The organism is Pseudovibrio sp. Ad46, assembly GCF_001623065.1.
In the GTDB taxonomy this organism is placed as follows: Bacteria; Pseudomonadota; Alphaproteobacteria; order Rhizobiales; family Stappiaceae; genus Pseudovibrio.
On record NZ_LMCG01000080.1, the window covers coordinates 173015 to 230685 of the forward strand.

Below are 57671 nucleotides of genomic sequence, written 5' to 3' on the forward strand. Positions count from 1 at the left end.
TTCTCAACCAGAGCAGCAGCTTAGCTGTCCAGGAAGCTCCGCAGTTTGCGGGAGCGGCTTGGGTGCTTCAGCTTACGCAGCGCTTTCGCTTCAATCTGACGAATACGCTCACGGGTAACGGAGAACTGCTGACCAACCTCTTCCAGAGTGTGGTCGGTGTTCATGCCGATGCCGAAACGCATACGCAGGACACGCTCTTCACGAGGTGTCAGCGATGCCAGAACGCGGGTCGTGGTCTCACGAAGGTTCGCCTGAATAGCCGCATCAATCGGCAGGATGGCGTTTTTATCCTCAATGAAGTCACCAAGATGGCTGTCTTCCTCGTCACCAATCGGTGTTTCAAGGGAGATAGGCTCCTTAGCGATCTTCAGCACCTTACGGACCTTCTCAAGCGGCATCTGCAGCTTTTCAGAGAGCTCTTCCGGGGTTGGCTCACGGCCAATCTCGTGAAGCATCTGACGAGAGGTACGAACGATCTTGTTGATCGTCTCGATCATGTGCACCGGAATACGGATAGTGCGTGCCTGATCCGCGATGGATCGGGTGATCGCCTGACGAATCCACCAGGTCGCATAGGTGGAGAACTTGTAACCACGGCGGTATTCGAACTTGTCGACCGCCTTCATGAGGCCAATGTTACCTTCCTGAATAAGATCCAGGAACTGAAGGCCACGGTTGGTGTATTTCTTGGCAATGGAGATAACGAGACGAAGGTTCGCTTCCACCATTTCCTTTTTCGCGATACGTGCTTCGCGTTCACCCTTCTGCACCATGGAAACCAGAGTACGGAATTCGGTGATCTCGAGGCCAGTCTCAGTCGCAAGCGTCTGAATCTCGCCGCGCAGTTCGCGGATCATGTCGCCATCATTGGTCACAAATTTCTTCCAGCCACGGCCAGAAAGGTTTGCAACTTTGCGGATCCAGTTCGGATCCAGCTCAGAACCCTGATAGTGTTTGATGAAGTCAGCGCGGTTCACGCCGTTGCTGTCTGCAAGACGCAGCAAGCGGCCTTCATAACCCATCAGCATTTTGTTGATGGAGTAAAGCTGCTGAACCAGTGTCTCAATACGGTTGTTATTGAGGTGCAGGCTCTTCACTTCAACAATAATGTCTTCTTTGAGCTTCTTGTAACGACGCTCCTGAGACGGAGACAGAGTTTTGTTGGCCAGCTTGTTTTCAACCAGCTGATCCTGAAGCTTGCGCAGCTTCTTGTAATCCTCTGTGATCCTGTCAAAGATCTCAACGACCATAGGCTTCAGTTCTGCTTCCATTACAGAAAGAGAAACGTTTGCCTCGTACTCGTCGTCATCGTCATCAGTGGTTTCACCACCTTCTGCAGGTGCTTCACCCGGTGCGCCCGAAGTAGCATCACCTGGTGCAGCAGCGGCAGGAGCCGCAGCACCGTTAGGCTTGCGGGCTTCTTCTTCCTTGCGCTTGCGGGCTTCTTCTTTTTCCTTAAGGCGCACGGCCTCAGGAACTTCACCCTCGCCAGCGTTTTCCTGCTCAGAAAGGTCATCATCAGATGGACCGTTCTTGTCATCAGGTCCGGAATATGTTGCATCCAGATCAATAATGTCACGCAGCAGAACCTTGCCTTCAGCCAGCTCCTCACCCCAGATGATAATCGCCTGGAAGGTCAGTGGGCTTTCGCAAAGACCTGAGATCATAGCCTCACGGCCAGCCTCAATACGCTTTGCAATGGCAATTTCGCCTTCGCGGGACAACAGCTCAACAGAGCCCATCTCGCGCAGGTACATACGCACCGGGTCATCGGTACGGTCTGTAGGTTCTTTGGCAGTCGTGGTTTTGGTAACAGCAGTAGAAGAAGCAACAACCAACTCACCGCCGTCTACAGCGGGTGGAGCTTCCTCTTCCTCTTTACCTTCTTCTGCATCTTCCGCCTCAACAACGTTGATGCCCATTTCAGAAAGAAGCGACATGGTGTCTTCAATCTGCTCAGAGCTCACCTGATCAGGTGGAAGAACTTCATTCAGTTCGTCATAAGTGATGTATCCGCGTTTTTTCGCGGACTTGATCATTTTCTTGACGGCGGCGACCGACAAATCCAAGAGCGGACCATCTTGTCCCTCTGCGCCTGCCGGTTCCTGCGTATCTTCAGCTTGTGTCGCCTTCGTCGCCATATTCTGCTCCAAAGTCGCTGGTCGTGCTCCAGCGAACTATCGCGTTACGCAATCAATCACCCCCGTGTTTGGACCACACAGGCAGCATTTGAATCACATTTGACTTTGGGGTTTAACGCAAAGTCCCTTAAACCTGACTTAACCCTGGTATCAAAATGTTTTCACGGAATTGAAAACCCAAAACTCATTCGGGCAGGACTGCTCACCGGCATCCCTACCGTTTTAGGCCGTATCCGGCACATTCCAGGCATCGACAGCGCTGATTATCCGATTATGATATCGCCGCTTTAAAGACATCTAAGGTCTACGGGCGCTCGTATCGGCTGTCTGACTTAGTGTATGTAGCCCGCCTTTTGTGATTCGCAAGGGCGATTCGGCATGGTCAATCTGATTCTGGGGGATTTTGGACAGTTCATTGCCTGTTTTTCTGGATAACTTTGAAAAACAAGAGTTCTTCCATCACAATTCTACCTCAAGTTGCGGTCACCAGATCTTCTGGGGGAAGCAGATAAACAGACCCGCAATCCCTCCTCTCAGATCAAGCCAGAACAGACCCTTTTGAGGAGCGCATTTTGGCTGCTCGCTCCGCCAGCTCCTGCTCATCACGCAGGCAATCCTCTCGGCGACGAGCCAAATCCTGCGTAAGCGCCTGAAACCGGCCCCAGCTTTCTTCGGTCAGATCCTGCTCCATGGCCCGCGTTTCATGCTCAAGTTCCTGCTCCAACATGCGCAACTCAAGCATATCAGCATAATTCAGGAACAACATCTCCACGAAATCTTCGGGCGGGTCTTCCTTCAAAACCTGCAGACGATTGGTTAGCGCGTCCCAGCGGCGCAAAGTACTTGCCTTGCTGCTATCGCTTTCAGAACTTGCGCTCACAATAGCTTCCTGCAGGATTTGATAGAACCGTTCATCCAGCTTGTTATAGATCTGCGTCACAGCACCTTCAGCAAGGTCCGTCGCAATCCGAACCAGCGCCGTCATGAACATGGAATGCAGCTCGTTGGAATACGTTAGCTGGGAAATCCGTTCAAAGTGGCGATCAAATAGTTCCGGATACATCAGACACATGGTGCAGAAACTGCGCTCCACCCCATAAGAAGGCGTATCAGGCGCTTCAACGCGGGCACGGGACGCCCACTCATCATCTGCACCTTGTTTCTTGTTGCCGCGCCAGCCCTCGTCACGCCCACCGCCGCTTTTGCCACGGTTCCGGCGGCTCTCCTCATAAAACAAGTTGGAGAGTTTGAGACGCAAGTCCATCCGATAACGCTTCTGAACGCGCTCATCTTTGATGGTCCCAACCAGATCTTCAACGGCCTTTTCCAGCGCAGCCTTGCGCTCAGGCGTATCAATCCGGGCTTGCTCGCTCTCACGGCGCCAAACCACTTCTGAAAGTGGCAGAGCTTTCTCAATCTCTCCGTACATAGCAGCAGTGCCACCAGCATTAATCACATCATCCGGATCCTGCCCGTCAGGCAAAAACGCAAACTGGAAAGACTTACCGCTGGTCAGAACTGGAAGAATACGATCAACCGCTCGGTGGGCAGCAGAGATACCGGCGACGTCACCGTCAAAGCAGACCACTGGTTCATCAGCAAACTTCCAAAGCCGCATAATCTGGTCTTCGGTAAACGCAGTCCCCAAACTCGCGACCGTCGCTTTGATGCCAACCTGCCAGAGAGCAATGGCATCCATATACCCTTCCACCACGATCGCTTGTCCGCTCTCATAAGCAGGCTGGCGCGCGCGATGCGCATTAAACAGCATCGTCCCTTTGTGAAAGACAGGTGTTTCCGGTGAGTTCAGATATTTCGGCTGGCCATCCGGGTCCATGGTCCGGCCACCAAAAGCAACTGCCCTGCCCCGATCATCATGGATCGGGATCATCAGACGATTGCGAAACCGGTCATAGGACGGACGCCCGTCCTCGGGTTTAATGAGCAACCCCACTTCAATCAGCTCAGCTTCAGTGACGTCTTTCGCCATCAAAGCCTTCTTCAGATTATCACGTCCCGGAGGCGCAAAACCAAACTGAAACTCGTTCAGTGTCTCGGCGCTCAAACCGCGCCGCTGCACATACTCTTGCGCAGCGCGCCCGTCAGCAGACTGGAACACATGCCGGAAATAGCGTGCCGCCATCTCACAGACATCGGTCAGAGAATTGCGCTTTGCAGCTCGTTTTGCGGCCTGAGGATCGGGCGCAGGCATCGCGATTCCGGCTACACCGGCCAGTTCTTCCACAGCTTCGGGGAAACTGAGGCCCTCAGTCTCCATCAGAAACTTGAAATGATCTCCACTTTCACCACAGCCAAAGCACTTGTAGCGGTTGCGGCGCTCATCAACATGAAAGCTGGGAGACTTCTCTGAATGGAAGGGACAACAGGCCCAATAATCACCCTTTCCGGGCTGCGATTTACGCCGATCCCAGGTTACACGTCGCCCCACCACATCTGTAAGCGAGACGCGGTTGCGAATGTCATCAAGAAAGAGCTGATCGAAACGCATAATGGTCCAATTTGTCGTAGTGGCCTGAAAGCAGCTGAGCTGGGTATTATATAGCCGTGAAGGCCCCAAGAAGCCAGCAAAACCCCCATTTGCGCTGGCTTAACTCAATTTATCGCTTCAGGAAAAAAGAAAAGCCGCATCATGATGACGCGGCGGCCTGTAAGTGCTCCAAAAACGTTGGCTTACTGCGGAGCTCGCAGCATCTGCTTCACCATGCAACTGGCTTTCGCAAAGTCCATCTGGCCCGGATAACGCTCTTTCAACTCAGCCATACAGCGGCCCATATCACGCAGTCCGCGCGCTTCAACGCACTCGACAACTGTTTGACAAACAAGCTTCATTTCGTATTCGCTGAGCTGCGAAGGCAAGAATTCACGGATCATTTCCGCTTCTTCACGCTCTTGCACAGCAAGCTCTACCTTACCGCTCGCTTCACAATGCGCCGCTTCCTGCTCACGCTGAACTAGCATGGTGTGCAGGAGGTCCATCAGCTCTTCGTCGCTTAAGCCATCACGGCCTTGCTCACGAGCAGCCATATCCCGGTCCATAATGGCAGCGGTGATGAGGCGCAACGTGGCGGCACGTCTTTTGTTAGTGTCTTCTTGCGCGGCTTTCAGCGCATTCGCTATTTTGTCTCGCAACATACTAAAGGAACCCTGACGCGGAAACTTTAAAAGAGGCTCTCCAAATCCCGGATAATACGTCTCATCCATCTGATTTGGGCTGATTTCCTGTAACTCGAGCGCTATTATTTCTACACGAGTGATATTGACCAGAGGAACCCCTTCTCCTATGGTCCCGGCCTTGATGCGACTGTGACGCGCCAAAGTCAAGTCCCTTCGGTGCGTTTCAGATGGACGCATACTGTCATCAACCGTATCAAGAAAGCAAGTGATGAAAGCTCAAGACGCGTGGTCAGCACCTAAACCTACCGCCCTCCTCGTTCTCGCAGACGGTACAGTCATTGAAGGCCGAGGCGTTGGAGCTCTTGGAACAGCGTCCGGCGAAGTCTGCTTCAATACGGCAATGACCGGGTATGAAGAGATTCTCACAGATCCTTCCTATGCAGGACAGATCATCACCTTCACGTTCCCCCATGTTGGCAATGTGGGCGCGAACGAAGACGATGTTGAAACTGTAGATATGGAAGGCACGTCTGGCGTACGAGGCGCGATTCTGCGCACCGACATCACGACCCCTTCCAACTATCGCTCTGGCAACCACTTCGATGCATGGCTCAAGGCACGAGGCATTGTTGGACTGACCGGAGTAGACACCCGCGCATTAACAGCTCTCATCCGCGAAAAAGGCATGCAGAACGCCGTGATCGCTCATTACGCTGATGGTGAGTTTGATGTGGAAGCGCTGAAAGCAGAAGCAGCCAGCCTCCCGGATCTGGAAGGCATGGACCTTGCAAAAACCGTGAGCACTCAGAAAACCTACGACTGGAACGAAACCACCTGGAATTGGGAGGATGGGTTTGGCGCCCAGAACAAACCAAGCCATCACGTGGTTGCTCTGGACTTTGGTGTAAAGCGTAACATCCTCCGCCTTCTGGCAGATGCCGGATGCCGCGTGACTGTGGTGCCTGCAACCACTTCTGCTGAAGACGTCCTCGCCCTCAAGCCGGATGGAGTATTCCTGTCAAACGGCCCTGGCGATCCAGCTGCAACAGGTGAATATGCGGTTCCAACCATCCGTAGTCTCGTGAAGTCTGGCCTGCCGGTCTTCGGTATCTGTCTGGGTCACCAGATGCTCGCGCTTGCACTTGGTGGCACCACCACAAAGATGCATCAGGGCCATCACGGCGCAAACCATCCGGTTCACGATTACACCACCAACAAGGTTGAGATCACCAGCATGAACCATGGCTTTGCTGTGAGTGCTGGCAGCCTGCCGGACAACGTGGAAGAAACACACGTTTCCCTGTTTGACGGCACCAACTGTGGTCTGCGTGTAAAAGACGCGCCTATCTTCTCAGTACAGCACCATCCGGAAGCGTCTCCTGGCCCACAAGACAGCCACTACCTGTTCTCTCGCTTCATTGAGCTGATTGAGAACCACAAGACACCTGCAGCCGCTTAGAGCGCGTTCGCTCATCAAAACGGCACAGCAGAATGAATAAAAGCGGGGTCCAGTGCCCCGCTTTTCTTTTGCCCAACCCTAAGCAGATCGTGACAGGAAACACCGCCTCAGCAACATCAAGGCAACAAAAAACCCGGCACCAAGGGAGCCGGGTTCCGTAACTCTTATCAGAAGCGATTAAGCTGCTTCTGTCTCCAGCATGCTGCTCAGTGCATGAGACACACCGCGAACTTCTGCAATCTGTTCTTGAAGCGCTTGCTCCTGCTCATGAAGCAGCTGCTCCTGCGCACCACAAATTTCCTGAAGTTCTTTAAGTTGCTCAGGACGAGGGCTGGAACCCTCAACGAGCTTGATAATACGACGAACTTCTGCCAGCGTCAGACCGATCTTCTTGGCCTGCAAAATGACCCGCATGCGGCTCACATCACGACCTCTGTAGAAGCGGCGTGCTCCACGACGTACTGGGTTAAGAAGCCCCTTCTCCTCATAAAATCGTAGTGTACGCAGAGTGACGCTGAACAATTCTGACATTTCAGAGATTGCGAGCAGTTGACCGTCCCCATCGTCCTCACGAATAGGTCCAGCGATATCCGCAGCGACATCTAGCTTACTAGGAATACTGTTCATTTCCATTTGCCCGGTGGTTTGTATGTTAAACCTTAGAAGAGTTACAAAAGCTCATCATTTCAGCTCCCCACCCGGTGCCTCCATGAATTCCCCTAATAACTTTTGTACTCCCCCACTTCTGTACTAGCTTATGCAGTAGCATTTGATACCCACTCACACTGCGGAAGCTTTTCGATGTTCATTTGAACAATCTTCAATGCATCCCCAGTGAGGAATGAGTACCCCCACTTTCAAAGTCCTCAATGAAATCTATGATAATTCATATTGGACAATTGATAATCTACACAAGGAAACTGATAAAATATAGCCCGACATCGCATTTTTTACTTCGTAAATGCAACGTATACACTAGGACATCCGAGAATTAACATCATAAGTAGTTATACTAGATAAGTATTATAAAAAAATAGCGGCACCTACTTTTGCAAGTCCGCTGATTTATTCTACATTTTCCGGCAAATACCCAAAGATGTTCCTGCGTTATCCGAGCTAATATACTATAGAAGCGTCAATTACATATTGTCTATAATATGTGAACATGACGAAGAGATAGCCAGAGTGAGCAATATAACTTCTAACTACTCTCCTTCTTTAGATCTGCTCTGACTTTATTCTTTCTCAGTAAAACGAAAATTGGCTGACCAAATGATCACTCTGCACATTTTTTAAACAGGATGTTCATTTTTCGCGCTGCAAAACTTTGAACTGCCGTCGCGTACAGAGGGGATAATGTGGAATCTGACACATTAAAAGGCAAGATTACCCAAAGATTCACTAGGTCAAAAGTGCCAGATTGTGCGCATTGCACAATTTTGGCCACCCAATTTCATTAATTGAATCATCTTCAGCATGTGCAAGCCAGAAGAAAGACACCGTCTTCAGCAGGTAAACTCAATTTACCATCAAACACGTACTTGCGCTTAGCCCTTCAACAGGCCATTGACGATCCGTCTGATTTGAAATCTGAAAGTCGCATGACGGTGCACATCCATCTTTTTGCTCTTCAGATTAGCCCGATACAGGATGAGTTCGTTTAACATGATTATCTCCTTGATGAGCCGCGTGAATGGAAAGCCACCTCAGTTCTATGCAAAGAAATCACACAGGCTTACGGGAGTTTTCCTGAAATGCCACAATTATAAGCGCACTAATTGCGCCTCATCAAGGTAAATGGCGCAATTTTTGCGCTTTTTACATTCTAGTATATGCAATAGTACGAATGCAGATTATTATGCATCAGTCTGTACAATGAATTTTCAGTCTGGGAATCATTAGGTTAGTATCATGAAACCATCTCAGTTTCGGGCTTGGCGCAAGTCGATGGGCTATAAGCAAAAAGAGGCAGCGGAACGCCTCGGCTTAAAAAAACGAATGATTCAGTATTATGAAAACGGCAATCGTGACGGTAAACCGGTAGAAATTCCGAAGTCTGTCAGGCTGGCCTGCTATGCCTTAAGCACTGGTATTGCTGACTTTGATGGTGAGAAAACCACAGAGAACACGACTTTAGCTGAATAAACTCCCCTTAAGTCTTGAGAAAAAAAACCGGATTATTTCGGAAATAGGCGTTCGTCGGGGTTTATCATTACTCGAATATTTCTTATAACGCGCGCTCAGCCGACATACTCCTAAAGAGGGCACCACCAGAGCACCGATCGGGTGCACTGGTGCTTAAACGCGAGCATATGTGAGTCACCATGCCTAAACGCAATGACATCCAATCTATCATGATCATCGGGGCTGGCCCCATCGTGATTGGTCAAGCCTGTGAGTTCGATTATTCTGGAACTCAGGCTTGTAAGGCACTGCGAGATGAGGGCTACCGAATTATCTTGGTGAACTCAAATCCGGCGACCATCATGACAGATCCGGATCTGGCTGATGCAACCTACATCGAGCCAATCACCACGGACGCCGTTGAAAAGATCATCGCCAAGGAAAAGCCGGACGCGCTCCTGCCAACCATGGGCGGCCAGACCGCACTCAACTGTGCGCTGGAACTGGACCGCAAAGGCGTGCTGAAAAAATACGGTGTCGAGATGATCGGTGCAAAAGCCGACGTCATCGACAAGGCTGAAGACCGTGAAAAATTCCGCGCTGCCATGGACAAGATCGGGCTGGAAAATCCACGCGCCGCAATCGCATCCTCTCCGCCAATCCTTGATGATGAAGGCACCATCACCGGATATGACCGCGGAGCAGGCTATGCTGAAGCCATGCGCCAGATCGACACCATCGGCCTGCCAGCCATCATTCGCCCTGCGTTTACGCTCGGCGGTACAGGCGGCGGCGTAGCGTATAACCGTGAAGAGTACGAACAGATTGTTCGCTCCGGTATCGATGCGTCTCCAAACGGTCAGGTGCTCATCGACGAAAGCTTGCTCGGCTGGAAAGAATACGAGATGGAAGTGGTTCGCGACACAGCGGACAACTGCATCATCATCTGCTCCATTGAAAACATCGACCCGATGGGCGTCCACACAGGCGATTCCATCACGGTTGCCCCTGCCCTGACCCTCACCGACAAAGAATACCAGATCATGCGGAACGCCTCGATTGCGGTTCTGCGTGAGATTGGCGTTGAAACAGGCGGATCGAACGTTCAGTTCGCGGTCAACCCGGCGGATGGCCGTCTCGTTGTGATCGAGATGAACCCACGCGTCTCCCGCTCTTCCGCGCTGGCATCTAAAGCAACGGGCTTCCCGATTGCAAAGATCGCGGCAAAGCTCGCTGTTGGTTACACCCTTGATGAGTTGGAAAACGACATCACCGGTGGTGCAACACCAGCCTCTTTTGAGCCGACAATTGACTACGTCGTCACCAAGATCCCGCGTTTCGCGTTTGAAAAGTTCCCAGGCTCCGAACCAACCCTGACAACAGCAATGAAGTCTGTTGGTGAAGTGATGGCCATTGGCCGGACCTTCAAGGAAAGCTTGCAAAAAGCCCTGCGTGGTCTGGAAACAGGTCTGACGGGCCTCGACCCAATCGAAGTCGACGGCCTTGGCCACGGCGAAGACTACACTGCGATCCGCAAAGCTTTGGCTGTCCCAACACCAGATCGCCTGCTCAATGTGGCTCAGGCCATGCGCCTGGGCACCTCTGCAAAAGAAATCCACGACATCTGCAAGATTGATCCGTGGTTCCTGGAGCAGATGCAGGAAATCGTGGACATGGAAGCAAAGATCATCGAGCATGGCCTGCCAGACAACGCAGCCGCCATGCGCATGGTCAAAGCTATGGGCTTCTCAGACAGCCGTCTTGCGGTTCTCACCCAGACGACTGCTGATAAAGTTGCAGCTCTGCGGGCTGAGCTCGACGTGAAGCCAGTTTATAAGCGCATTGATACCTGCGCCGCAGAATTCGCGTCTCCAACGCCTTACATGTACTCCACCTACGAGACACCAACACCGGGTCTGCCTTCCTGCGAAGCAAACCCAAGCGAGAAGCAAAAGGTCGTCATTCTGGGTGGTGGTCCAAACCGGATCGGTCAGGGCATCGAGTTCGATTACTGCTGCTGTCATGCTGCGTTTGCGTTGAAAGATGCTGGCTTCGAGGCCATCATGATCAACTGTAACCCGGAAACAGTCTCAACAGACTACGACACCTCCGATCGCCTCTACTTCGAATCTCTCACCTCTGAAGACGTGCTGGAAATCCTCCGCCTAGAAAACTCCAAGGGCACACTGAAGGGTGTTATCGTTCAGTTCGGTGGCCAGACACCTCTTAAACTGGCACAAGCGCTCGTAGAAGCCGGCATTCCAATCCTCGGCACGTCACCAGACATGATTGACCTTGCAGAAGATCGTGACCGGTTCCAGCGTCTGCTGCACAGAATTGATCTGAAACAGCCAGAAAACGGCATCGCCTATTCTGTTGAACAGGGCCGCCTCATTGCCAACCAGCTTGGCCTGCCGCTTGTTGTTCGCCCATCCTACGTGCTGGGTGGCCGCGCAATGCAGATCATTCGCGACGAGGAAGCGCTCAACAACTACCTGCTCGGCACACTGCCAGAGCTGGTTCCACATGATGTGCGCGCCAAGTACCCGAACGATAAAACCGGCCAGATCAACACCCTGCTCGGCACCAACCCGCTTCTGTTCGATCGTTATCTCGACGGCGCAATCGAAGTGGATGTGGACGCTCTGTGTGATGGTGAAGACGTCTTCATCTGTGGCATCATGGAACACATCGAAGAAGCTGGTATCCATTCCGGCGACAGCGCATGTTCCCTGCCAGCCTACACGCTGGATGACGAAACACTTGCGAGACTGGAAGAGCAAGGCCGCAAACTCGCTCTGGAACTCAACGTTGTTGGCCTCATGAACGTTCAGTTCGCAATCAAGGACGGAGAGATCTACGTTCTGGAAGTGAACCCGCGTGCATCAAGAACAGTACCGTTCGTGGCAAAAACCATTGGCGTGCCGATTGCAAAAATCGCAGCCCGCGTCATGGCAGGCGAGAAACTGTCAAACTTCGACCTCAAGCCGAAAAAGCTGGATCATGTCGCAGTGAAGGAAGCGGTCTTCCCGTTTGCTCGTTTCCCGGGTGTTGATACGGTTCTTGGTCCTGAGATGCGCTCTACCGGTGAAGTCATGGGTCTGGACACAGACTTCTCCTTCGCATTCGCCAAGTCACAGCTCGGCGGAGGCACCGTTATTCCAGCAGGTGGAACAGTCTTCATCTCATTGAAGGATGCAGATAAGCCGAAAATTCTTGAAGCAGCTAAAAAACTTGTAGCATCAGGGTTTTCCATTATATCCACCGAAGGCACGCAAAGATACTTGGAAAACCAAGGCATCCCGTGCGCAAAGGTCAATAAGGTGCTTGAAGGGCGTCCTCATATCGTTGATGCTATCAAGAACGGAGAAGTTCAGCTCGTCTTCAATACAACCGAAGGCGCACAAGCACTTTCCGACAGTCGGTCACTTCGTCAGGCTGCGCTGATGAACAAGGTTCCTTACTACACAACTGTGGCAGGAGCCGTAGCAGCAGCTCAAGGCATCGAAGCTTTCCGAGCGAAAACGCTTGAAGTAAGGTCCCTACAATCTTACTTCTGCTAGTATAGTTTAACAGGTCCGGGTTGAGGCTTCTCAGCCCGGTCAGTTTTTTAGTGTGATGGGCCACACCACCACAACGTAAGAAAGGTGTACGAGCCATGGAAAAGGTACCTATGACGCCGGAAGGTTATGTGATGCTCACAGAAGAGCTTAAGCATCGCACGACCGGAGAACGCCCGCGCATTATCGCAGCCATTTCCGAAGCACGTGCTCACGGTGATCTTTCAGAGAATGCGGAATACCACGCAGCGAAGGAACAGCAGAGCCTGAACGAAGGCCGGATCAACGAACTGGAAGCCCTTCTGGGTCTTGCAGAAATCATCGATCTGACCAAACTCAGCGGCGATACTGTCAAATTCGGTGCAACCGTATCTCTCATTGACGAAGATACCGAGGAAGAAAAGAAGTACATGATCGTTGGTGATGTTGAAGCTGACGTAAAACGTGGACGCATTTCTATCTCCTCCCCAATTGCACGCGCACTCATCGGCAAGTCTGTTGGTGACAGCGTCGAAGTGACTGCTCCAGGTGGTGCACGCGGTTACGAGATTACTGAAGTCCAATTCGGTTAAGTAAATTGTAGAGCTGAATTCAGCATTTCAGGACTTCTCATGAACTGAGATAGTCCTTGCTGAATTTCAGAGCCTTATGATTTCAAGAAATGAAAGTGCCGCTCTGAGCGGCATTTTTTATGCAACCCACACGAGTTATCCACTAATTACAGAACAAATATTAGGTTCCTCGATAAGTTAACGGATTTACTTCAAAAATCTGAAAAAGCAGCCAAACGCTGCGACAATCTGGCACGGATCACTGCCTAAAAAGCTCATATCTCATCACAATCCGCGCTTACCAACACAATTATAGGTATATATTCGTTATTTTGCATGGATAAATCTACTTACTGTTAACCCTTGTAAATGCAAATGAACTCGACAAATTGACGGGAAATTTGCTGCCATGACCACCAATTCATTTTCAGGTCTGAAAAGCCAGCTCGGTTTTTTCAAAATCGATAGTCAGACCATACAAACACTTTCAGATCTTTGGCCCAGTGTTGAGGGCCACTTAACACAGATTTTGAGCGATTTTTACAACCACGTTCAGCGTGATCCGGAACTGAAGAAAAAGGTTTCCGGTAAGGTTGATGGCTTGAAATCAGCTCAAGCAAGCCACTGGAAGATCCTGTTCACTGGCGGTTTTGATTCCACCTATATGGAGCGCGTTGACAAGATTGGCCGCGCCCACGTGTACACCGACCTTGAACCGGATTGGTATATTGGTGGTTATACGTTTATTCTCGAAGAGCTGACCAAAGTGCTCTCCAGCAAGATGCGCTTTTCACCGGGCCGCTTGTCACGCAGCCTGATCGCTCTTCAAAAAGCAGTGATGTTCGACATGGGACAAGCGGTCTCCGCCTACCATCGTCACTACACAGAGGAGCGCGATGAGCGCACCCAACAGCTTGAAGATGCTATCAATGCGTTTGAGCGGACAATCACCAAGCGGATAGAGCAGACAGCAGAAGCCGGCAATCGCGTCGAAAACTCTGCACTCACTCTTCGCGAGACATCCGAGCAAAGCAAAATGGCTGCAGAAGCTGCGAGCCAGTCTGCTGACTACACAGCCTCTGATGTTCACTCCGGTGCGGCTGCGGTTGAAGAGATGTCCGCAAACGTCGCCGAAATCGGTTCGCAAGTGACCCGCTCTGCAGAAACAGCACAGACTGTTTCCAAAGATGCAGAACGCACCAACGACACTGTCCTCGGTTTGCAGACAGCAACCAACGAGATCGGCGCTGTGACTGAGCTCATCAGTGCAATCGCAGAGCAGACCAACCTTCTGGCCCTCAACGCAACCATTGAAGCAGCCCGTGCAGGTGATGCAGGCCGCGGCTTTGCTGTTGTGGCAAGCGAAGTGAAAGACCTCGCAAGCCAGACAGGTCAGGCAACCGACGAGATCGCCTCCAAGATCAGCGCGATCCAAAGCGAAACACGCCGCTGCGTAGAAGAAATCTCTGCTATCTCCCAGAAGATTGAGGAGGTCAGTTCGACAGCGACGGCAATTGCTGATGCAGTGGACCAACAGGCCATCGCAACCAACGAAATCTCTTCAAGCATTCAGTCCGCTTCTCAAAATGCGAAGGGCGTAACAAGCGAGTTGAGCAACATCCTGGCAACTGCAGACGAATCCAAACGCGCTGTTGCCACAGCAACATCCGCTGCGACAGAACTCAGCCAGCAAAGCGAAGCAATTTCAGAAGAAATCTCTCATTTCTTCTCAAGCATCCGCTGCCTTTAATCGTCACGACGACAATTCAAGAACACCAGAACGGCCTTCCACGTGAGGGCCGTTTTTGTATTTGCAGTCCAGAGCAGCAGCTCACAAAGTCAACCAAGACACGTCCCTCTAACACCAAGAAGAAAAACAAAAAAAAGGGAACGCAATGTCCATCAAATTCAAACTGCTTGATGAAAGTGGTCTGCCCGATACCACAGCACATGTCTGGGTCGCAGGCTGGATCAACGGAGGGTCACAGGAACACTTCAAGGTCTTGGAAGGAAACAATTTCACCAGACCGAGCACGACAAACGCACCAACCAGCGTTCCGTTTCAAAAGCTCTCGGATATCGGCGATGTAGTGCTAGAGGACAAAACCAACGGTGATGACCGCTTCCTGTTTGTTGTCTCCAAAGACAAGCCGCAGGACCTCACAGTCACAAACAACAACCCGATTCAATACACCCAGTACCCTTATGCCAACACACCCGGCGTGGAGGCTCCCGGCCCGTTTGACGTTTTCGAATTTGGTCTGGATGCTCAGCTGAACCTGTCCGCGGTGAGCGGTTTTGGTCTCAACCTACGTTTTGATGTTGAAGGCTTGGACGGCCCGCAATATGGCATGCGCAAAGACGTGACACGGGCTCAGATTGCCAAGGCCTTCACAAAGTTCATGAGGAACGAAGCTAAGGCTGATCCAGCCGCCGCTCACTTCCTCCCCCTGCTCTACTCCACACCGCTCACAAAAGGCGGGTTCCAACCGCCCCTCGTGGTCAATCAGTTCTTCGCCATCTGTGATCCCAACGACTGGCTCGCCTCAAAATCCGGCAACTACCAGAAAACAACAAATGATCCCCTGGCGACCTATTGGGATGAGACCCTCGACCGTTTCTTTTCGCCGGGAAACGTCTTGAGCATCAATCTCGGTTCAAAAGCGGTTCCTCGTTTGTATGAAGGAAGCTGCACCACACAGACACAATCTGGTTCAACCGAGCAAACCCAAGTCTATACGCTGACAGGCCCAGCTGGCACTTTCCACTTCTACAAGCCGGAAAGCGGTCTGACGAGCAGCCAATACGTCTTCCAGCAATCCTTTGGCGTTGGTTTAACTCCGGCGGGGGCTGCTGGAGATGCAGGCCTGCTCCAGGATAGTATCTGGGAAGCGCTGTGCCGCGGTGTAGCACTAGATGGCGTATTGACCGCCGAAACGACAGAAAGCGCACAGGCAGCCTTTAGCACCTCAAAATGGAACGATTGGAGCAAGTGGTACGAGGCAGGCAAGACATGTCACTATTACTCAAAGTTCTTGCACTACAGCGACAGTGATGGAAACGACTCACGCCTTTCCGGCAAACCATCCCTCATACTCAATCAGGCAGCCTATGGCTTCAGCATGGATGAAAATCCGGTCGGCCCCTATGACGGCCCTGAAGTTCCCTCGAAAACGAACGAAAACATAAAGTCAGGCACAGTTACAATCACAGTCGGTAAGTGGATGTGACCACGCATAAAAAAACGGCCTTCCTACGCGAAGGCCGTTTAAAAAGTTTCTCCCGGATAAGCCCCGTTAGAAATACTCAGGCTTATCAATCGGCACGTTCGGCTCATCCTTGATACGGCGGATGGTCAGTGCAGTGCGAACGTGATCCACATTCTTTGTGGAAGTCACATCGCGAATAATGAAGTTCTGGAAGGTTTCCAGATCTTTAGCCGTACAGCGCATGATGAAGTCAACTTCACCTGACACCATGTAGCTCTCCCGAACCAACGGCCATTCCTTGACTTGCGCTTCAAATGAGACGAGGTCATTCTCTGTTTGGTTATGCAATCCAACCATGACAAAGGCGGTGACTTCATATCCCAGTTGTTTCTCATCAAGTAGCGTACGGTAGCCGCGAATGAGTCCTGCTTCTTCCAGGGCTCGAACCCTGCGCAAACATGGGGGCGCAGAAATTCCTACACGACGAGCCAGCTCCACATTGGTAATGCGGCCGTCTCCCTGCAGCTCCTTCAAAATTTGCCAGTCGATCGAATCCAGACGCGCTTTCAAGCTCGTCTCCTTTGCTTGTCCTATTGGATTAACAGTTAACCTGTTTTACAACACTGCCTAAAACACGAAGTTAGGCGAAATGCTAGTTTATTGCTTATTTGCGACAGACTATATCAACAAATAGCATTTTGCAGACACTTCCCGAAAGCTGGGGGAACAAAATGTCGCAAAACCTGTGGGTTTTAACAGATGGCAAGATCGGAGACGTAGCGCAATGCATCGGTGTAGCCGACGCCTTGGGACTGCCCTACGAAATTCGATTAGTTGCCCCCCGCAAGCTTTTTACCTACGCAATGCCTTGGGGACCAATCGATCCCAAAGACGCACCACACAAGCCAGAAAGCCCGCTTGCACCCCCATATCCCGCGGTCGCGATTGCATCCGGGCGCAGAGCGGTGCCCTACTTACGCGCACTAAAGCGGCTTTCCAAGGGCCAGACCTTTACTGTTTTCCTCAAGGACCCAAAGATCAACAGCAAATTTGCTGATTTTGTCTGGGCGCCGGAACATGACGGAATTTCTGGGAAAAACATAGTAACAACACTTACGTCACCTCACCGTTTCTCAGCGCAAAAGCTGCAGGACGCGCGCGACAACCCACTTGAGGCAATCGCAGCGCTGCCAAAGCCCAAAGCAGCTGTCCTGATTGGCGGCAATTCCCAGCATCACACCTTTACGCCCGACAATATCAACACGCTTCTCGCCGCACTTAAAAACCTGTCGCAAACCCACTCGCTCATGATCACCTGCTCCCGCCGCACCCCAAGAGAGCTGGCAATGCAGTTGCATGATCTGGGCAGATCCGAGGGTCATCTCTTCTGGAATGGGGAAGGTGAAAACCCCATCGCCCAGTACCTGGCCAACGCAGAAATCACAGTGGTTACAACAGATTCCACCAATATGGTGGGCGAAGCTGCAGCCACCGGAAAGCCTATCTACGGCTTCCGCCCAACAGGCACTCACAAAAAGTTTGATAGGTTTTTATCAAGAATGGAGGATTTGGGAGTACTTCATCCCTTCCCCGGAGACATATTAGCACCTACTTATGAACCGATAGACGCAACACCGGATATTGCGGATGCCATATCCAAAGCGATTGAACAAAAGCAAACGAGCGGATAGAACCCCTCCCTAACACGGCACTGGTACTATCCAAGCGCGCACGAAATTTGAGGTTCTGAGGAAATGACTGTTAAGCACACCAAACTCCTGATCGTAGGCTCCGGCCCTGCAGGCTACACCGCCGCAATCTACGGCGCGCGCGCCATGCTGGAACCGCTTCTGGTCACAGGTGTGCAGACTGGCGGTCAGCTGACCATCACCACCGACGTTGAAAACTACCCGGGCTTTGCCGATCCAATTCAGGGTCCTTGGCTGGTTGAAGAAATGCGCAAGCAGGCAGAAAACGTCGGCACCAAGATCGATTACGATACAATTCTGGAAGCAGACCTCTCCAAGCGCCCGTTTGAGCTGAAAGGCGACAGCGGCACCCTCTACACCGCAGATGCCCTCGTCATCGCAACCGGTGCACAGGCAAAATGGCTCGGTTTGCCTTCAGAGGAAAAGTATCAGGCTGGTGGCGTCTCCGCATGTGCAACCTGTGACGGTTTCTTCTACCGTGGTAAGGAAGTTGTTGTGGTTGGCGGCGGCAACACCGCTGTTGAAGAAGCGCTCTACCTCGCGAACCTGGCAGAAAAAGTCACGCTGGTTCACCGTCGTGATGCCCTGCGCTCCGAAAAGATCCTTCAGGAACGCCTCTTCAAAAACGAAAAGATCAACGTGGTCTGGGACAGTGAAGTGGATGAGATCCTCGGCACCGAAAACCCAGCTGTTGTGACTGGCATCCGCCTGAAAAACCGTAAGACCGGTGAAACCACAGAAATGTCCACACACGGCGTATTCATCGCCATTGGACACGCTCCAGCGGTTGACCTTGTCAAAGATCAGGTAAAGATGAAGGAATCCGGTTACATTTGGACCGAAGCTGATTCAACTCAGACATCCATTCCGGGTGTGTACGCAGCTGGTGACGTGACTGATGAGCAGTACCGTCAGGCCGTGACCGCTGCAGGAATGGGCTGCATGGCTGCACTGGAAGCAGAACGCTACCTGGCAGCTTTGGAATCTGAAACTGAAGCAGCAGAATAAGAAACCGGGAAGATGGGGGGAAAGCAAATGCCAGGCCGTTCTTTGGATTGGGACAAGCTGCGGATTTTCCACGCAGCAGCACAGGCAGGAAGCTTTACCCACGCAGGCGAAGCTCTCAACATGAGCCAGTCGGCTGTCAGCCGTCAGGTCAGTGCACTTGAGGCAGAGCTGGGTGTCCCCCTCTTCCACCGTCATGCGCGCGGACTGATTCCAACAGAACAAGGCGAGCTTCTTTACAGAACCGCCCGCGAAGTTCTGCTGAAACTGGAAACCGTTCAGTCCCGCCTGACCGACACCAAGGAAAAGCCAAGCGGCACGCTTCGTGTGACCACCACAGTGGGTCTCGGCTCAACTTGGCTCACCGCCCGTGTCAACGAGTTCGTGGATCTTTACCCGGACATGCGTTTGGAACTCATCTGCATGGATGATGAGCTGGATCTGGGCATGCGTGAGGCAGATGTCGCCATCCGCCTACGCCAGCCAACACAGCCAGACCTCATCCAGCGCAAGCTGTTTACGGTGCACTTCCACGTCTACGCCTCACCGACCTATATTGAGCGCTTTGGCAGCCCAAGCACCATCGATGATCTGGACCACCACCGTCTGATCACCATCGGTGACAACATGGCCTCCTACCTGCGCGCGATGAACTGGCTTGCAACAGCCGGTTTGCCAAACGGCGAGCGCCGCGATGTTTCCCTGCGCGTGAACAACCTGTCTGGCATCAAGAAAGCCGTACAGACCGGCGTCGGCATCGCTATTCTGCCAGACTACATGGTTGAGCCGGGCGCAGGCATCAAACGCGTTATGTCTGTCACGCAGGAAGAGCTGCCAAGCTTTGATACCTACTTCGTGTATCCATCTGAGCTGAAAAACACCGCTCGTGTAACTGCATTCAGAGACTTCCTCGTCTCCTATGCAGAACGTTGGACACACTAGGCTAGAACTCTGCAAAAGAGCTAAGTTGGCTTGATGAGCCAGCTCAGGAGTTTCAACCCTAAGTTTTGCACTGCAAAATAAATAATATTCCAGATCTCTTTTGAGGCCTCTCAGACCGTCTGTGAGGCCTTTTTCACGCCATCTCATCCCGAAATGACAATATCTTACGCAGAGTTAGCTTTCTGATAGTTGTCAAATCCTGCAATGAAGTTCCGAGGGTTTTAAGCCCCCTCAAAATTGCATAGCTGCAATGCAAAAATTAAGGATTGCTGTTTCGGCGCTGCACTGCATATATACACCTGCTGTTGATCAGTTGTTGTCACACCTCTCCTCCCAGTGACATCAACATCCGATCAACTGTTCCCCTCTGGAAGGTGATTGCACCCATTAGGTGCTTTATCATTCATCACTTCGAAACCGGACCGCATGGTCCGGTTTTTTTTTGCCAAATGCTTCCAAATGCCAAAGGTGACCAAGGGTCTACCTAGGCCTTTTAGCCAGCAAACCTCTCTAAGAACCTCGCAGCACACAAAGCCAGCAGCGCACCTGACGCGCTATAAAGCTGTTTTGAAAGGTCTTTTGCTGAGCAGTTACAGCCGCAGACAAACACGCATGACATGCTCAAAATCGCCCTGCCTAAAAACAGACCTAGGGTCGCTTACTTCTTAGGCACACTAAAAAATCAACTATCCCAGATGCACGCAGAGACATGCGGATTCATCAGGCTATTGCGCAGCGCCACCCTGGGAAAACCCATCAGATTCAAGGTATTCCCAACTCACATAAGCTAGTAGTTTCTGCAACTCTCACTCAAATTAACTATATTTTTCCTAGGTAAATCTTCAAACAGTGAAATTTTACCACCCCTAATCAGCGAAATTACAAATCAGCTTGCATCCTTTACTTATCGAATCATACCTATTGGCAAATATCCGAGGTAATGGATGTGAATGACCTGAGAAAAGCATTTTACACTCTGATTGCCTGCGCACTTTTCGCAATCTATGGCGAAATCTCCCACGCCATAAGCGAAGCTGACAGGGCGGAACGGCTCGGCAGCCAAATCACTCTGCACATTCCGGCAGAATAACAGCGGCCCGTTTTGATTCCTCTTTTGACGAGGACAGGCCATTTTTCAGTTATCCACAACAACAGGCAGGTTATCCTTCCAGTTCAATCCTGCCTAATCCTACAGCTCTAAAAACTCATTGAGTGAATAGGCTAATTCGCCAAATCCAGCACCAAAGCTCAACGCGCACAAAAAAAGCCCGGGTGGCTTTGCTGCTCATTCGCAACTAACCACCCAGGCCATTTAAAAGCTTATCAGCAAGCGTTTACCGATAGAGGTTCTGTCCTCCTTCCAGATCCTTATAAAGGTGCGCTACCTGCTCCGCATAGCCATTGTAAAGCTGTGTTGGCACACGTTCATCCGTACCCAGCAAACGCTCAGAAGCCTGAGACCAGCGTGCATGCGGCACTTCCGGATTCACATTCGCCCAGAAACCGTATTCGCTTGGGCCAATCTTCTCCCAGAAGCTAACCGGACGCTGATCAGTAAATGTGATCTTCACGATGGATTTGATGGATTTGAAGCCGTACTTCCATGGCATTACCAAACGGATCGGTGCGCCATACTGCTTCAGCAACGGCTTGCCATAAATGCCAGTCGCAACAAATGCCAGGTCGTTCATGGCCTCATCCATGGTCACGCCTTCAACGTAAGGCCACGGATACCAGAACTGACGCTGACCGCTGGCCACGTCGGAATCTTCAAAGGTCTCAAAACGGATATACTTAGCACCATTCTGCGGACCAGCGTACTTCACCAGCTCGGATAGCTGGAAGCCAGTCCACGGCACAGCCATCGCCCACGCTTCAACACAGCGGTGACGATAAAGGCGCTCCTGCAAAGGCATCTTTCGCACCAAATCATCAAAATCGATGGTCTGCGGATTATCAACCATACCATCAATGGTAATCGCCCACGGACGTGTCTTCAACGCCTGCGCTGCACCGGAAATGCGCTTGTGAGAGCCAAACTCATAGAAGTTGTTGTAAACGGATGTCACGCTCTCAGGCGTAATTGCCCGTTTCAGAGTGAAATCAGGGTTCCGCTCAGCTGGGTAGAGATCAAGGGTCGGGTCTTTGCCATCCTGCGCAAACACACTGCTCACCAGACCAGTACCACCAGCGGCCAGACCAAGGCCAACAGCGCCCAAGCCCTTCATAAACCTGCGCCGGTTGAAGAACACATCCTCAGGTGTCGCTTCTCTTTCCGGAATAATCCATTCAGGCCTATGAATAATGTTCATGCTGCCATCTCCAAGCAGGTAAGGGTTACGGTAATGTCTACCAATATTGGCCTATGACTTAGCGGCGAAACCCCTTAAACTTCAAGTAAACCCCCCGTGATCCTTTTCGTGATCACGGAAGGCGGGCACAGGAAGAACTGTCAGACCACTCGGTTCAAAGCCGCCATCAACATCCAATCAGATTAGATTTCTTTAAATTCAGCGGGTTCAAGACACCCTTTCAAACACGCCTCCAGCTTATTCTGAAACGCGCAGCGTATGTCAGACAGGGCAAAGGAACGGCACCATGACAATCGGATTTATCGGCCTGGGCGCCATGGGCCTGGGAATGGCCCAGCGCATCAACAAAAATCATGCTCTGAAAGTTTACAACCGCTCTCCGGAAAAAGCCGCTGATCTAGTCGCGGAGGGAGCACAACAAGCCACATCTCTGCAAGACTTTGCAGACTGCGATATCGTTTGCTCAATGCTATCAGACGATGCAGCGGTTGAGGCCGTCTATCTTTCCAGAGACACTCTGGCACTGCCACTGAGAGAAAACAGCATCTCCATCTCTCACAGTACCATCAGCCCACCAATGGTAGACCACCTCACAGCCGCCCACGAGCGCGCTAATGTCAGATTCTTATGCGTGCCAGTCCTTGGCCGACCAGACAAAGCCGCGGAAGGGCAACTGGTCGCCGTCGCAGCAGGCGAACGCAGCACAATGGATGAAGCCCACTCTGTTCTGGAAGCCATATCCATGCGGCAATTCTGGATGGGGCCAACACCGCGCCAAGCTGCAGTCACCAAACTGGGCATGAACTTCATGATAGCGGCGGCGGTGGAAGCTTTGGCCGAAAGTTTCACCCTGACAAGAAAGGCGGGCATAGATCCGCAGACCTTCCTCACACTAATAACAGAAACACTGTTCAGCGCTCCCGTCTATCAAGCGTACGCTCCACTCATCGCCCGCGAGCAAAACCCCTCTCCCGGCTTCAAAACCTCGTTGGGCCTGAAGGACGTCAACCTGGCGCAACAAACAGCTCAGGATCTCAAAGTACCGCTCCCCACAGCAGATGTCGTCGCCAACCAACTCCGTACCGCAATCGCAGCTGGATATGCAGACGAAGACTGGTCCATCCTCGCCCGCCTCATGGCCCAAACAGCATCCCTGCCACCGATCAAACCTTGATCTGAGGAGGAATGCAGTAGCCCTCAGCTAACACAAAAAACCCGGAGCATTGCCCCGGGTTCTTTTTCTGTCTCACTTTAGAGCGTATTCCCGAAAAGTGGTTCCGGTTTTCGGACAAGAATACGCGCGCAAGCTCTAGAGTATCAGGCTGGTGCTGTTGCACCCTCAATCACTTTGTCCGCAGCCTTGCCGGAAAGTTCGGCAAGGTGATCAAAGTTACGAGAGAACGTCGCCACACCAGCTGTTGCAGAGCGCAGCTCTACAATAAGGTCGCTGAGTTCGCTCTCAGGGATCATGGCTTCCACTTCATCCCAGCCATCCCAGTTATCGCGGGCATCAAACCCAAGGATTTGTCCACGGCGACCGGAAACAATCGCATTGATACGAGCTGTGGTATCTGACGGACAGGCCACAACAACCTTATCAACGGGCTCAAGAAGAACTGGCTTACATTCCTTCAAACCATCTTTCATGGCCAGAATACCTGCCATGCGGAAAGCCTGATCGGAGCTGTCAACGGAGTGATAGGAGCCATCCTTCAGCGTCACAGCCACATCCACGACCGGGAAGCCTAGAGGCCCTTTTTCAAGAGCTTCTTTCACACCATCCCCGACAGATGGAATGTACTGCTTAGGCACCACGCCACCAGTAATCGTGTCGTTGAAGCTGTGCCCTTCACCGCGTGGCATAGGCTGAATAGCCAGCACCACATCGCCAAACTGACCGTGGCCACCACTTTGCTTTTTATGGCGTCCGCGCAGCTCAGTCGTGCCGCGAATGGTTTCCTTATATGGAATACGAGGTTCAAAGCTCTTCACAGACAACCCATAGCGTCCGGTCAGTTTTTCAAGAGCAACACGCAGATGCATTTCGCCCTGCCCCTCCAGTACGGTCTCACCCGTGCTCTGGACTTGGGTAATGCTCAGGGATGGGTCTTCATCCACCAACTTGGACAGCGCAGTAGAGAGTCTGACTTCATCCTTCCGTTCTGTCGCCGTAATCCCCTTGGAAAGAACTGCATCCGGAGTATCAACGACAAACAGACTTTGCGAAGGCTTGGCACCAACACCAAGGGTCATGCCGGTTTCAATATTATCCAGCTTGCCAAGAGCCACCAGATCACCAGCAACAGCCTCTGTAATCTTCTTCGGCTGCAAACCCTGCATCTGGAACAGACCAGATGGGCGATACTCTTCCCCATGTCTGTCGTAAAGAAGCGCACCTTCCTTCACAGACCCACCAAACAGACGAGCAACAGAGAGCTTGCCGCCATGTGAAGTGTGGTAGGTTTTCAGCACCTGAAGAATGGCATCATCTTCCTTGAGCCCCAGACGCTTGCGGGTTTCAACAATACCTGGAGCATCATGGCGCAAAGCCTTCAGCAAGCGGCGGATGCCATTGCCTTTGATCGCGCTGCCAATAAACACAGGGCAGATTTCGCCGCGCTGCATTTCCTGCACAAGATCATCAAAAATGACCTCACTCTCAGGAGCTTCGTCTTCTAAAAGTTGCTCCATGAGAACATCATCGTGATCTGCCAGCATTTCCATCATGGCATAGCGCGCTTCCACCTCACGGGCACGCTCATCATCTGGAATCTCGATGGTCTTACTTGGCTTGCCTTCCTGGTAGACAAAGGCCCGCTCCAGCGCCAGATCAATAAAGCCTGTCGCAGTGCCGTCCTCCCAGATCGGGATCTGGCGCAACACCATTGGAAGGCTCGAAGCTGGCTGCAACGCCTGAAGCATCGCGCGCACACTACCTGTTGCCTTGTCTATTTTGTTCAGGAAGAGAACATGCGGGATGTTCCGCTGTTCGAGTGATTTGAGAATGAGTTGAAGAGCTGCTGTCTTCTTTTCATCTGGCTCAGCAACCACAACGGCAATATCTACTCCGTTTAAGACACTGTTGCCTTCGTGAAGAAATTCTACGGATCCGGGGCAGTCGATAAATGTGAAGTGATCGCCCTTATAGGTGCAGGTGGCAATGTTCGCCTCAACGCTCATGCTGTGATCACGCGCTTCGTCACTGCTGTCACCCAGTGAGCTTTTCGCGTCAACACTTCCCTGTCGCCCAATAGCCCCCGTTCGTGCGAGAAGAGCTTCCAGCAGTGTGGTCTTGCCACTTGCGAAAGGTCCAATTATGGCAACCGAACGAGGGCTGCGAACCCTGCCTCCGGCAACTCCGACATGCTTGTCTCCCATGATCCATACTCCCTGTTTGGGTTTGGGAAGCAGACACGGGCGTTTGCGCCATGGCGGCGCAAAATCACACGCGCCTTCCAGAGTATTATAAGACTCTGGATAAGTATCGTCACTCGGAAACACAGTGATATGCAAGCGCCAAAACAACAGCGGACTGAAGCGTGACAGTCCGCCGCACAATATGAACCGGCGCTATTTATAAAGATCAAAGGGTTAGGATTCACAATCCCCCTAAGAATTAAAGGATCACTGCTTGGTCAGCCGCAGCCCTGTGACACCAGCTGTAATGTTCGCTCCAGTCTGGCCTTGCAGGCTTAAAGGCTGCAAAGCGATAGAGCGATTCAGGCCACCCAGCAGGACATTCGCCTGCACGCCAGCACCCAACGTGACACCGGCAGACACACCGCCGTAATTCCCGGCAAGAGAACCCGGCTTCAGGTTAGCCTTCGGCGCAACAACCCCCCAAACCAACGTTCCGGATGTGACGGGTCCGATGTCGATACCATAGCTGTTGATGGTGCCGGTATATCCTTCGATACGCTTTCCGCTCGGCGATTTGAAAACACAGGACAGTTCATGAGAGGAGCCAACAATGAAGTTGGTCCCGGCAACCAGATCACAGGTCAAAGATCCAACTTCAACACCAGGGCGATCCTTTTGGGGTTCTGCAGGAGGAGGTGCAGGCGTGTCTGCAGAATAGGCGGAAGTGCTGAGACCAAGAGCGGCAACAGCAGCAAAAGCAAGGCATTTCTTCATTATTGTTCTCCAGTGCTCAGGCTCTACGACCTTTTCACAATGGGAAACCAAAGCGTACGGACTGTCAAAGCCTTGCTACGATCACAGTGAATGCTCCGCTTAGTTCCAGCGTTATTTTTACCTAGTGATATGCGTTAGAAATTGTGATTAGGATTTTCACCATAAACGCATAACAGACCGACCTGCCCTGTCCGTCACCTCACCGGGTTAACCCTAAGCATCCCTTAAGCCGCTCAAAGTCACCTACGAGAAGCCCTGCATGCAGAAGGACTTACGGAAAAATTATCGATAAACCCTACATCCTCAGAAGGTTTCATAAAGCTGTATACCAATTATTAACCATAGATATTAAGCCTAACGATTTGACCCATTCTGGGACACTTTAGAACAATGTTTTAAATAAAACACGAGAGTCTCCACTCAGAAATTGAGTACGGAGAATCAGCAATGCGCTCAAATTTGAAGACACTTTTGTTTGGCATAACCGGTGCAATAGCCATTGCAACTCTTCCAGCGATCGCGCAGGCAAATCCCATCAATGCCCGCATTACAACTGCTTTCGGGGCACTCGAAGGCAAGATGTTGGGCCTGTTGTCAGGAACAGCTGCTTTCGGGCAGGGGCCAGGCTTTGCATCACAATTTGATGCGACCGCAGGCGGGACCAAGGATTATGGCTTTTATGCTGGCACAGGCCGCATGGGCTTCCGCACGCAGGACTACAACTACTTCGGTGTTGTTGGCTCTGCAGCGCAAATCAACGGTGGAGCCGGTTCCTTCGGCTACGTAGGTGCAGAAGCACAGGTTCACTTTGAAAACCTGTCTGTTGACGGACTGATCGGCGTTCAGATGATCGACGATACAGGCTCTGTCATGGGTGGTGCAACCGCATCTTACTATGCCAGCGAAAACGCACGCTTTTACGCGGGTTACCGCTATCTGCGCGACAGCCATATCTACGCAATGGGTATGGAGTTCAAGCCAGGGACTGAAACCGCCAACGGCATGACGATGTTCGCAGACCTGCGCTCTGAGAAGCTCGAAAACGCTTCTATCATGGCAGGCGTCCGCTTCTCCTTCGCCGATGCACAGACATTGGTTGAGGAAAGCCGCGGCACATTCGTCAACAACAGCTACATTCTGGATGCTCTCCTCCCGGACTAAGCATCCAAAAGCGTATCCCCGAAAAGTGGATTCCGGTTTTCGGATAAGGATACGCACAAACAAAGCACCAAAGTTTTCTTTGGTGCCGCGAAACACCTAAAACAAAAAAGGCGCTGCGTGATGCAGCGCCTTTTTGTATCTGTCGCTTAAAACTGGATGCCTGAGATCTCCCAGGCATTCGTTTCAGAAAATCGCTTACTTCAGGTTTCCGCAGAAACGCTGAATACGAGTACAAGCCTCAGTCAGAGCTTCAGTGGAAGTCGCATAGGAAACGCGGAAGTTTGGACCCAGACCGAACGCGGAACCCGGAACAACAGCAACACCTTCAGTTTCCAGAAGCTCACCTGCAAAGTCCAGATCAGTCTCGATCACCTTGCCAGATGGCGCAGTCTTGCCAATGGTGCCTGCGCAAGATGGGAATACGTAAAACGCACCCTCTGGAACCGGACACTCAAGACCGGAAGACTGGTTCAACATAGACACAACCAGATCACGACGATCCTGGAAGACCTTGTTGTTGACTGGAATGAAATCCTGTGTCCCATTCAGCGCTTCAACCGCAGCTGCCTGAGAAATGGAGCATGGGTTGGAAGTGGACTGAGACTGAACCTTCGCCATCGCCTTGATCAGATCAGCAGGACCACCCGCATAACCAATACGCCAGCCGGTCATGGAATACGCTTTGGAAACGCCATTCACGGTCAAAGTGCGATCATAAAGCTGAGGTTCGATCTGCGCAGGTGTGGTGAACTCAAAGTCATCATAGACAAGGTGCTCATACATGTCGTCAGACATCACCCAAACATGCGGATGCTTCAGCAGAACGTCGGTCAGAGCTTTCAGCTCATCGCGGGTGTAGCCAGCACCAGACGGATTGGATGGTGAGTTGAAGATCAACCATTTGGTTTTAGGCGTAATCGCCGCTTCCAGCGCTTCGGGCGTGATCTTGAAAGTCTTCTGATCCGCCTCAACAACCACAGGCTCACCACCAGCCAGCAGCACCATGTCAGGGTAAGACACCCAGTACGGTGTAGGGATGAGAACTTCATCGCCTGGATTGATGGTTGCGATCAATGCATTGTAGAGCACCTGCTTGCCGCCGGTTCCGACAGTAATCTGGTTTGGCTCATACTTCAGGCCATTGTCACGCAGGAACTTAGCGCTGATTGCCTGTTTCAGCTCAGGAGTGCCATCAACCGCTGTGTATTTTGTTTTGCCTTCATTAATAGCTGCAACTGCAGCAGCTTTAATGTTGTCTGGCGTATCAAAATCTGGTTCACCAGCACCAAGGCCGATAACGTCGCGGCCTGCGGCTTTCAGTTCGCGTGCCTTCGTGGTCACTGCAATCGTTGCAGATGGTTTCACACGAGACAGCGAGTCAGCGATAAAGCCCATAATGCCCTCCAATAGAAGCGGGTACGTTCTTCGCAAAATAAGTGCGGGCAGACCCTAAGGTGCAGACCAAAGCTTGGCAAGCGCAAACACGCCAGTTTTTCCGCTCAAATTTCGCCAAAGACTGCAGATTTTTTCAAATATTACTCCCCAGATATAATCAGAGGTTCTGTGACGCTGCGTCTCTTGTATTTCCAAAGGAACAAAGCTAAGCAGCCTCTGAAGCTAAAGACCTGACGATTTAGCTGGTCCCATCAGAAATGAGAGCCCGAATTCCGTGAAAAGCCTGCTGCGAAAACTACTCGAAAATCAGTTCATTCGCTTCGGAATGGTTGGCGGCTCCGGTCTTGTGGTCGATCTGGTCGCCCTCGCCTTTTTCTGGCAAGTGGTCGGCCTTGATCCCCTCATTGCGCGAATCCTTTCCATCTGGATTGCCATGACCAACAACTGGTTCTGGAATCGCATCTTCACCTTCCGCTCTGAAGGCAGTCCTTTTGGGGAGTATGTGAGATTCGTTTTGGTCAACAGCGTGGGGGCCGTCATCAACTACAGCACCTATGGCGCACTGATCACCCTGATCGACGGCTTCTCCACCTATCTGGCCGTCATCCTCGCCACACTGGTGTCCATGACTTTCAACTTCGTGCTTTCAAAAATCTACGCATTCAAAAACTAAGCGCAGTTATTTCAGGAAAAATCGGCTCTTTTTGGATGTGCCGACAGGGTAAGAAACACCCCTGCCAGCACAAAGCACTCAGGTCCGCCAGCACCTAGAAATTCTGGGAGATTTGATTGTATTTTCGCCCTTACATCAAATGCTACTCGTAGGTGCAGCGCACAAACAACCCCTACCCCTGCGGTATGTACTGTTTTTTTTAACCATAACGATATCAAGTATTCCGCTCAGTAGAACTACATAGGATAAGTTGCGGGCGCGCACTAACCTCCATTTAACCAATTCCCTTTTCTTTTCTACCGCTTAAATCGCCTATTACTCTCAGCGGCGCCATACTGTCACTTAGCGCGATTGGACTGCAGGCAGCTGTTCCATAAGTTCCACTTGCAGAATAATTCCGAACAGGAGTAACGTTCTGTTACAGCAATAAGCGGGGACGAACGATGGCCGTAGAACTAGCACTATCTGCAGAAACTGTTCGCTTGATCGTACAGAAAGCGCGCGCTGTTTCCGAAAGCCTGCCAGACACTTACGAGGACGGGCACGAAGGTGACCTCTCCTTCGATACGGAAAAGCTGGAAAACGTTCACCACCATGACGGACTTGCAGAAGAAGAGCATGATGACTTTTCTGAGTCTGAACTGAGAGAGATTATCGACGACCTCAACATCGACGAAGCGACAGAACTGGTCGCCATCGCATGGATAGGTCGCGGTGATTATGACCAGAACGACCTGGACATTGCCTTCTCTGAAGCACGCGAACGATCCACGTCTCCGGTCTCAACGTACCTTTTGGGCCTTCCCCTCTTGCCTGATTATCTCGAGGCTGGTCTCGAAGCTCTGAATCTATAAGAAAATATGGGCAATAGCAGTTTTGCAATTGAGCGATCTGCTTAAGCTCAACCTGTGGTATCTCGAACACACCAAAATCCAGTAATATATACTTTCTGTATTCGATGTAATCCGCGTCTATTGGCCCCTACTCAGGAAAACAACTGACCAGGGCCGCAGGGGAGCACAATGAGAACCTCGCCAGTTGACTACCATCGTAAAGAGCACGTCAGCCACGCCCAATCACCATGGCCTGTTGCGGCAACAGTCATCGCCGCTTTCGTTGGCATAATGATCATGGTCTTGTTTGTCTTTTAGAGCGTAATCCTAAAAGACAAATGCCAGCACACGCAGCACGAGTGAAAACAAACGCTACGTTTCTGACACCGTCAAGAAGCTCAAAATCGCCTTGAGAGAAATTCAACGGAAGCGCTGACAGACCGCTTGCAGCACCTATTCGCTTGCAGTACAGCTGCGGGATGACTAGGGCATCTGCAAACATACTTCTTCTCATGGCCGGCCTCATATGGGGCATGGCCTTTGTCGCGCAATCAACTGCAATGGAAAGTCTTGGACCCCTGCAGTTTTCTGGCCTGCGATTTCTCCTCGCCACCTTGGTGATTTTGCCGTTCGCGCTACGCGAACGCCGCGTTCACAACACCAAAAAACTTGGCAAGGCCCACCTTCCTGCGCTGTTGATGGTTTGTGTTGCCTTCACTCTGGGCACTGTCCTGCAACAGTATGGCATCGTGATAACATCCGTCACCAACGCCGGTTTTCTAACCGCGATCTACGTTGTGCTGACGCCAATCCTTGTCACACTGTTCTTTAAAGGAAGGCCAAACTTCCTCGTGTGGCCTGCAAGTCTGTTCACCCTCCTCGGCATTTACCTGCTCGGTGGTGGTTTGACAGCTTTGAACGGCGGCGACTTGCTCATGCTCTTGTGCGCAGTTTTCTGGGCTTTGCAAGTGATCTTCGTTGGACGCCTCGCAACCTCCTCTGGCCGCCCGATCACGGTTGCCGTCATCCAGTTCGCCTTCCTCGGTGTGGTGTGTGTGGTAGCCTCACTCTTCTTCGAGACCTACTCCGTGCAAGCGCTTCAGGATGCGTGGTTCGAGATCTTCTTCGCAGGCGCATTGTCCGGAGGCGTGGCCTTCACCTTCCAGGCATTTGGTCAGCAGTGGACCACACCGTCCGATGCAGCCATCATGCTGTCATCAGAAGCCCTCTTCGCCGCTCTGGCTGCAGCCGTCATTCTGGGCGAACGCATCGCACCAATCGGATTGGTCGGCTGCGCCCTCATCTTCAGCGGTATCCTGCTTGTTGAAGTCGGACCTCACTACCTCAAATCCCGACGAAGCATGGCGCAGGCCGAATAGAGCTTAAAAAAACATCATTACAAAACACAAAAGGCAGCCAACCGGCTGCCTTTTTTCTATCTAACTTCCACGCAAGCTCTACACGCTCACTTGCCTTCAAGCCGATCCAAAATCTGGGAGATCTTGGTACCCATCCGGCCACCTGGCACCACAGAACGAGCCCCCTCCAAGTCCTCGGCACTGTCTTCGCCAACCTTGATGATCATCGCCATACCAAAACGGCCATGAATACCGCAGGTCACACCATAAATTCCCGGTGTATCAAAGGTAACATTCCGATCAGGAGACATCTTGCTGAACTTGAACTTCGGTCCACCATCCGGCGTCATCTTCTTGATCGAAATAACCGTATGGTTCCCATCAAAATTATCAAACTTCACAGTAGCGCCCAGCGGCACCTCAAGCAGATCAGGCTCAAAGCGGAACATATGAGAAGGTGTGTTCGCACTGGCATCAGTCACCTGATTAACGGAATACGTCTTGCCCTCCCCAGCAAGAGCACCACCCGCCATCAATACACTCACAAGAAGGGTTGAGAGAATTCTTTTCATCGAGAAACGTCCACCTGCAATTCGGAATTATTATCAACAATGCGTCCGTAAATGGCAGTCTGCATTGATCTAACGCAGCCTCCTAAGCAAAAACTATCTATGGCTTATGCTCTTTCCTTAAGCAGCCTTCAGCAATCGACATCCGGTTGTGGTTTGTGCACCATTCAAAGATTGGACAGGGTCAGAAGCACCTGCAATACTTTCGCTTAGCTCTCTTCTACCGTTTTTCAAGGCCACCTATTCCAAGGCCTGATCTGCTTTTTTCTGTAATAAATTTAAGGCTTCTGACCATGCAGCTTAAGGAACGAACTCGCCTCATCTCCCGCAAGGCATTCTTCGATCCTGTTGAACGAGCGCTGGTCGCAATCAGTCCCTGTGGTCATTGGATCGCCTTCCTGGCACCAGTCAACGGCGTATACAATCTGTGGCTCGCCAGTACTGAAGACCCACAATCTGCCCGCCCCCTCACAAACTTTGAAGACCGCCACATCGGTTTCACAATCCACTGGACTTACGACAGCCGTCACATCTTGATTTCGCGAGACAAAGTTGGTGACGAAACCTTCTGTATCCTGAGCGTCCCCATTGATGGCACAGATCCCAGATATCTAACACCAACACACGGTGTAAGAGCCTACCTGCAAGAGGTATCGAGAAAACACCCGGACGAAATCCTGATTGCTCACAATGAAAGGTCAGCAAAGTACTTCGACCTGTACAAAGTTTCCCTCACTACCGGGCACAGCCAGCTCATTGAGCAAAATGACCAGTTCTCAGGTTTCGTGACCGACAGCGATTTTAACGTCCGCCTTGTCCGCCGCTACACCGATGACGGCGAGGTTGAATTTCTCCATCGACCTGACGGCAAAGAATGGCAGCGTTACACCCTCATCCCGTTTGAAGACAGTTTGACCACCAAACCCATTGAATTCAGTGAGGATGGGCAAACTTTGTTCTGGATCGATAGTCGTGAACGAGACAAGGCCGCCGCCGTAGCAGAAGATTTCCAGACACGAACCTCCACGGTGCTTGCAGACGACCCACAGGCAGACATCAGCGACCTGTTACTCCACCCGCACACCCATTATCCCATAGCAGCCACAGCAACATTTGCTCGCAGCAATTGGACTGCCATAGATCCACAATTTGAGTCAGTTCTCGCATCATTCAAGAAGCAGTTCTCGGGGGATATAGAGGTCAACAGCCTCTCAGAAGATGCTGAGAAGTTCATTCTTACGCATGTGCAGGACAGCGTGCCTTTAGAGTTCTACTGCTACGACAGATCAGCTGAAAAAAGCACCTTCCTGTTTTCCTGCCAACCGGAGCTCGCAAAACGACCATTGACCAGCATGTCTCCCATAGAGATAAAAGCAAGGGATGGCCTCAATCTGGTCTGCTATCTGTCACAGCCACCTAATGCAGAAAAGCCCTGCCCTATGGTGCTACTCGTGCATGGTGGGCCATGGTGGAGAGATTTTTGGGGGTTGAGCCCGACACACCAATGGTTGGCAAACCGAGGCTATGCAGTTCTATCCGTCAACTTCAGAGGCTCTACCGGCTTTGGCAAGGCATTCGTAAACGCCTCAAACAAAGAATGGGGCGGCAAAATGCAAACCGACCTTCTGGACGCAGTGGATTGGGCCATTGAAGAAGGCATCGCCGACCCGGACCGCATCGCTATCATGGGCGGCAGCTATGGCGGCTTCGCAGCGCTCACCGGCGTGACCCAAACCCCGAAGAAGTTCGCATGCGGGATTGATTTGCTTGGAATCTCAAACCTGCTCAGCTTTCTCGATGCGCTCCCCGAATATACGAAGTCAGGGAAATCCATCCTCAAGACGAGGCTGGGAGATTTCACAACTGAAGAAGGTTGCGCCTTCCTGAAGGAGCGCTCACCCCTCACCCATGTCGGGAAGATCGAAAAACCGTTGCTGATCGTTCAGGGTGGCAAAGACGTACGCGTCAAGCCACCAGAGTCAGAGCAAATTGTCTCCGCCATGCAAGACCACGGCATCCCAGTCACCTACGGCCTTTTCCCGGACGAAGGCCACGGCATTCAGAAAATGCACAACCGTCGGGCCTATCATGCCATGGTAGAACTGTTTCTCGCCAAACATCTGGGCGGCCAGCAGGAGGCAATCGGAACCGACCTGGAAGGCTCATCCCTCCAGATCCTCGCAGGTCGTGATCTCATCGACGGCCTGTAACCGTCGCTCATAATCCGCTACTTCAGCGCCTCAGCGACAGCACCGGTAAGGCTGGTGGCGACTGGGGCGCCTGTGGTGACGAGGCGGTCGTGGGAGTACATGCCGGTTGAAACCAGAACAGCAGAAGCTCCAAGACCGTTGGCCGCATCAAAATCATCAATGCTGTCACCAATCACGCAGACGCTGGCTGGTTCCACTCCCAGCTCATCAAAATGCGCTTTGAGTGCATCGATTTTGAAATGCTTCTTCAAATCCCGCGCGCCATCAACGCGGGTAAAATGCTCGTAGATACCATTGTGCCGAACAAGTGAGACCAACTCCTCATGGGGAGCCATGGACAAGATTGACTGGCTCTTACCAGCCCCGCTTATGGTCTCCAGAGCATGAAACGCATCAGGTGCCAGTGGCAAATCATACATCGCAGGCTCGTAGACTTTGCTGAAGTCACTGTAGAAGCTGGCAAGCTCGCTTTCAGTAGCAGCACGCCCCATCAGCGACTTGATGTAATCCGCAAAAGGACGGGTATGATGCTGGCGAACATCCTCAAACGTCACACCACTCAATCCAGCCTTTGCAAAATAATCGATGCCATATTGCGCAGTGATTTCGAAATCATCCAGTAGGGTACCGTTCCAGTCCCAAACAATGTGCTTTGTCATGAAACGCCAATCACCTACTTCAAATTCCACTATAGCGGATCAAATGCGACTGCTATCAGCACACACTCAGACCGTTGCAGAGGATTATACGATTTATCCAAAGCAGGCCAGTGCGAAAGAACACGGCTCATAACCGGTCAATCTGTAGGTGTCACCATTACGCGTTTCCCAAAAAACCTGGCGCACTATTTTTCAAGGTGAGCTCTAAGGAACCAAGCCATTTTCTCGTGTTTGATGATGAGGTCTTCCATTAAACTAACACTCCCCACATCATGCTCGAATTCTTCAACATTATCGTGACTGGTTCGCAGCTCCCGAATAATGGACTCATGATCAGCCAACAAACCAGCAATCATACCCATTTGGTCTGGAAGAGCCCCTTCGGAAGGCATTTCTTTAAGCCGTGTATGCTCATGACAATCATGCAGAGATCTCAAAGCAATGCAATCCAGCGCCCGGACACGCTCAGCAATATCATCAACAAAATCAACAAGCGCATGATATTGCTCATCGAGCAGTTCATGGAGACTAATGAAGTTGGGGCCTTTGAGATTCCAGTGACAGCTCCACGTTTTCATCAGCAACACAAACTCATCCGCGAGCAGATTGTTCAAATGCTTCGCAGTCTGTTCCCGTGCTTGTTTTGAAAGTCCAATTGACGTTGGGGCCATGTGTTTTTTCCTCACAATTACATCGGCCTTTTTGAAAGGCGAGCGTAAGGTAAGCGAAGGCCTTTAGGTAACGTTTAGCTCTAACGCTAAAATCTTGCGTAGATTGGAGCAACACTGGCAGCATAAAACGAATGCTCGCCGAACCAAAGTTCAACGAGCATCAATTAAGTCTGCCCTAGTTCTTCTTACGATGGGTCCGCGTGCCTGGTCGCCCGCCTGAACTGCGGCCTGACGAAGTCCGGCGCGGTTTCTTCTCACCGGTTGCACCAGCTGGCGTCGGCAGGTCTGTTCCCGGCCCCATCTCACCCAGCCGTGGCTTATGCACCTTGCTGCCAGCATCAGCTTTATCCGCCTCTGCCTTTGGCAAATTACCGGCAGCCCCATACTTCTTCTTCCCGCCAAACCCACCGGTTTGCTGCTCAACAGAAGTTTGCCGTGCCATGGGGTCATCGGCAATTGCAAGCTCGGTCTCTTGCAGGCGTTTGATCTCATCACGCAACCGCGCCGCGATCTCAAAATCAAGATCAGCTGCAGCTTCGCGCATTTTCTTCTCAAGGTCCTCAATATGGCCTTTGAGGTTGTGACCAATGGTGGCCCCTTCCTCGGCAAAGCCAGCATCGACAGAAACATGATCCTGCTCGTAAACGCTCTCCATGATATCGCCGATAGAGCGCTTCACACTCTCCGGCGTAATGCCATGCTCTTCGTTGTATTCTTCCTGCTTCGCCCGGCGACGGTTGGTCTCCGCAATAGCCCGCTCCATAGAGCCAGTCATTCTGTCAGCGTAAAGAATAACCTTACCATCCACATTACGCGCAGCACGACCGATGGTCTGGATCAGCGAGGTTTCAGAACGCAGGAACCCTTCTTTATCAGCATCCAGAATAGCCACCAAAGCACATTCAGGAATGTCCAGCCCCTCACGCAACAGGTTGATCCCGATCAGGACATCAAACGCTCCAAGGCGCAAATCACGCAGAATCTCAATCCGCTCCAGCGTATCAATATCAGAGTGCATGTACCGCACCCGCACACCATTTTCGTGCAGATACTCGGTCAGATCCTCCGCCATGCGCTTGGTCAGTGTTGTCACCAGCGTACGGAAGCCCTTGGCCGCCTTCTCCCGCACTTCGCCCAGCAGATCATCCACCTGCGTCTTGGCAGGCCGGATTTCAATATCAGGATCAGTCAGACCAGTCGGGCGGATAACCTGCTCCGCAAACACGCCGCCGCTCTCATCCATCTCCCAGTTGCCCGGCGTGGCTGAAACCGCAACCGTCTGGGGTCGCATCGCGTCCCACTCTTCAAACCGCAAAGGCCGGTTGTCCATACAGGACGGCAAGCGGAAGCCATACTCCGCCAGCGTCGCCTTACGCCTAAAGTCACCTCGGTACATCGCGCCAATCTGCGGCACAGTCACATGGCTCTCATCAATAAACACAAGCGCATTGTCAGGCAGGTATTCAAACAGCGTTGGCGGTGGTTCACCTGGTGCACGGCCAGTCAGATATCGGGAGTAGTTCTCAATGCCCGCACAGGCACCCGTCGCCTCCATCATCTCCAGATCAAACGTACAGCGCTGATCCAGCCGCTGCGCTTCCAGCAAACGGCCATGGTCATTCAGCTCCTGAAGGCGTTGCTTGAGTTCTGCCTTGATAGATTTGGTGGCCTGGTTCAGCGTCGGCTTCGGCGTCACATAGTGTGAATTCGCATAGATCTTCACCAGCTGAAGCTCACCGGACTTCTTACCTGTCAGAGGATCAAACTCGGTGATGCTTTCAATCTCATCGCCCCAAAGGGAAATACGCCAGGCCCGGTCTTCATAGTGCGCCGGGAACACTTCAATCGTATCCCCCCGCACGCGGAACGTCCCACGCTGGAAAGCTGCATCATTGCGCTTATATTGCAGCGCAACCAGATCGGCGAGCAGCTGGCGTTGCTCAATCTTCTCACCAACCTCCAGCTGGAAGGTCATGGCCGTATAAGTCTCAACCGAACCAATACCGTAGATACAGGAGACCGACGCCACGATGATCACATCATCACGCTCCAGCAGCGAGCGGGTTGCCGAGTGGCGCATCCGGTCAATCTGCTCATTGACGGAGCTTTCTTTCTCAATGAACGTATCCGTCCGCGCCACATAGGCTTCGGGCTGATAGTAGTCATAGTAGGAAACGAAATACTCAACCGCATTGTTCGGGAAGAAGCTTTTGAATTCCCCATAGAGCTGCGCTGCCAACGTCTTGTTGGGCGCAAGGATCAGCGCCGGACGCTGTGTCTGCGCAATCAGCTGCGCCATGGTAAAGGTCTTACCAGACCCAGTAACACCCAGCAGAACCTGCGTATTATCACCATCCGCAAGACCGGCCTTCAAATCCGCAATCGCAGTCGGCTGGTCCCCTTTAGGCTCAAACTCGGATTCCAGCACAATCGGAACCCCACCCTCAGACTTTGACGGACGCTCCGGTCGGTGCGGAACCCAGGCATCCTCTCCAGATTCATCCGAACGCCCCTGCTCAATCAGCCGTGCCAGCGCCTGAACAGTCGCTGTCGCTCCGGTGATCGTATCTTCCTTGGCCTTCTTCTTCTTTTTCTTCGTCTCTTTGACGTGACTATCAAGAAGCTTCTCAGCATCTTCCAGCGAAATATCCAGCCCCGCGACCGGGTTCAGACCACCCTTAGCCCGCTCACGCGGATCACTCGTGGCCCCCATGGACGTGCCCCGCGCAGACTTGGCAGGTGCTTTCTTCGCCTTGGCAGCAGGCTTTTTCGCAGCTGGCTTCGCTGCAGCTTTCTTCTTCGGGGCAACCTTTTCTTCACTCGGCTGCTCTGCTTCCTTATGAGCCTTCAGACCGGAAAGATCTTCATCAGCAATCTGGTCCGCCCAGTCAGAAACGGAACCTGACAACGGACTGCCGGAAAGTGCAGGCTGCGGAGCTTCCCCAAAGCCAGAGGAGGACCCCTCAGCTTCAGGTAGTGAAGAAGAAGAACTGGAAGATTTTGTAGGGCGCTTAGTCATGGGTGCACTATGCCGTGAGTCATTTGGAAAAGAAAGTATGTTCTTAGTTCGTTCCATCACTCTCGCCTATTCATCCTCTTAATTTCTCAGCAAAGCGTTTCATCGAAAAGTGGGAACCCGCTCCCTACGACACGCGATAAGCAAACAGCTTTAGTTTTAAAAGAACCCGTTGCCTTCTCTTAACCAGACTGACCGCATTGAATTGAGTGATGCCTGAGGTTGCCGCAGACTGCGCCACAACAGCCAGAGCGTGTTCCACTCAACAAAACTAGTGAGGAAATCACTCTGACATCAGCTTGACGCTCATCTCTCATACCGAGCAGGAATAACAAGAATGAAAAACGTACATTTCGGACTTGGTACAGTCACCTTCATTGCCACAGCTCTTTTCCTGACCACAGCTTCCCAGGCCGCTCCCCCAAAAAACGTAAAGGGCGAAGTGCTCGTTCCGCTCAACTACATCATTGGCTTAAAGGAAGACGGTTCATCAGACCCGGCTGTGACAGAGGCCTGCGAGAAAAAGTACGAATTCGGTATGGGCAAGGAGATCTTCGTCGAATACCAGATCAGCCCAACCCAAAACAGAGCAATCGCTCTGGTGGAAGACACCGAAGTCCGCCTCACACCTCTTGGTATACCGGAGACTTACTCCTTCACTTCAGACAAGATGCCTGATGTACTCAAAAGCAAAGGCTTTCTGAGGGTCATCTATACGATGGAAGACGACTTCGACGATGAAGTGGTGCACATCATCGCGGCAGGAGACCAACCAACAGACAAATGCTTTTTGAGCACTGAAGCCTTCAAGCTGAGACAGTAAGGCAAATGCCTTTCCCAGCAATCGTCCTTCAGAACAGACCATTTCGCGAAAAAGCGGCAATGCTGTGCATTGCTGCTGCAGTCCACTTGGGCTCAGCTGGCATGGTAAATGCACGACTGGTCACAGAAGAACTCATGCTGCCCATCGCTCACTTTGGAACAGCAGTGAGTGCCGGTTCGGCTTCCTCAGACATGACCGACCATTGTCAGGAAATTTATGATGAGTTTCGTGGAACGGCAGTGTTCGTAGATTATGAAATCGACACCAGCTCAACCTACGCCTTTGCTGAAATAGCAGTTGCAGGGGAAGTCATCAAAATGACAGCCCACCCGATCAAAGCTCACTACAAATTCTTCAGCAACAAACTACCCGACCATCTCTCAAGCCTCGGGGCTCAAGCCGTGATCTTTCGGATCAACAACAAGTTCAAACAGCCATCCGTTGAAATCCGCTTCAGCAACAACAACCGCTACGAATGCCACCTCATCGCCTCATCCCCAAAATAAAAAAGGGCCAGAGATCACCATCCCCGGCCCCATAATTCCCAAAGACACAAAAGCTTAGAACGCTACACGGATCTTGGAAGAAACCGCAAAGTTCCAGGAGGAGTCGTATTCGTAGTCGGTGTTAACTTCTGAAGGTGTACCACTTGTTGTTCTGGTGATGTCGTATGAGCCTTCACCAGCTGTTTTGTAAATCGCCTTACCACCAAGAGTGAACTTGAGGTTCTCAGTAAGGTCATATGAACCACCGAGACCTACTGCATAGTAATCGGAATAAGGGCCACCAATACCTTTGTCCCAGGTCAGATTACCACCAACACTCAACTTATCTGTAAGTTGGTGACCAACACCAGCCTCAATAATCCAGCCGTCTTTATAGTTCAAAGAACGAACCAGATTGGATGGAGCTCTTGGATCAGCACTATCCAAGTTCACAGCAAGTTCGTTCAGGACACTCCAGTCGGTCCATTTAACACCGAGAGACACAAGCCAGCCTGGTGCCACACCAGTCTGAATTTTCGCTTCAATGGATTGCGGGAGCGTTGCGCTAGCAGCTGCATCAGCATTGACCGGCCCACCGGCTGCTGCCGGAAGAGAAACAACAAAATCGCCATTGAGATCCAAATCTATCTCGGACTCATAGGACACTAATGCGCGAAGAGCAATCTCTGGCACTTCAAATGCCGCACCCAAACGGAAACCATACTCACGTTCAGTTTCAACGTTCACAGCAACACCTGCTGCACCAAATGGCGGAGGCGTTGAAGGTGGGACGATCAGCGTGTTAGATAGCTGTTCATAATCAACAGTCACGGAACGAACACCGCCGAAAACGCGAACAAATTTACCCTCAGAAACTTCGTGCTTGTAGCTCAACATCGCATCAATACCGAGAGCATCAGCATTAGTTTCACCGATAGCGTATTGACCACTCCAATCAAAGCCCGGCTGCTCGCTAATCACATATGGCTGATTGATGCGTGCGAAAAGATCAAGATTATCGGTAAGCCCAAACTTTACAGAACCAGAGTTAAACCAAACATTTGGCGCAATATCATCAGCGCTATCATCACCTGGGTTTGCAGCAATACCCACAATTGGCGAACCATTCACTGTTGTATTTGCATTTTTGAAATCAACATTACGATTGGCTAATGTCGACTGAACCTCAAACGCGAAACGCTCTTTCGCAAACAACAGATCGTAATCTGCAATACCTTCGCTCGACCAGCCGCCAGCAAATGCAGCAGCAGGAATCATGGATACCGCGCAGCCCAGAACGGTTGTCTGAGCCAATGTCTTGAGAACACGCATGCCCTCTCCCCCTTATGTTTCCCCGTACACAGTGTTTAAAACACTGATTTTAGGTTCATTCAGTTAGGAGCACTTGCTTAAGATACGGAAATTGCAACGCGTTTCACCCCAATGCGATAATCGCGCAATCCGCACTTAACGAGCATCAACGTGCCTCGCGCCAGTGCAATCCCACCAATTTGCAGAGCAAACTGATATAGTTCTGACTGCATGCATAACGCATCGGGAGAAATAATCACCCCTCCCATAGTATAAATACTACGCCATTTCGCTTGGGTAAGCTTTTCTAGACTTTAATATAACCTAAGGTAAATTAGAATGTTATATTTACTAGTCTCAAACACAGGCCAGTTAATCGTAAAGAGAGACCAAGCATTAGACGATAGTCAAACTTACCTATACGTAAATTACTTAAGAGTTTTGGGATAGGTTTTCCAACAATCCAACATGCTCATTTCTCCACAAAACTGTTGCACAAACAGCACAAATTGAGCTGCATCTTGCACAAATCACGCACAATAAGGGATTCCCCTCAAATCGCAGTATGAGCACCTAAAACAAAAAAGCCGGAGACAATGCCTCCGGCTTTGTATTTGAGTTTTTTGAACTTACTTAGAACGCTATGCGCAACTTTGTATTCAGCGCATAATTCCAAGAAGAGTCATATTCATATTCGTTGGTTGCACCTGACGCGAGATTGTTCGCATCACCAGCGCCAGACGTTTTGTAAATCGCCGCACCACCCACAATGACTTTAACCTTGTCATTCAGAGCATAAGAACCACCAAGACCAAATGCGTAAGTGTCAGAATAGCTTCCACCAACACCTCTGTCCCACTGAACGGAGCTTCCCAAACTCAACTTGTCATTAAGTTTATGGCCAACACCAGCCTTAACAGTCCAGCCGTCCTTAAAGTTCAGCACGCGATTTGTTGTTTTACTTCCGCTAGCATTCGTAACAACAAGGCGATCAATAACGGACCAGTCCATCCATTTAACACCAAACGTTGCTAACCACCCTGGCGCAATACCTGATTGAACATTTAACTCGACAGACTGAGGCAACGTTAGAGAGGAATAAGCTTCTCCTGGGATCGTGGTAGTACCTCCCCCGGCACCGGGCAAAAGAGGAACACTATTAACATAAGAGTCTCCCTCTAAATCCATCGAGATTTCAGAATCATAGACTAAGCTTGCTCTTAAAGCGTAAGCAGGGATCTCATAGGCGACACCTGCACGCCAGCCCCATGCCATACCTTTCGACTTGAGCTCAGCTCCAGATACATAGTCAGCTGAGGTATCAATATTATGCAATCCATCCAAAGGCCCTCCAGCGACAGCTCCAGCAAGAACAGCGCCATAAACCATACCATCTGATTGGTAGGTCAGATCCAAAGCCTTTACACCTGCGATGGCGCGAACGGAACGCCCTTCTCCCATTTGAAATTTATAGGAACAGGTCGCATCAAGCCCTAAAGTGTTTGCGTTAGTCTCAAACCCTGCATATCGACCAGCCCACGCAGGATCCATCTCTTCTGTAATGCGAAACGGATTGTAGGCACGTCCAAGACAATCAAAGTTCTCCAAGACAGTTGCTTTAACACCAATTTGGTAGTTCCAAATATTAGGTGTGACTCTTTGAGTTGATGAGTTGGCAGGAAGAACCGAACCTACCGGGATACCGGTTTGCGCAGATGCGCTCTTCACCTTGTAATCAACATTCCGGTCCAAATAAGTCGTACCACCTTCAACCACGAACTTTTCTGGCGCAAACAGCAGGTCAAGGGACCCAACTCCCATCGTATCCCACGCACCCGCAAAGGCGGCACTTGATCCGGCCAGCACAAAGCAGCCTGCTGCAAGGCCTCGGCCTGCATTCTTCAAAACCCGCATTCTCTTCCCCCATACTCGTGAGCTTCCGGTAATTCCCCAAAACCGGTCTCACTCCTGAAGGGATGCGAAGATATGTCGTGAAAGAAGAGCTCACCTCATGGAGGTGACGCTATGTTTAAAACATTATTTGAGCATAGATTACGACTATACTTCCCCCACAAGCACGAAAATCCCAACATCACTTCATAATAACTGCGTATATTTACCAAGTGGTATATTATCCGTACATTTAGCGTGGTCAATACCATCTATCTGTAGTTTTGAGTATTTTTCTTCTGAAGGTAACTTTATGTCAGCTGCATAATTGAGCAAACTATGACTTACTCATGGAGACGACATCTCGGGTCAGATTGTAAAAATCTCATTCAATTCCAAAGCTTACGTATAGGTAACAGCGCAAAAGCGCGACCTTTTAGGAAAGGAAGAGCTCATGAATGCCCCCTTGAGATTTCAGCGACCAGAAAATGTATATTTTTTCAGAGGAATAGCTGCGCACCAGAATAGTTGATGCCCAACTCTCCGAAATTTCAGAGAGCTCTGCCTGACTGATTCACAGGCAGGTCGGCTAAATCAGCTTAACGCGGGCATATCTTCCTTGAAGCAGGGGGATAAAATCATATCGCAAAGGGATGCCGAACTTACCGGCGCAGACACACCTGAAAGACCTGCTGCGCGATTTCACGCACATCCGCATCATTCGGTCTTGTCAGCAAGTCCTCCCACATGCCTCGCTCTTTTATTTCAGAGGAGGTACACCGACACGCCTGCTCACACTGCCTGGCATCCACGGTCTGACTGCACGCCATCACGCAAGATTGCTGAAAGCTTCTGACCTGAACATCGCCACTGGTACCAATCACCCCAGCAGTCACGCCAGCCCAAACGATCCCGAACAGGACTGGCTGGTGCAGAAGGTAGGTCGCAAGGGAATGTCGACCGAACCATGCAAAACAACGCGAAATAACGCTCGGAAACGCAGAACCGCGCAAAAACCGCAAAAGATTATAGCGATGCAGGATATCCCCGCACCCGACACCCAAAAGCACTGGCCCAAACCAAGGAATAAGCGGCACATAATCAACGGAAACTTCAGGCAAGGAGTTGAGCCCAAGCCAGAAAAACTGCCGGTATGGCAGCACATAATCCCCGAGCCAATGGTAGAGAAGGATCACCCCTGCTCCACATAGCAACGCAAACACGTAATGAACACGCAAAAACGGCAGGGCAAGTAGGCTCGACACCACGATGGAATGTAAAATTCCAAACCGAACCCATTGATCCTGAAAGATAAAATAAGTCGCAACAGAAACCGCAATTGCAGCAATTGCGACCTTGACCTCCCGGCGCCAGAAACTCTCCCAGCGAATACCACTTTTATGCGCCAGCACCAGACTGAACCCAACCAGAAACAGAAAACTGCCCGCAATCAATTGCGCAAACAACCGCCACCCCGCAGAGCCGGACACATCCCAGTCAACAACTCCAAACCATGAAAGATCCCAGGAGAAGTGGTAGATTGCCATTGTCAGGAGTGCGAGGCCGCGGGCGACATCCGCGAGGATAAGTCTTCCAGTCAATGGGTTTTGCTGCACTTTATTCCCCTATCCGGAACATGTTCGCACGGTTCACACCGCTACAAACGCGATCAATTTTTTCAATCTACATAAACCAACTCACCAACACAGAAAATCTCTCTGGTCCCTAAAACGAGGGAAACCCTGTATAATTAGCGGAGTAAAATAGCCAATAGGCTCCAGAATGTCTTGTAACAACAAAAGCTTGGCTCATCGCAATGGTCGCATTTACGATCTCCTCCTGTTCATCATCGCCATTTTGATTGTGTCTGTCGCCTTCATCCTGCGCCCTCATCAGGTGGAAATTAAAAGAACATCTCAATGCGGAGAAGCCTCCTGGTATGCCCTCACGTCTCAAACGGCGAGCGGGGAAATGATGGATCCGGCCAAGCTCACAGCAGCTCACCTAACACTGCCAATGGGCACAAGAGTTCTTGTAACCAATTTGTCAAACGGCAAATCTCTGACAGTACGGATAAATGATCGCGGCCCATATGCTCAAAACCGCTTGATTGATCTTTCCAAAGCAGCAGCCTCGGAACTGGGCTTTATTCAAAGCGGCGTAACACACGTGCGCATTTCAGTTGCCAATGAATTTAAGAAATATCTGAATGGGCATAATTGTAAAAAATAACACCATACTTATTGTAGAAAGCAAAAATACATATCTGAATAGATTTTTAGGACAATTCATCTAGACATAAAGCAATCAAAACCAACAGCAATTAATAGTGCAGAGTTCGATTGCTATGACATTACATCAAAAAGCAAGTGCATTTATTCTAGCAACAACCCTAATATTATCTTCACCTGACTTATTGCTAAGTTCAGCACAGGCGAATGTTCCGCTCAAGGTTCCCGCTGGCAATCGCCTTCAAAGCCAGCCAACCATCCCCAGCGCATCCGCAACACGCACCAAAGCCTTTAATCGAACCTATGAAAAAAAGTTCCAGCGCATTCTCAAAGTGCTTAAACGAGAAGGTCGCCTGATCAAGAACATCAAGAAGGTCGCCAGTCTGTACAACATAGACCCGGTCCACATCCTGGGTGCGATCGTTGGAGAGCATACCTACAATTATGATAGCCTCGACAGCGCTCAGGGCTATTACATGAAGGCTCTGCAATACGCGCGAATTCCCATTTCTTTCCAACATGATGGCGAGAAAGTCTGGAGTTTTGTAAAGCGCCCGCAATTCAACACATGCCGCCGCCAGGAAACCAGCAACAGCCGCTGGAGATGCTACGAACTCATTTGGAACACAAGGTTCATGGGCAAAACTATCGGCTCGGTTCGCTACCCGCGAGAGCCCTTTCACAGGGCCTTTTTCAGACCAATGTTCGCAGGCCAAAGCTTCGGTTTAGGCCAAATAACGCCGCTCACAGCCCTAAAGATGAATGACATGGTCAGCAGCATCAGCGGCCTACCAAAACTCAGCTCAAAAGATGCCTCTGGCCTTTATAAAACGGTGATGGACCCAAACAAATCAATCCACTACACCGCAGCAGTGCTAAGAGACGCCATCAACGCCTACAAGAAGGTCGCTAACGTCGATATTTCCGAAAACCCTGGCATCACATCGACCCTGTATAATCTCGGAAACCCTTGGGAACGCGCCATTTCCTATAGGAACAAGCGCAGAATAACACCAGCACATTTGCCGCGAGAAAATTACTACGGCTGGCTCATCAACGAGCGCATCGACGAACTCCAGGCAATCCTTAGATAAAAAAAAGGGGAGCTCAAACTCCCCTTCACGCTCTCAGATAGACATCGGCTATTTCAGATATGGATTGTTCAGCCTTTCGTGGCCAAGCGAAGAAGCCGGTCCATGCCCCGGCAGGAACGTAATGTCATCTCCCAGCGGCAAAAGCTTTTCCTTGATTGAGGCGATAAGCGTATCATGATCACCACCAGGAAGATCAGTTCGCCCAATCGACCCTGCAAACAACACATCACCCGAAATCGCCAGTTTCAGATCCTTGTTGTAAAACACAACATGCCCCGGCGCATGGCCTGGACAGTGTAGAACCTGAAATTCAGCACCCGCAGCAGTGACCACATCACCTTCAACAAGCCATTGATCTGGCTCTACTTTTCTGACCGTATCCAAACCAAATTGCTTGGCCTGATCTTCAACACGATCAATCAGTGGGCGATCATCTTCATGAGGGCCAATCACTTTAACATCCAGCGTCTCTGCCAGTTCAGCAGCACCGCCGATATGGTCGATATGCCCATGAGTGATGAGGATATGCTCTACAGTCACATCCAGCTCTTTAAGCGCAGCAAGAATGTGATCCACATCCCCGCCCGGATCAACAACAACGGCTTTGCGCGTATTCTTGTTCCACACGATGCTACAGTTCTGCTGGAAGGCAGTGACCGGAACAACAGTTATCTGAATTCCCGTCAGATCTGCTTTATTGCTGGCATCACTCATAAGTGCTTCATCTCCAAATTCCGAATTCTTCGCACCATACAGTAATCAGATATGCCGGGCTACTCTCAGCCTCTTTTGAAACCAGCTAATATTTTGGTTTTCAAATACAACCTCAAAACCAAGTCCAAACTAATACCATTTAAAATTGCAGTCACAGTCAAACATGCAAATATCATTTGTCTTCGCAAAAATATTCGATCTTTTAGATGTAAACAATAGGGTTTTATCCTCCCATTTCTGGATACACCCCCAATTTCATAGGGTTTTACCTCCGCCTTCCCTAGGAAAAGCTTGCCCTATTACCAAACTGAACCCTATTATATGCCGCGCATACGTAAAGACTGCCTATGTTGAACTGGCCACTATTATTACCCGGCCAAGCAATTAGGAAGTGTTTGCGATGCAAGGCAGGTAGGAGCTCTTAACCAAAGCCCCACTAAGACATTTGATTATTACTTTGTGTGTTTTCGGACGGGCAATTGGCTTTGAGAAAGCGAGTACATGCGGATACTGGCAGGTTTAAATCCGCAGGAAAGGCGATATTGTAATGCATAATGGGAATTCGGGTCGTCGTCCACGCAGCAAGCGAGGCGGCAAGCGCGAATTTGGGGATTCGCAGAATTTCGGCCCGGAGTTTGGGGCACCAGCATATTTTCCAGGAGATTCCGAGCGCGGCGCCTACGCGCCTCCTGTGGTGGAAAATGAACGCAGAGGTCCCTACGGTAACCGCAGTCCGGGAGGATACGGCGGAGACCGGAACAACGACTATCGCGCGAGCGGGCAAGGCGACAATGACCGTGGCGGCGGGTATGGCAACCGTGGTGGCGGCGCCGGAGGCGGTGGCTTCCGGGACGGACCAAACGGTGGTGGAGGCGGAAGACGCAGCTACCCACCAGTTGAACGGGGACCTCGCCAGTCTGGCACTGTCAAGTTCTTCAAGCTGGATAAGGGCTTCGGCTTCATCACACCAGATGATGGCGAAAGCGATGTATTCGTCCATATCTCAGCTGTTGAGCGCTCCGGTCTGACGACGCTTGATAGCGGGCAGCGGATTTCCTTTGAGACTGAACCTGATCGCCGGGGCAAAGGTCCAAAGGCAGTTGAACTGCGACTGGAAGACGGGACTGCAGCTTCATCTGAAACAGCTGAAGCTCAACCAGAGATGCGCGACGACTTTGACAGCATGGGCCAGGACTAACCATTCTGGACTTGCACTGTTAATTTACTAAAGGCAGCACTTTGCTGCCTTTAGTTTTGCGCTCACGAGAATGCTTTGCGCCTTGTGTCCCTGCCCACCATCAGACTATAAGGCCGACAACAAACCTATTAACAAGAGCGCCTCTAGAGAACTCCACCCTGGCAGCAGCGCGCGATAAAGGCCAACAGGCGCCCACCATGAACTATCGGCACATTTACCACGCAGGCAACATTGGCGATGTACTCAAACATATCGTCCTCGCCAACATCTTGAAGTACCTCCAGAAAAAAGATGGAGCCTACAGAGTACTGGACACGCATGCCGGAGTTGGCCTGTATGATCTGACCTCTGAAGAGGCCCAGAAAACCGGAGAGTGGCAGCAAGGCGTCGGCAAAGTGCTGGAAAATCTTGGCGATGCGCCAGGTCCTGTGAAAGAAGTTCTCGCTCCCTGGCTAGAGACAGTCGAGACTCTCAACCCGGGTGGCGGCGTAAAATTTTACCCCGGCTCCCCTGAAATTGCCTGTATGCTCGCCAGAAAACAGGACCGTCTAACACTCACAGAACTTCATCCAGAAGATTTTGAAGAGCTGAAGAACAATTACGGCGGGGACAAAAAGGTCAAGGTGATTGCACTGGATGCCTGGCTCGCATTGGGTAGCTTCCTCCCCCCAAAAGAAAGACGCGGTGTCGTCCTGATCGATCCGGCCTTCGAAGTGGAAGATGAATTCGCACGCGTTGCAGATGGTGTTATCCGCGGTTGGAAGAGATGGCCAACGGGAACGTTTGCCATTTGGTATCCGGTCAAAAACTTCAGTGCAGTTCGACAACTCATTGCTACGCTTGACGAAGCTGGCGTCCGCAATACGGTGAAGATCGAATTGTCGGCAGGTAAAGTCAGCAAGGACGCACCAATGAAGGCCAGCGGGATGATGGTCATCAATCCTCCTTGGACACTCACAAAAGACATGAACACCGCTCTGCCATGGCTCTGCAAAACGCTGACGCAAGGCATCAACCCGTCATGGAACGTGGAACAGGCTATTCCTGAGTAACCCCTCAGAACCTTTGATTGACCCAAAACAGCAAATCACTGATTGCTAGAAGCGCAGGGCCAAAGCTCATGCGCTTCTAGTATCTCGTCGCGCCTCACAAAGAGGCTGGTGCATAAACGCTTCCTGCAGGCAGCTGTCCGCTGCTTCAGACCAGCCAGCCTTTCCGTGGAGAGTGTTAATGCGCGCGAGATCAATCCTAACCCTATTGACTGCAACTGTACTGAGTGTTGCCACCGGAACGACGTTTGCTGCTGATCTGGTTCCTCCAGGGAGCTATGACACAACCATCCCGCAGATAGACGAAGAGGATTTCATCGATCCTAATGAGAAAGTCTATTTCGGTTGGTCCGGCGACTATCTGCCAGCCTGTGACTCAGGCAAGGCGCAAAGAGCCGTCGCACGGCAAATCGCACGTGCTGTTCCAAGTTATTATGACGGATTAGAGATCAAGCTTATCGAAGAAATTCGCGAGTCTGATTTCACAATCAGGCGCCCAAGTCCAGTGGGTCGCCGCTATTGTAATGGCGTAGCAACGCTGACCGACGACACCCGCCACCGCATCTATTACGCACTGGTGCAGTATGATGGCTTCCTCGGCCTTTCATGGGGTGTCAGAGCTTGCCTTGATGGCCTCGACAAATTCAGGGTCTATGACGGTGAATGCCGGACAGTTCGACCAGAGCAGGAAATCATCCCTCGCTAACGCAGCACCTTGCTACATCATGCCTCGTAGGACTGATCGCACTTGAGACTTATATTAGATCTCAGCACAGTCCTACGGGTTCACAACTGATGAAATACTATCTCGCCTACGCCAGTCATGATGGCCAGACTAAAAAAATAATTGGCAAGATCTCAGAGTTCCTTGAAAAGAACGGAGAAAAGATCGTCTTCCTCCCTCTTGTAACAGGGATGGAACAGCTCCCACCTGATCTGAAGAACAATCGAATTCTCATTGGAGCCCCTATCCGCTATGGCTTCCACTTACGCGCGGTTCGCCAGTTTATCAGCCGCAATTTGGCCGAGTTGAATCAGACATATACAGCTTTCTTTTCAGTCAACCTTACGGCCAGAAAGCCGGAGAAGAGCACCACTCAAACCAACGCATACCTCAGGAAATACTTAGAGAAATCGAAGTTTGAGCCAAAGAAGGCCGCCGTCTTCGCAGGTGCTCTCAACTACCCTGACTACAAGCCGTGGGATCGAGTGATGATCCAGCTCATCATGAAGATGACCAATGGTCCGACAGACCCTAAACTCACTGTCGAATTTACAGATTGGATTGCTGTCGAGCATTTTGCGAAGGAGCTCACCCAGTAACCGCAAGCTCTGACACAATCAAATCGAAGTCCCTTGCATTATTGGAAGAAACACGGATATCGTGCAGACCACTCAATTCTCCTAGAGCGTATCACCGAATGCACCTTCGGGTTTCGGATAATGATGCGCGTTGTAACATGATCTAGTGTTTTACAGGTGGCTGCCATGCAAACTCTCCGTTCCTCCAGCGCTTCTCCATTTGGTCGCAAAATCAAGCTCGCACTGTACGTGCTAGGCTTCGCAGACAAAGTAAATGTTGAAGTCGCACAGACACTCGATCCCAATGACACGCTCCGCCAGCAAAACCCACTCGGCAAAATCCCGTGTCTTGTCCTTGAAGACGGCAACGTACTCTACGACAGCCGCGTCATCACTGAATATCTGGACTATACGGCTGGCGGCGAAAAGCTGTTTCCAGCAGGGGCTGAACGATTTGAAATTCTGACCAAACAAGCCCTTGCAGATGGTATCTGCGATGCGGCAATCCAGATCGTTTATGAAAGCCGTATGCGCCCGGAAGAAAAGAAACATCAGGACTGGGTAGACTACCAGCAGGCCAAAGTTGATCGCGCACTGACAGCCTTCGAAAACAACCCTCTGCCAAAGGTCCAGCATAATTCTCCGGATGCAGCTCAGATAGCCCTGGCCTGCGCTCTTGGATACCTTGATCTTCGTTTCGCAGGTGAATGGCGTAAATCCTATCCAACACTCGTTGCATGGCTGGATGACTTCGCTTCTAGCGTACCTTCATTCGACAAAACCAAAGCTGAGCCGGGAGCTTAGGCAGAATGGTCATACTCCGCACGTCACCAACCTCCCCCTATGGACGCAAAGCGCGTATCGCCGCTGCTGTTCTGGGGCTTCAGGAACAGGTGAAAGTCGATTGGGCTGACACAAGAGCATCCGAAGGCTCTTTGTACGAGCAAAACCCGCTTGCAAAAGTCCCAACACTTCTGCTGGAAAACGGCGATATCGTCTACGACAGCCGCGTCGCATTGGAACTGCTCGACACTCTGGCTGGCGGGGGCAAAATCATCCCGGCAGACGACACCCGCATCTCAGTCCTGACAAAACAAGCAATGGCAGATGGCATCACTGATGCCGCCATTCAGGCTCAGATTGAAACAAGGAACCACCCGGCAGAGCACTGGAACCGGACCTGGATCGACCGTCAGCAAGGAAAAGTTGATCGCACATTGAAAGCCTTCAATGACCATCCTTTGCCAACTCCAACCGAAACCAACGGCATTCCGGACTGTGCCCAGATCGCACTTGCTTGCTCATTAGGTTATCTCGACTTACGCGCAAATGGGGATTGGCGGCAGAACAACCCGAAACTGGTTCACTGGCATGATGCTTTTGTTGCTCAGGTTCCCGCCTACAACGAAACGCAGGCACCAGAAATGCTTGAGAGAAGCTAAAAACGAAAAAGGCGCATGCCGGAAGCATGCGCCTTTAAAGCAGAAAATCAGTTCAATTAGAACTTCATGGAAACGCCTGCGCGTACCAGATTTTCATCAATCTTAGTTTTCTCAGTGTTGCCACCGAAGTCAAACTTCTGATCGCCGAAATCCTGATACAGGTATTCAAGGCGAGCAGTCAGAGTGTCGGTTACTGCGTGTTCAACACCAGCACCTACAACGTAACCAATAGCGGTTTTCTCATCTTTGCCAGAAGCGGATTTTGCAGTCAGGTCTTTGAATGCAGCACCACCTGTACCGTATACAAGCGTACGGTCGAGAGCGTAACCTGCACGAGCGCGAACGGTTGCATTCCAGTCGGACTGCAGCTCTACGCCAGCGCTTTTCTCTTCAAGGTCGTTGTACTGAATGTCAGCTTCAGCACCCAGGACAACACTTGGAGCAACCATGAAGTTGTAACCGGCATGAACGCCCGCAGTTACACCATTCTGGTCGTCATCCAATGCACCGGATGCACCGCTTTTGCCATCAGCGCCGAGGAATCCCCAACCAGCGTTGGCACCAATGTAAGCACCGGACCAGTCATACGCAGAAAAGGTCGCTGGTGTTTCATAAGAAATTTCTGGCTGACTTGGCTGTACTGGCTGAGGGAGGTCAGCAGCAAGGGAAGTGCCGGCCATCAGACCGAAAGCAATAGCGGTACAAGACGCAATACGCAGCATGTATCATTCTCCAACAAATTATAAACGGAGCGCATGAAACGCATCCGCTGGGGGAAGGCGACCAAATGAGACCGCCCCGGGATGGAGAAAGGTATGATTTGACTTTGTGGCTGGATCTGACACGAATTCTGGTTAATTCAAGGCAAACTACAGAAAGAATATGGCACCTTTGACAACCTATTGTTTACGCTAGGTAATGCATACTATTTGAGTGGCCTTTTTACTATACACAAGCTGTGATCAATTCTACCGACTGAAATTTTTGCAGAGATCTGGTGTCAAAAGTGATCTGAGACACTTCAAGAACGCGCCAAACCTGTCTATATACCCGGTCAGACTCCTGTATGCCCCCTTTGGTGTAGCAAATAACCTTACATAATTGGAATTTCAGCCTATGCTTTTCTCATATGCTGCCCTCCTCGGAGGTCTCGCACTATTGATTTTTGCCGGTGACCTGCTTGTACGCGGCGCGGTGTCAATTGCTCAGGCTCTGGGAATTCCAACTCTCATCATCGGTTTGACCATCGTCGCCTTTGGTACCTCAGCACCAGAACTCTTTATCTCTCTGAAAGCTGCGCTCGACGGTGTCAGCGGCGTTGCAATCGGTAACGTTGTCGGCTCCAACATCGCAAACGTGCTGCTTGTTCTTGGCGTACCTGCCCTGATCGCAACAACACCATGCGATGAGAATGGAGCTCACAGAAACGCTCTATTCATGCTGGTGGTCTCCGTCATCTTCGCAGCACTCTGCTTCATGGGCACGCTCACCCACTATGCAGGTATCGGCCTTCTTGTTCTGCTTCTAATCTTTCTGGGAGATTCAGTACGCGCAACCAAGAAGCATAAGAAAGAGAACGGCTCCTGCTGTGTAACGGCTTCTGATGGAGACGAAGAAGACGATCTTGACGTCGATTCCGTTCCAGAAAACAAAGCAATTGCTGCAGTCTTTCTCGTTCTCGGCCTGATCGGCCTGCCACTTGGGGCACAACTGACCATCTCTGGCGCAACTGATGTGGCATCATCCTGGGGCGTGTCCGATGCTGTCATCGGCCTGACTGTCGTTGCACTTGGCACATCACTGCCAGAGCTTGCAACAACCGTTATGGCAGCCATCCGTCAGCACTCTGCAGTCGCGCTCGGCAATGTCATTGGCTCCAATGTCTTTAATCTGCTGGCGATCATGGGCATCACGGTTACAATCATCCCAATCCCGATCCCAGAACAGATCCTCGTCTTCGACATCTGGGTCATGCTAGCCTGTGCTGTACTGCTGTATATCTTTGCCGCCAAGCGTCTGTGCCTGGGCAAAGCATGGGGCATATTCCTTAGCGTTGCCTATGTCGCTTACATCTACGGCGTATTTGCTCTGGATTTCGTCTAGGACACACAACTAAAACACTTCTGAGAGACCGCACCTGCCGTTGAATCGGATAAGGTGCGTTTCCATATTTTATTTCAGCATACACCGAGAGTAATTGGATCATGGCTAAAGACACATCTGACATGCCTGCTCAAGCAGAAGACAATGTCGATGTGCCCCAAAGCAATCCAGACATCCAGTTTGAAAGCAACGCCGCCCCGCGCAAACCTGGCGTAAAGGGTGTTGAAGTCATTGCAGACTTCGTAAAACGCTTGCCCCTTGGCCCCGGCGTCTACCGCATGTTTGATGAGGACGGCGAAGTCCTCTATGTGGGCAAAGCTCGGTCACTGAAGAAGCGCGTCACAAGTTACACTCGGCTTCAGGGCCAGTCCAACCGCATCATGCGGATGATCATGGCAACTGCTGCGATGGAGTTCGTTGAAACCCGCACAGAACCAGAAGCCTTGCTGCTGGAAGCAAACCTCATCAAGCGTTTGCGCCCTCGCTTCAATGTTCTCCTGCGTGACGACAAGTCCTTTCCATACATCCTGATCAGTGCCGACCATGAAGCCCCTGCCCTGATCAAACACCGCGGTGCTCGGGCCCGCAAAGGCGATTACTTCGGACCATTTGCATCCGCTGGCGCTGTCAATGACACCATCAACGCCATGCAAAAGGCGTTTCTCATCCGCAACTGCTCCGACAGCTACTATTCCAATCGCTCACGCCCTTGCCTGCTTTACCAAATCAAGCGTTGTGCAGCCCCCTGCACTGGTGAGATCTCCATTGAGGACTACAAAGGACTTGTCGCTGAAGCAAAATCCTTCCTCTCAGGCAAAAGCCAGCTCATCAAACAAGACCTGGCGGTCGCTATGGAAAAAGCTTCAGATAACCTCGACTTTGAACAGGCGGCTGTCTATCGCGACCGCATTTCTGCACTGTCCCATGTCCAGAGCCATCAGGGCATCAATCCGCAGAGTATTGAAGAAGCAGATGTTTTCGCCACCTATCAGGAAGGCGGCCAGACATGCGTACAAGTCTTCTTCTTTCGCACAGGACAAAACTGGGGCAACCGCGCATACTTCCCTAAAGCGGATAAAAGCTACGAACCCTCGGAAATTCTGGAGAGCTTCCTCTCCCAGTTCTACGAGGATAAACCACCACCACGAATGGTCTTGCTCTCTCATGAATTGGAAGAGCAAGAACTACTGGCAGAAGCCCTCTCTGCAAGGGCCAATCGCAAGGTCGAAGTTGCAATACCAAAGCGCGGCGAAAAACGCGAATTGGTGGAGCATGCGCTCACCAATGCCAAGGGCGCTCTTGGCCGTAGGCTTGCTGAGACATCCAGCCAGCTGAAGCTCTTGAAGGGTGTTGCAGAAGCCTTTGACCTGGACCGTACACCACGTCGCATCGATGTTTTCGATAACTCCCACATCTCAGGCACCAATGCTGTTGGCGGAATGATTGTTGCGGGCTCAGATGGTTTTGCAAAAGGCCAGTACAGAAAGTTCAACATCAAGTCGGAAGACCTGATCCCGGGCGACGACTACGGAATGATGCGAGAAGTGCTCTCACGCCGTTTCGCCCGCCTGATGAAGGAGAACCCGGAAGGTTACGAGCAAGCTGCCCGTTTCACTGCACAATCAAAAACTGAGCAAAAAGCCGGTGAAGAAGAGCAGGATGTTGCACCATCCAATGCTGACATCCCTGCATGGCCTGATTTGGTGCTCATCGATGGCGGTAAAGGTCAGCTCAGCGCCGTCCGCGAAACACTCGAAGAGATGGGCATCACGGACATCCCATTGGTCGGCATCGCAAAAGGTCCTGATCGCGATGCAGGACGCGAGAAGTTCTTCGTCACAGGCAAACAAAGTTTCATGTTACCTGAACGTGATCCGGTCCTGTACTTTGTGCAACGCATGCGAGATGAGGCACACCGGTTCGCGATCGGCTCCCATAGAGCCCGCCGCAAGAAGGCAATCGTCGCAAATCCACTGGATGAAATTGCAGGTATTGGTCCGACAAGAAAGCGCGTTCTACTTCGTCACTTCGGCACTGCAAAAGCAGTTTCAAAAGCTGGCATCGAAGATCTGCGAGCTGTTTCAGGAATCTCCGAAAGCATTGCAAAACTGATCTACAACCACTTCCACGAATAATCACGGGATAACGCATTGTTTTCACAAATAGAAAACGACTATACGCTATTCTCATCGAAACTTAGCAACCAAAGGTGAGAGCAGTGCGTTCAGACAGGGTATTATCAAAGAAAAAACCCAATACCCCGATCTTGCTTCATCTGGTGCGCGCAGGAACACTTGCGGTCACCTTCTTGCTCCTCGCCTCTTTATTCGCTCCCGGAAACCTGTTGAGCGAGGCGGTAGCTTTCTTCATCCCTCAGCTTATCGCAGTAGGTTTTGTCGGTCTCCTTCTCTGGCTCGTACTGGCCAGAAAGCTGCACTGGCTCCATTTACTCTGTCTCTTAGGATTGATCATCTCTAGCTTCTGGATGGTCACCAGCATCCGTCTCGTCACTCAACCTGTCGCAATTCTGGATAACCACCCCAAAAGCAAGACGTTCAACGTCATGAGCCTCAATCTCCTGCATATGCAGTTCGAGAAGGAGGCCTTGCAAGAGCTGATTGAAAAACGTCAACCAGACCTGATTGTGTTCCAGGAAACCGCAAGCGCAACTCCCCGTCTGAAAACATTCCTTACAGAGAATTATCAATACGCTATCCTGCCCCCAGCAAAGCGCGACACTGATCTCACAGTCTTCAGCAAATTTCCGCTAAAGAACTCAAAACGAGTCCATATACCTGGCCTTGGGCAAAACGGGTACATCCCGCGCGAGTTCCTGAGCGCAAATGTCGATATCAACGGCACCCTGATCCAGCTCTATGCAATCCACCCGGCAAGTCCACGCAGTCAACGTCGCCTGGACGGACGGACGACCTACATGAATTTCGTGTCAAATTACATCCGGGAACAGCGGACAGATTCACCCATTATGGTTTTAGGGGACTGGAACACCCCTGTCTGGTCAGATACCTTTCAGAAACTGCTTTCAGATTTGAAGCTGAAAACAACGTTCACCAGCCTCATTCCGCAGACAACTCGATATTTTATCAATCCATTTCTTGGAAAAGTGTTGGGATCAAAAGTCGATCACATCACCTCTTCTGAAGAAATTATAATCAAAGACCTCATAATTGACGAAGATGTCG

At 51.1% G+C, this 57671-nt stretch carries 49 protein-coding genes (1 of these 49 cut by a window edge); 30 read left to right on the forward strand and 19 right to left on the reverse strand.

Features of this window, described 5'->3' with window-relative positions; all coding sequences use genetic code 11:
• Nucleotides 1-20 precede the first annotated feature (20 nt).
• The 3 genes from rpoD to PsAD46_RS24145 all read right to left on the reverse strand — a co-directional run bounded on the left by rpoD (nt 21) and on the right by PsAD46_RS24145 (nt 5477).
• A complete protein-coding gene (gene rpoD, locus PsAD46_RS24135; protein WP_063308034.1) occupies nt 21-2141 on the reverse strand; it encodes an RNA polymerase sigma factor RpoD in 2121 nt (706 codons plus the stop codon).
• Nucleotides 2142-2679: 538 nt separating this feature from the next.
• Entirely contained in the window at nt 2680-4650 is a 1971-nt protein-coding gene (gene dnaG / locus PsAD46_RS24140) for a DNA primase (protein ID WP_057461118.1), read from the reverse strand.
• 182 nt (nt 4651-4832) lie between these two features.
• Nucleotides 4833-5477, reverse strand: coding sequence for a GatB/YqeY domain-containing protein (locus tag PsAD46_RS24145; protein ID WP_306418668.1), 645 nt, complete (start codon nt 5475-5477; stop codon nt 4833-4835).
• 67 nt (nt 5478-5544) lie between these two features.
• Here PsAD46_RS24145 and carA point away from each other — a divergent pair, with 67 nt between their 5' ends.
• A complete protein-coding gene (carA, locus tag PsAD46_RS24150; protein ID WP_063308035.1) occupies nt 5545-6735 on the forward strand; it encodes a glutamine-hydrolyzing carbamoyl-phosphate synthase small subunit in 1191 nt (396 codons plus the stop codon).
• A 177-nt stretch (nt 6736-6912) separates the two neighbouring features.
• On the opposite strand, the gene PsAD46_RS24155 is transcribed toward carA, so the two are convergent.
• A complete protein-coding gene (locus PsAD46_RS24155) occupies nt 6913-7362 on the reverse strand; it encodes a MerR family transcriptional regulator (protein ID WP_208860172.1) in 450 nt (149 codons plus the stop codon).
• Nucleotides 7363-8646: 1284 nt separating this feature from the next.
• Between PsAD46_RS24155 and PsAD46_RS24160 the strand changes: the two genes are divergently transcribed.
• The 5 genes from PsAD46_RS24160 (at nt 8647) to PsAD46_RS24180 (ending at nt 16200) form a co-directional block, all read left to right on the forward strand.
• Entirely contained in the window at nt 8647-8880 is a 234-nt protein-coding gene (locus PsAD46_RS24160; protein ID WP_057461122.1) for a helix-turn-helix transcriptional regulator, read from the forward strand.
• Nucleotides 8881-9059: 179 nt separating this feature from the next.
• Entirely contained in the window at nt 9060-12422 is a 3363-nt protein-coding gene (gene carB / locus PsAD46_RS24165; protein ID WP_063308036.1) for a carbamoyl-phosphate synthase large subunit, read from the forward strand.
• A gap of 95 nt (nt 12423-12517) precedes the next feature.
• Nucleotides 12518-12991, forward strand: coding sequence for a transcription elongation factor GreA (gene greA, locus PsAD46_RS24170; RefSeq protein ID WP_057461124.1), 474 nt, complete (start codon nt 12518-12520; stop codon nt 12989-12991).
• Nucleotides 12992-13379: 388 nt separating this feature from the next.
• Nucleotides 13380-14720 carry a globin-coupled sensor protein gene (locus PsAD46_RS24175; protein WP_063293952.1) on the forward strand — a complete coding sequence of 447 codons (1341 nt, stop codon included), beginning with the start codon at nt 13380-13382 and terminating at the stop codon, nt 14718-14720.
• Between the two features lie 145 nt (nt 14721-14865).
• Entirely contained in the window at nt 14866-16200 is a 1335-nt protein-coding gene (locus PsAD46_RS24180; protein ID WP_063308037.1) for a hypothetical protein, read from the forward strand.
• Between the two features lie 66 nt (nt 16201-16266).
• On the opposite strand, the gene PsAD46_RS24185 is transcribed toward PsAD46_RS24180, so the two are convergent.
• Complete coding sequence (locus PsAD46_RS24185) at nt 16267-16749, reverse strand: Lrp/AsnC family transcriptional regulator (RefSeq protein ID WP_057461126.1); 483 nt, start codon at nt 16747-16749, stop codon at nt 16267-16269.
• Nucleotides 16750-16910: 161 nt separating this feature from the next.
• Here PsAD46_RS24185 and PsAD46_RS24190 point away from each other — a divergent pair, with 161 nt between their 5' ends.
• The 4 genes from PsAD46_RS24190 to PsAD46_RS28220 all read left to right on the forward strand — a co-directional run bounded on the left by PsAD46_RS24190 (nt 16911) and on the right by PsAD46_RS28220 (nt 20925).
• Nucleotides 16911-17870 (forward strand): mitochondrial fission ELM1 family protein, encoded by a 960-nt coding sequence (locus PsAD46_RS24190; RefSeq protein ID WP_057461127.1) that lies wholly within the window; start codon nt 16911-16913, stop codon nt 17868-17870.
• A gap of 63 nt (nt 17871-17933) precedes the next feature.
• Nucleotides 17934-18896 (forward strand): thioredoxin-disulfide reductase, encoded by a 963-nt coding sequence (gene trxB / locus PsAD46_RS24195; RefSeq protein ID WP_063290001.1) that lies wholly within the window; start codon nt 17934-17936, stop codon nt 18894-18896.
• A 27-nt stretch (nt 18897-18923) separates the two neighbouring features.
• Nucleotides 18924-19835, forward strand: coding sequence for a LysR family transcriptional regulator (locus tag PsAD46_RS24200; protein ID WP_057461129.1), 912 nt, complete (start codon nt 18924-18926; stop codon nt 19833-19835).
• A gap of 946 nt (nt 19836-20781) precedes the next feature.
• Complete coding sequence (locus PsAD46_RS28220; RefSeq protein ID WP_167550275.1) at nt 20782-20925, forward strand: hypothetical protein; 144 nt, start codon at nt 20782-20784, stop codon at nt 20923-20925.
• 244 nt (nt 20926-21169) lie between these two features.
• On the opposite strand, the gene msrP is transcribed toward PsAD46_RS28220, so the two are convergent.
• The gene (msrP, locus tag PsAD46_RS24205; RefSeq protein WP_063308038.1) at nt 21170-22147 is read right to left on the reverse strand and encodes a protein-methionine-sulfoxide reductase catalytic subunit MsrP; all 978 of its coding nucleotides are present in this window, start codon (nt 22145-22147) and stop codon (nt 21170-21172) included.
• 286 nt (nt 22148-22433) lie between these two features.
• On the opposite strand from msrP, the gene PsAD46_RS24210 reads away from it, so the two are divergent.
• Complete coding sequence (locus PsAD46_RS24210; protein WP_063308039.1) at nt 22434-23321, forward strand: NAD(P)-dependent oxidoreductase; 888 nt, start codon at nt 22434-22436, stop codon at nt 23319-23321.
• A 143-nt stretch (nt 23322-23464) separates the two neighbouring features.
• On the opposite strand, the gene PsAD46_RS24215 is transcribed toward PsAD46_RS24210, so the two are convergent.
• Nucleotides 23465-25525, reverse strand: coding sequence for an elongation factor G (locus PsAD46_RS24215; RefSeq protein ID WP_063293954.1), 2061 nt, complete (start codon nt 25523-25525; stop codon nt 23465-23467).
• Nucleotides 25526-25771: 246 nt separating this feature from the next.
• Complete coding sequence (locus PsAD46_RS24220) at nt 25772-26281, reverse strand: DUF992 domain-containing protein (protein ID WP_057461132.1); 510 nt, start codon at nt 26279-26281, stop codon at nt 25772-25774.
• 447 nt (nt 26282-26728) lie between these two features.
• On the opposite strand from PsAD46_RS24220, the gene PsAD46_RS24225 reads away from it, so the two are divergent.
• Nucleotides 26729-27442 carry a hypothetical protein gene (locus PsAD46_RS24225; RefSeq protein ID WP_063308040.1) on the forward strand — a complete coding sequence of 238 codons (714 nt, stop codon included), beginning with the start codon at nt 26729-26731 and terminating at the stop codon, nt 27440-27442.
• 195 nt (nt 27443-27637) lie between these two features.
• Here the strand turns inward: PsAD46_RS24225 and PsAD46_RS24230 are convergent, their stop codons facing one another.
• Nucleotides 27638-28837 (reverse strand): pyridoxal phosphate-dependent aminotransferase, encoded by a 1200-nt coding sequence (locus tag PsAD46_RS24230; RefSeq protein ID WP_063308041.1) that lies wholly within the window; start codon nt 28835-28837, stop codon nt 27638-27640.
• Between the two features lie 274 nt (nt 28838-29111).
• Between PsAD46_RS24230 and PsAD46_RS24235 the strand changes: the two genes are divergently transcribed.
• The 4 genes from PsAD46_RS24235 (at nt 29112) to PsAD46_RS24250 (ending at nt 31722) form a co-directional block, all read left to right on the forward strand.
• Nucleotides 29112-29510 (forward strand): GtrA family protein, encoded by a 399-nt coding sequence (locus tag PsAD46_RS24235; protein ID WP_152986572.1) that lies wholly within the window; start codon nt 29112-29114, stop codon nt 29508-29510.
• A 443-nt stretch (nt 29511-29953) separates the two neighbouring features.
• Nucleotides 29954-30364, forward strand: coding sequence for a DUF3775 domain-containing protein (locus tag PsAD46_RS24240; RefSeq protein WP_063293957.1), 411 nt, complete (start codon nt 29954-29956; stop codon nt 30362-30364).
• A gap of 168 nt (nt 30365-30532) precedes the next feature.
• On the forward strand, nt 30533-30661 hold the full coding sequence (locus tag PsAD46_RS28775) for a hypothetical protein (protein WP_256387170.1): 129 nt from the start codon (nt 30533-30535) through the stop codon (nt 30659-30661).
• 194 nt (nt 30662-30855) lie between these two features.
• Nucleotides 30856-31722, forward strand: coding sequence for a DMT family transporter (locus PsAD46_RS24250; protein ID WP_063308042.1), 867 nt, complete (start codon nt 30856-30858; stop codon nt 31720-31722).
• Between the two features lie 86 nt (nt 31723-31808).
• Here PsAD46_RS24250 and PsAD46_RS24255 read toward each other — a convergent pair whose 3' ends face one another.
• A complete protein-coding gene (locus tag PsAD46_RS24255) occupies nt 31809-32273 on the reverse strand; it encodes a plastocyanin/azurin family copper-binding protein (RefSeq protein WP_208860173.1) in 465 nt (154 codons plus the stop codon).
• 290 nt (nt 32274-32563) lie between these two features.
• On the opposite strand from PsAD46_RS24255, the gene PsAD46_RS24260 reads away from it, so the two are divergent.
• On the forward strand, nt 32564-34480 hold the full coding sequence (locus PsAD46_RS24260; RefSeq protein WP_084404526.1) for a S9 family peptidase: 1917 nt from the start codon (nt 32564-32566) through the stop codon (nt 34478-34480).
• A 17-nt stretch (nt 34481-34497) separates the two neighbouring features.
• On the opposite strand, the gene PsAD46_RS24265 is transcribed toward PsAD46_RS24260, so the two are convergent.
• The 3 genes from PsAD46_RS24265 to uvrB all read right to left on the reverse strand — a co-directional run bounded on the left by PsAD46_RS24265 (nt 34498) and on the right by uvrB (nt 38829).
• Nucleotides 34498-35139 carry an HAD family hydrolase gene (locus PsAD46_RS24265; protein WP_063308043.1) on the reverse strand — a complete coding sequence of 214 codons (642 nt, stop codon included), beginning with the start codon at nt 35137-35139 and terminating at the stop codon, nt 34498-34500.
• Between the two features lie 185 nt (nt 35140-35324).
• Nucleotides 35325-35810 (reverse strand): DNA starvation/stationary phase protection protein, encoded by a 486-nt coding sequence (locus PsAD46_RS24270; RefSeq protein WP_063302595.1) that lies wholly within the window; start codon nt 35808-35810, stop codon nt 35325-35327.
• A 175-nt stretch (nt 35811-35985) separates the two neighbouring features.
• Entirely contained in the window at nt 35986-38829 is a 2844-nt protein-coding gene (uvrB, locus tag PsAD46_RS24275) for an excinuclease ABC subunit UvrB (RefSeq protein WP_063308044.1), read from the reverse strand.
• A gap of 334 nt (nt 38830-39163) precedes the next feature.
• On the opposite strand from uvrB, the gene PsAD46_RS24280 reads away from it, so the two are divergent.
• Nucleotides 39164-39649, forward strand: a complete 486-nt coding sequence (locus PsAD46_RS24280; protein WP_057461141.1) for a hypothetical protein — start codon at nt 39164-39166, stop codon at nt 39647-39649.
• A 5-nt stretch (nt 39650-39654) separates the two neighbouring features.
• Nucleotides 39655-40155 carry a hypothetical protein gene (locus tag PsAD46_RS24285; protein ID WP_063308045.1) on the forward strand — a complete coding sequence of 167 codons (501 nt, stop codon included), beginning with the start codon at nt 39655-39657 and terminating at the stop codon, nt 40153-40155.
• Between the two features lie 54 nt (nt 40156-40209).
• On the opposite strand, the gene PsAD46_RS24290 is transcribed toward PsAD46_RS24285, so the two are convergent.
• The 4 genes from PsAD46_RS24290 to PsAD46_RS24300 form a co-directional block, all read right to left on the reverse strand.
• Nucleotides 40210-41466 (reverse strand): outer membrane protein transport protein, encoded by a 1257-nt coding sequence (locus tag PsAD46_RS24290; protein WP_063293962.1) that lies wholly within the window; start codon nt 41464-41466, stop codon nt 40210-40212.
• 77 nt (nt 41467-41543) lie between these two features.
• Nucleotides 41544-41678: a hypothetical protein gene (locus tag PsAD46_RS28780; RefSeq protein ID WP_275078140.1), complete on the reverse strand. Its 135-nt coding sequence runs from the start codon at nt 41676-41678 to the stop codon at nt 41544-41546.
• 400 nt (nt 41679-42078) lie between these two features.
• Nucleotides 42079-43359, reverse strand: a complete 1281-nt coding sequence (locus PsAD46_RS24295; RefSeq protein WP_063293963.1) for an outer membrane protein transport protein — start codon at nt 43357-43359, stop codon at nt 42079-42081.
• A 638-nt stretch (nt 43360-43997) separates the two neighbouring features.
• A complete protein-coding gene (locus tag PsAD46_RS24300) occupies nt 43998-44936 on the reverse strand; it encodes a heparan-alpha-glucosaminide N-acetyltransferase (protein WP_208982013.1) in 939 nt (312 codons plus the stop codon).
• A gap of 259 nt (nt 44937-45195) precedes the next feature.
• On the opposite strand from PsAD46_RS24300, the gene PsAD46_RS24305 reads away from it, so the two are divergent.
• A complete protein-coding gene (locus PsAD46_RS24305; protein ID WP_244272115.1) occupies nt 45196-45567 on the forward strand; it encodes a septal ring lytic transglycosylase RlpA family protein in 372 nt (123 codons plus the stop codon).
• Nucleotides 45568-45682: 115 nt separating this feature from the next.
• Nucleotides 45683-46660: a DUF1402 family protein gene (locus PsAD46_RS24310; protein WP_063308046.1), complete on the forward strand. Its 978-nt coding sequence runs from the start codon at nt 45683-45685 to the stop codon at nt 46658-46660.
• A gap of 48 nt (nt 46661-46708) precedes the next feature.
• On the opposite strand, the gene PsAD46_RS24315 is transcribed toward PsAD46_RS24310, so the two are convergent.
• The gene (locus PsAD46_RS24315; RefSeq protein WP_057461148.1) at nt 46709-47374 is read right to left on the reverse strand and encodes an MBL fold metallo-hydrolase; all 666 of its coding nucleotides are present in this window, start codon (nt 47372-47374) and stop codon (nt 46709-46711) included.
• Nucleotides 47375-47921: 547 nt separating this feature from the next.
• Here PsAD46_RS24315 and PsAD46_RS28785 point away from each other — a divergent pair.
• The 6 genes from PsAD46_RS28785 (at nt 47922) to PsAD46_RS24345 (ending at nt 52365) form a co-directional block, all read left to right on the forward strand.
• Entirely contained in the window at nt 47922-48572 is a 651-nt protein-coding gene (locus PsAD46_RS28785) for a cold-shock protein (RefSeq protein ID WP_063308047.1), read from the forward strand.
• Between the two features lie 197 nt (nt 48573-48769).
• Nucleotides 48770-49624: a 23S rRNA (adenine(2030)-N(6))-methyltransferase RlmJ gene (gene rlmJ / locus PsAD46_RS24325; RefSeq protein ID WP_063308048.1), complete on the forward strand. Its 855-nt coding sequence runs from the start codon at nt 48770-48772 to the stop codon at nt 49622-49624.
• Between the two features lie 178 nt (nt 49625-49802).
• A complete protein-coding gene (locus PsAD46_RS28480) occupies nt 49803-50327 on the forward strand; it encodes a hypothetical protein (RefSeq protein ID WP_208980535.1) in 525 nt (174 codons plus the stop codon).
• A gap of 89 nt (nt 50328-50416) precedes the next feature.
• The gene (hemG, locus tag PsAD46_RS24335; protein ID WP_063308049.1) at nt 50417-50944 is read left to right on the forward strand and encodes a menaquinone-dependent protoporphyrinogen IX dehydrogenase; all 528 of its coding nucleotides are present in this window, start codon (nt 50417-50419) and stop codon (nt 50942-50944) included.
• A 165-nt stretch (nt 50945-51109) separates the two neighbouring features.
• Nucleotides 51110-51727, forward strand: coding sequence for a glutathione S-transferase family protein (locus PsAD46_RS24340; RefSeq protein ID WP_063308050.1), 618 nt, complete (start codon nt 51110-51112; stop codon nt 51725-51727).
• Nucleotides 51728-51732: 5 nt separating this feature from the next.
• The gene (locus PsAD46_RS24345) at nt 51733-52365 is read left to right on the forward strand and encodes a glutathione S-transferase family protein (protein WP_063293968.1); all 633 of its coding nucleotides are present in this window, start codon (nt 51733-51735) and stop codon (nt 52363-52365) included.
• A gap of 56 nt (nt 52366-52421) precedes the next feature.
• On the opposite strand, the gene PsAD46_RS24350 is transcribed toward PsAD46_RS24345, so the two are convergent.
• Entirely contained in the window at nt 52422-53087 is a 666-nt protein-coding gene (locus PsAD46_RS24350) for an outer membrane protein (RefSeq protein WP_057461154.1), read from the reverse strand.
• A gap of 394 nt (nt 53088-53481) precedes the next feature.
• Here PsAD46_RS24350 and PsAD46_RS24355 point away from each other — a divergent pair, with 394 nt between their 5' ends.
• The 3 genes from PsAD46_RS24355 to PsAD46_RS24365 all read left to right on the forward strand — a co-directional run.
• Nucleotides 53482-54468: a calcium/sodium antiporter gene (locus PsAD46_RS24355; RefSeq protein WP_063293969.1), complete on the forward strand. Its 987-nt coding sequence runs from the start codon at nt 53482-53484 to the stop codon at nt 54466-54468.
• Nucleotides 54469-54590: 122 nt separating this feature from the next.
• Nucleotides 54591-56603 carry an excinuclease ABC subunit UvrC gene (gene uvrC, locus PsAD46_RS24360; RefSeq protein ID WP_244272116.1) on the forward strand — a complete coding sequence of 671 codons (2013 nt, stop codon included), beginning with the start codon at nt 54591-54593 and terminating at the stop codon, nt 56601-56603.
• An 83-nt stretch (nt 56604-56686) separates the two neighbouring features.
• Nucleotides 56687-57671 carry the 5' portion of an endonuclease/exonuclease/phosphatase family protein gene (locus tag PsAD46_RS24365; RefSeq protein ID WP_084404527.1) on the forward strand. It continues 47 nt past the right edge of the window, so the window shows 985 of its 1032 coding nt (coding positions 1-985); its start codon is at nt 56687-56689; the stop codon falls past the right edge of the window.

Bases quoted from the DNA above. Each gene is read 5' to 3' on its own strand.
- rpoD (WP_063308034.1), bottom strand. From the start codon at position 2,141: ATGGCGACGAAGGCGACACAAGCTGAAGATACGCAGGAACCGGCAGGC.
- dnaG (WP_057461118.1), bottom strand. From the start codon at position 4,650: ATGCGTTTCGATCAGCTCTTTCTTGATGACATTCGCAACCGCGTCTCG.
- carA (WP_063308035.1), top strand. From the start codon at position 5,545: ATGAAAGCTCAAGACGCGTGGTCAGCACCTAAACCTACCGCCCTCCTC.
- PsAD46_RS24155 (WP_208860172.1), bottom strand. From the start codon at position 7,362: ATGAACAGTATTCCTAGTAAGCTAGATGTCGCTGCGGATATCGCTGGA.
- PsAD46_RS24160 (WP_057461122.1), top strand. From the start codon at position 8,647: ATGAAACCATCTCAGTTTCGGGCTTGGCGCAAGTCGATGGGCTATAAG.
- carB (WP_063308036.1), top strand. From the start codon at position 9,060: ATGCCTAAACGCAATGACATCCAATCTATCATGATCATCGGGGCTGGC.
- greA (WP_057461124.1), top strand. From the start codon at position 12,518: ATGGAAAAGGTACCTATGACGCCGGAAGGTTATGTGATGCTCACAGAA.
- PsAD46_RS24175 (WP_063293952.1), top strand. From the start codon at position 13,380: ATGACCACCAATTCATTTTCAGGTCTGAAAAGCCAGCTCGGTTTTTTC.
- PsAD46_RS24180 (WP_063308037.1), top strand. From the start codon at position 14,866: ATGTCCATCAAATTCAAACTGCTTGATGAAAGTGGTCTGCCCGATACC.
- PsAD46_RS24190 (WP_057461127.1), top strand. From the start codon at position 16,911: ATGTCGCAAAACCTGTGGGTTTTAACAGATGGCAAGATCGGAGACGTA.
- trxB (WP_063290001.1), top strand. From the start codon at position 17,934: ATGACTGTTAAGCACACCAAACTCCTGATCGTAGGCTCCGGCCCTGCA.
- PsAD46_RS24200 (WP_057461129.1), top strand. From the start codon at position 18,924: ATGCCAGGCCGTTCTTTGGATTGGGACAAGCTGCGGATTTTCCACGCA.
- msrP (WP_063308038.1), bottom strand. From the start codon at position 22,147: ATGAACATTATTCATAGGCCTGAATGGATTATTCCGGAAAGAGAAGCG.
- PsAD46_RS24210 (WP_063308039.1), top strand. From the start codon at position 22,434: ATGACAATCGGATTTATCGGCCTGGGCGCCATGGGCCTGGGAATGGCC.
- PsAD46_RS24215 (WP_063293954.1), bottom strand. From the start codon at position 25,525: ATGGGAGACAAGCATGTCGGAGTTGCCGGAGGCAGGGTTCGCAGCCCT.
- PsAD46_RS24220 (WP_057461132.1), bottom strand. From the start codon at position 26,281: ATGAAGAAATGCCTTGCTTTTGCTGCTGTTGCCGCTCTTGGTCTCAGC.
- PsAD46_RS24225 (WP_063308040.1), top strand. From the start codon at position 26,729: ATGCGCTCAAATTTGAAGACACTTTTGTTTGGCATAACCGGTGCAATA.
- PsAD46_RS24230 (WP_063308041.1), bottom strand. From the start codon at position 28,837: ATGGGCTTTATCGCTGACTCGCTGTCTCGTGTGAAACCATCTGCAACG.
- PsAD46_RS24240 (WP_063293957.1), top strand. From the start codon at position 29,954: ATGGCCGTAGAACTAGCACTATCTGCAGAAACTGTTCGCTTGATCGTA.
- PsAD46_RS28775 (WP_256387170.1), top strand. From the start codon at position 30,533: ATGAGAACCTCGCCAGTTGACTACCATCGTAAAGAGCACGTCAGCCAC.
- PsAD46_RS24250 (WP_063308042.1), top strand. From the start codon at position 30,856: ATGGCCGGCCTCATATGGGGCATGGCCTTTGTCGCGCAATCAACTGCA.
- PsAD46_RS24255 (WP_208860173.1), bottom strand. From the start codon at position 32,273: ATGAAAAGAATTCTCTCAACCCTTCTTGTGAGTGTATTGATGGCGGGT.
- PsAD46_RS24260 (WP_084404526.1), top strand. From the start codon at position 32,564: ATGCAGCTTAAGGAACGAACTCGCCTCATCTCCCGCAAGGCATTCTTC.
- PsAD46_RS24265 (WP_063308043.1), bottom strand. From the start codon at position 35,139: ATGACAAAGCACATTGTTTGGGACTGGAACGGTACCCTACTGGATGAT.
- PsAD46_RS24270 (WP_063302595.1), bottom strand. From the start codon at position 35,810: ATGGCCCCAACGTCAATTGGACTTTCAAAACAAGCACGGGAACAGACT.
- uvrB (WP_063308044.1), bottom strand. From the start codon at position 38,829: ATGACTAAGCGCCCTACAAAATCTTCCAGTTCTTCTTCTTCACTACCT.
- PsAD46_RS24280 (WP_057461141.1), top strand. From the start codon at position 39,164: ATGAAAAACGTACATTTCGGACTTGGTACAGTCACCTTCATTGCCACA.
- PsAD46_RS24285 (WP_063308045.1), top strand. From the start codon at position 39,655: ATGCCTTTCCCAGCAATCGTCCTTCAGAACAGACCATTTCGCGAAAAA.
- PsAD46_RS24290 (WP_063293962.1), bottom strand. From the start codon at position 41,466: ATGCGTGTTCTCAAGACATTGGCTCAGACAACCGTTCTGGGCTGCGCG.
- PsAD46_RS28780 (WP_275078140.1), bottom strand. From the start codon at position 41,678: ATGCAGTCAGAACTATATCAGTTTGCTCTGCAAATTGGTGGGATTGCA.
- PsAD46_RS24295 (WP_063293963.1), bottom strand. From the start codon at position 43,359: ATGCGGGTTTTGAAGAATGCAGGCCGAGGCCTTGCAGCAGGCTGCTTT.
- PsAD46_RS24310 (WP_063308046.1), top strand. From the start codon at position 45,683: ATGACATTACATCAAAAAGCAAGTGCATTTATTCTAGCAACAACCCTA.
- PsAD46_RS24315 (WP_057461148.1), bottom strand. From the start codon at position 47,374: ATGAGTGATGCCAGCAATAAAGCAGATCTGACGGGAATTCAGATAACT.
- PsAD46_RS28785 (WP_063308047.1), top strand. From the start codon at position 47,922: ATGCATAATGGGAATTCGGGTCGTCGTCCACGCAGCAAGCGAGGCGGC.
- rlmJ (WP_063308048.1), top strand. From the start codon at position 48,770: ATGAACTATCGGCACATTTACCACGCAGGCAACATTGGCGATGTACTC.
- PsAD46_RS28480 (WP_208980535.1), top strand. From the start codon at position 49,803: ATGCGCGCGAGATCAATCCTAACCCTATTGACTGCAACTGTACTGAGT.
- hemG (WP_063308049.1), top strand. From the start codon at position 50,417: ATGAAATACTATCTCGCCTACGCCAGTCATGATGGCCAGACTAAAAAA.
- PsAD46_RS24340 (WP_063308050.1), top strand. From the start codon at position 51,110: ATGCAAACTCTCCGTTCCTCCAGCGCTTCTCCATTTGGTCGCAAAATC.
- PsAD46_RS24345 (WP_063293968.1), top strand. From the start codon at position 51,733: ATGGTCATACTCCGCACGTCACCAACCTCCCCCTATGGACGCAAAGCG.
- PsAD46_RS24350 (WP_057461154.1), bottom strand. From the start codon at position 53,087: ATGCTGCGTATTGCGTCTTGTACCGCTATTGCTTTCGGTCTGATGGCC.
- PsAD46_RS24355 (WP_063293969.1), top strand. From the start codon at position 53,482: ATGCTTTTCTCATATGCTGCCCTCCTCGGAGGTCTCGCACTATTGATT.
- uvrC (WP_244272116.1), top strand. From the start codon at position 54,591: ATGCCTGCTCAAGCAGAAGACAATGTCGATGTGCCCCAAAGCAATCCA.